General features: G+C 59.8%; 52 protein-coding genes. 21 read left to right on the plus strand and 31 right to left on the minus strand.

The features are described from left to right. Positions 1 to 85: 85 nt before the first annotated feature. The 14 genes from glmU to mnmG all read right to left on the minus strand — a co-directional run bounded on the left by glmU (position 86) and on the right by mnmG (position 13,060). Complete coding sequence (gene glmU, locus B348_RS0111280; RefSeq protein ID WP_017736228.1) at positions 86 to 1,453, minus strand: bifunctional UDP-N-acetylglucosamine diphosphorylase/glucosamine-1-phosphate N-acetyltransferase GlmU; 1,368 nt, start codon at positions 1,451 to 1,453, stop codon at positions 86 to 88. A gap of 123 nt (positions 1,454 to 1,576) precedes the next feature. Continuing rightward, the gene (locus B348_RS0111285) at positions 1,577 to 1,993 is read right to left on the minus strand and encodes a F0F1 ATP synthase subunit epsilon (RefSeq protein WP_003177061.1); all 417 of its coding nucleotides are present in this window, start codon (positions 1,991 to 1,993) and stop codon (positions 1,577 to 1,579) included. Positions 1,994 to 2,037: 44 nt separating this feature from the next. Beyond that, positions 2,038 to 3,414 (minus strand): F0F1 ATP synthase subunit beta, encoded by a 1,377-nt coding sequence (gene atpD / locus B348_RS0111290; protein WP_010207684.1) that lies wholly within the window; start codon positions 3,412 to 3,414, stop codon positions 2,038 to 2,040. A gap of 27 nt (positions 3,415 to 3,441) precedes the next feature. Beyond that, on the minus strand, positions 3,442 to 4,302 hold the full coding sequence (gene atpG / locus B348_RS0111295; protein ID WP_010565870.1) for a F0F1 ATP synthase subunit gamma: 861 nt from the start codon (positions 4,300 to 4,302) through the stop codon (positions 3,442 to 3,444). A gap of 50 nt (positions 4,303 to 4,352) precedes the next feature. Then, positions 4,353 to 5,897 carry a F0F1 ATP synthase subunit alpha gene (gene atpA, locus B348_RS0111300; RefSeq protein ID WP_010207686.1) on the minus strand — a complete coding sequence of 515 codons (1,545 nt, stop codon included), beginning with the start codon at positions 5,895 to 5,897 and terminating at the stop codon, positions 4,353 to 4,355. A 21-nt stretch (positions 5,898 to 5,918) separates the two neighbouring features. Next, positions 5,919 to 6,455 (minus strand): F0F1 ATP synthase subunit delta, encoded by a 537-nt coding sequence (locus B348_RS0111305; protein WP_017736229.1) that lies wholly within the window; start codon positions 6,453 to 6,455, stop codon positions 5,919 to 5,921. Between the two features lie 12 nt (positions 6,456 to 6,467). After that, positions 6,468 to 6,938, minus strand: coding sequence for a F0F1 ATP synthase subunit B (locus tag B348_RS0111310; RefSeq protein WP_017736230.1), 471 nt, complete (start codon positions 6,936 to 6,938; stop codon positions 6,468 to 6,470). A 56-nt stretch (positions 6,939 to 6,994) separates the two neighbouring features. Further along, on the minus strand, positions 6,995 to 7,252 hold the full coding sequence (atpE, locus tag B348_RS0111315) for a F0F1 ATP synthase subunit C (RefSeq protein ID WP_002555987.1): 258 nt from the start codon (positions 7,250 to 7,252) through the stop codon (positions 6,995 to 6,997). Between the two features lie 134 nt (positions 7,253 to 7,386). After that, positions 7,387 to 8,256 carry a F0F1 ATP synthase subunit A gene (gene atpB, locus B348_RS0111320; protein WP_017736231.1) on the minus strand — a complete coding sequence of 290 codons (870 nt, stop codon included), beginning with the start codon at positions 8,254 to 8,256 and terminating at the stop codon, positions 7,387 to 7,389. Positions 8,257 to 8,272: 16 nt separating this feature from the next. Beyond that, on the minus strand, positions 8,273 to 8,680 hold the full coding sequence (locus B348_RS0111325) for a F0F1 ATP synthase subunit I (protein WP_010565865.1): 408 nt from the start codon (positions 8,678 to 8,680) through the stop codon (positions 8,273 to 8,275). Positions 8,681 to 8,828: 148 nt separating this feature from the next. Further along, on the minus strand, positions 8,829 to 9,701 hold the full coding sequence (locus B348_RS0111330) for a ParB/RepB/Spo0J family partition protein (protein ID WP_017736232.1): 873 nt from the start codon (positions 9,699 to 9,701) through the stop codon (positions 8,829 to 8,831). 9 nt (positions 9,702 to 9,710) lie between these two features. Then, a complete protein-coding gene (locus B348_RS0111335; protein ID WP_017736233.1) occupies positions 9,711 to 10,508 on the minus strand; it encodes a ParA family protein in 798 nt (265 codons plus the stop codon). 18 nt (positions 10,509 to 10,526) lie between these two features. After that, positions 10,527 to 11,171, minus strand: coding sequence for a 16S rRNA (guanine(527)-N(7))-methyltransferase RsmG (rsmG, locus tag B348_RS0111340; RefSeq protein ID WP_017736234.1), 645 nt, complete (start codon positions 11,169 to 11,171; stop codon positions 10,527 to 10,529). Next, complete coding sequence (gene mnmG, locus B348_RS0111345; protein WP_026136734.1) at positions 11,168 to 13,060, minus strand: tRNA uridine-5-carboxymethylaminomethyl(34) synthesis enzyme MnmG; 1,893 nt, start codon at positions 13,058 to 13,060, stop codon at positions 11,168 to 11,170. The genes rsmG and mnmG overlap by 4 nt, the downstream gene beginning before the upstream one ends. Before the next feature lie 564 nt (positions 13,061 to 13,624). On the opposite strand from mnmG, the gene B348_RS0111350 reads away from it, so the two are divergent. The 3 genes from B348_RS0111350 to B348_RS0111360 all read left to right on the plus strand — a co-directional run bounded on the left by B348_RS0111350 (position 13,625) and on the right by B348_RS0111360 (position 17,595). Beyond that, positions 13,625 to 14,131, plus strand: coding sequence for a sigma-70 family RNA polymerase sigma factor (locus tag B348_RS0111350; protein WP_026136735.1), 507 nt, complete (start codon positions 13,625 to 13,627; stop codon positions 14,129 to 14,131). After that, on the plus strand, positions 14,131 to 15,078 hold the full coding sequence (locus B348_RS0111355; protein ID WP_017736238.1) for a FecR domain-containing protein: 948 nt from the start codon (positions 14,131 to 14,133) through the stop codon (positions 15,076 to 15,078). Before B348_RS0111350 ends, B348_RS0111355 begins: the two co-directional genes overlap by 1 nt. Before the next feature lie 90 nt (positions 15,079 to 15,168). Next, positions 15,169 to 17,595 carry a TonB-dependent siderophore receptor gene (locus B348_RS0111360; RefSeq protein WP_026136736.1) on the plus strand — a complete coding sequence of 809 codons (2,427 nt, stop codon included), beginning with the start codon at positions 15,169 to 15,171 and terminating at the stop codon, positions 17,593 to 17,595. Between the two features lie 19 nt (positions 17,596 to 17,614). Here the strand turns inward: B348_RS0111360 and mnmE are convergent, their stop codons facing one another. The 5 genes from mnmE to rpmH form a co-directional block, all read right to left on the minus strand. Beyond that, a complete protein-coding gene (gene mnmE, locus B348_RS0111365; RefSeq protein ID WP_017736240.1) occupies positions 17,615 to 18,985 on the minus strand; it encodes a tRNA uridine-5-carboxymethylaminomethyl(34) synthesis GTPase MnmE in 1,371 nt (456 codons plus the stop codon). A gap of 79 nt (positions 18,986 to 19,064) precedes the next feature. After that, positions 19,065 to 20,768 carry a membrane protein insertase YidC gene (gene yidC, locus B348_RS0111370; RefSeq protein ID WP_017736241.1) on the minus strand — a complete coding sequence of 568 codons (1,704 nt, stop codon included), beginning with the start codon at positions 20,766 to 20,768 and terminating at the stop codon, positions 19,065 to 19,067. Between the two features lie 2 nt (positions 20,769 to 20,770). Next, positions 20,771 to 21,016: a membrane protein insertion efficiency factor YidD gene (gene yidD, locus B348_RS1000000130880; protein ID WP_080752880.1), complete on the minus strand. Its 246-nt coding sequence runs from the start codon at positions 21,014 to 21,016 to the stop codon at positions 20,771 to 20,773. Beyond that, complete coding sequence (gene rnpA, locus B348_RS1000000130885) at positions 21,009 to 21,413, minus strand: ribonuclease P protein component (protein WP_003177079.1); 405 nt, start codon at positions 21,411 to 21,413, stop codon at positions 21,009 to 21,011. The genes yidD and rnpA overlap by 8 nt, the downstream gene beginning before the upstream one ends. 16 nt (positions 21,414 to 21,429) lie before the next feature. Continuing rightward, entirely contained in the window at positions 21,430 to 21,564 is a 135-nt protein-coding gene (gene rpmH / locus B348_RS1000000130890; protein ID WP_003213577.1) for a 50S ribosomal protein L34, read from the minus strand. A gap of 586 nt (positions 21,565 to 22,150) precedes the next feature. On the opposite strand from rpmH, the gene dnaA reads away from it, so the two are divergent. The 5 genes from dnaA (at position 22,151) to dinD (ending at position 29,410) form a co-directional block, all read left to right on the plus strand. Next, on the plus strand, positions 22,151 to 23,662 hold the full coding sequence (gene dnaA / locus B348_RS0111380; RefSeq protein ID WP_026136737.1) for a chromosomal replication initiator protein DnaA: 1,512 nt from the start codon (positions 22,151 to 22,153) through the stop codon (positions 23,660 to 23,662). A 38-nt stretch (positions 23,663 to 23,700) separates the two neighbouring features. Further along, a complete protein-coding gene (gene dnaN, locus B348_RS0111385; protein ID WP_017736244.1) occupies positions 23,701 to 24,804 on the plus strand; it encodes a DNA polymerase III subunit beta in 1,104 nt (367 codons plus the stop codon). A 10-nt stretch (positions 24,805 to 24,814) separates the two neighbouring features. Then, the gene (recF, locus tag B348_RS0111390; protein WP_017736245.1) at positions 24,815 to 25,918 is read left to right on the plus strand and encodes a DNA replication/repair protein RecF; all 1,104 of its coding nucleotides are present in this window, start codon (positions 24,815 to 24,817) and stop codon (positions 25,916 to 25,918) included. A gap of 4 nt (positions 25,919 to 25,922) precedes the next feature. After that, positions 25,923 to 28,340, plus strand: a complete 2,418-nt coding sequence (gyrB, locus tag B348_RS0111395) for a DNA topoisomerase (ATP-hydrolyzing) subunit B (RefSeq protein WP_017736246.1) — start codon at positions 25,923 to 25,925, stop codon at positions 28,338 to 28,340. A gap of 233 nt (positions 28,341 to 28,573) precedes the next feature. Continuing rightward, on the plus strand, positions 28,574 to 29,410 hold the full coding sequence (dinD, locus tag B348_RS0111400; protein WP_026136738.1) for a DNA damage-inducible protein D: 837 nt from the start codon (positions 28,574 to 28,576) through the stop codon (positions 29,408 to 29,410). Between the two features lie 27 nt (positions 29,411 to 29,437). On the opposite strand, the gene B348_RS0111405 is transcribed toward dinD, so the two are convergent. Next, on the minus strand, positions 29,438 to 30,157 hold the full coding sequence (locus tag B348_RS0111405) for a response regulator transcription factor (protein ID WP_017736248.1): 720 nt from the start codon (positions 30,155 to 30,157) through the stop codon (positions 29,438 to 29,440). 325 nt (positions 30,158 to 30,482) lie between these two features. On the opposite strand from B348_RS0111405, the gene B348_RS0111410 reads away from it, so the two are divergent. Continuing rightward, positions 30,483 to 32,765, plus strand: a complete 2,283-nt coding sequence (locus B348_RS0111410; protein WP_017736249.1) for a CHASE2 domain-containing protein — start codon at positions 30,483 to 30,485, stop codon at positions 32,763 to 32,765. Positions 32,766 to 32,946: 181 nt separating this feature from the next. Here the strand turns inward: B348_RS0111410 and B348_RS0111415 are convergent, their stop codons facing one another. The 4 genes from B348_RS0111415 to glyQ all read right to left on the minus strand — a co-directional run bounded on the left by B348_RS0111415 (position 32,947) and on the right by glyQ (position 37,343). Further along, a complete protein-coding gene (locus B348_RS0111415) occupies positions 32,947 to 33,717 on the minus strand; it encodes a 1-acyl-sn-glycerol-3-phosphate acyltransferase (RefSeq protein WP_017736250.1) in 771 nt (256 codons plus the stop codon). 82 nt (positions 33,718 to 33,799) lie between these two features. Further along, entirely contained in the window at positions 33,800 to 34,336 is a 537-nt protein-coding gene (gmhB, locus tag B348_RS0111420; RefSeq protein ID WP_017736251.1) for a D-glycero-beta-D-manno-heptose 1,7-bisphosphate 7-phosphatase, read from the minus strand. Between the two features lie 2 nt (positions 34,337 to 34,338). Further along, positions 34,339 to 36,393: a glycine--tRNA ligase subunit beta gene (glyS, locus tag B348_RS0111425; protein ID WP_017736252.1), complete on the minus strand. Its 2,055-nt coding sequence runs from the start codon at positions 36,391 to 36,393 to the stop codon at positions 34,339 to 34,341. Then, a complete protein-coding gene (gene glyQ / locus B348_RS0111430; protein ID WP_003187265.1) occupies positions 36,390 to 37,343 on the minus strand; it encodes a glycine--tRNA ligase subunit alpha in 954 nt (317 codons plus the stop codon). Before glyQ ends, glyS begins: the two co-directional genes overlap by 4 nt. Before the next feature lie 81 nt (positions 37,344 to 37,424). On the opposite strand from glyQ, the gene B348_RS0111435 reads away from it, so the two are divergent. Together B348_RS0111435 and B348_RS0111440 are read left to right on the plus strand one after the other, a co-directional pair. Then, positions 37,425 to 37,982 carry a DNA-3-methyladenine glycosylase I gene (locus B348_RS0111435; protein WP_017736253.1) on the plus strand — a complete coding sequence of 186 codons (558 nt, stop codon included), beginning with the start codon at positions 37,425 to 37,427 and terminating at the stop codon, positions 37,980 to 37,982. 40 nt (positions 37,983 to 38,022) lie between these two features. Further along, positions 38,023 to 38,910 carry a lysophospholipid acyltransferase gene (locus B348_RS0111440; protein ID WP_017736254.1) on the plus strand — a complete coding sequence of 296 codons (888 nt, stop codon included), beginning with the start codon at positions 38,023 to 38,025 and terminating at the stop codon, positions 38,908 to 38,910. 128 nt (positions 38,911 to 39,038) lie between these two features. On the opposite strand, the gene B348_RS0111445 is transcribed toward B348_RS0111440, so the two are convergent. From B348_RS0111445 to def, 5 genes are all read right to left on the minus strand, one after another. Then, positions 39,039 to 39,350: a tetratricopeptide repeat protein gene (locus B348_RS0111445; protein ID WP_017736255.1), complete on the minus strand. Its 312-nt coding sequence runs from the start codon at positions 39,348 to 39,350 to the stop codon at positions 39,039 to 39,041. 133 nt (positions 39,351 to 39,483) lie between these two features. Further along, complete coding sequence (gene trkA / locus B348_RS0111450; RefSeq protein ID WP_017736256.1) at positions 39,484 to 40,857, minus strand: Trk system potassium transporter TrkA; 1,374 nt, start codon at positions 40,855 to 40,857, stop codon at positions 39,484 to 39,486. A 23-nt stretch (positions 40,858 to 40,880) separates the two neighbouring features. Then, positions 40,881 to 42,191, minus strand: a complete 1,311-nt coding sequence (gene rsmB, locus B348_RS0111455; protein ID WP_017736257.1) for a 16S rRNA (cytosine(967)-C(5))-methyltransferase RsmB — start codon at positions 42,189 to 42,191, stop codon at positions 40,881 to 40,883. After that, entirely contained in the window at positions 42,188 to 43,141 is a 954-nt protein-coding gene (fmt, locus tag B348_RS0111460) for a methionyl-tRNA formyltransferase (RefSeq protein WP_017736258.1), read from the minus strand. Before fmt ends, rsmB begins: the two co-directional genes overlap by 4 nt. A gap of 69 nt (positions 43,142 to 43,210) precedes the next feature. Continuing rightward, complete coding sequence (gene def, locus B348_RS0111465) at positions 43,211 to 43,717, minus strand: peptide deformylase (protein WP_017736259.1); 507 nt, start codon at positions 43,715 to 43,717, stop codon at positions 43,211 to 43,213. Between the two features lie 135 nt (positions 43,718 to 43,852). Here def and B348_RS0111470 point away from each other — a divergent pair, with 135 nt between their 5' ends. The 3 genes from B348_RS0111470 to B348_RS0111480 all read left to right on the plus strand — a co-directional run bounded on the left by B348_RS0111470 (position 43,853) and on the right by B348_RS0111480 (position 46,399). Continuing rightward, complete coding sequence (locus tag B348_RS0111470) at positions 43,853 to 44,629, plus strand: hypothetical protein (protein WP_017736260.1); 777 nt, start codon at positions 43,853 to 43,855, stop codon at positions 44,627 to 44,629. A 63-nt stretch (positions 44,630 to 44,692) separates the two neighbouring features. Further along, complete coding sequence (gene dprA, locus B348_RS0111475; RefSeq protein WP_026136740.1) at positions 44,693 to 45,787, plus strand: DNA-processing protein DprA; 1,095 nt, start codon at positions 44,693 to 44,695, stop codon at positions 45,785 to 45,787. 54 nt (positions 45,788 to 45,841) lie between these two features. Beyond that, entirely contained in the window at positions 45,842 to 46,399 is a 558-nt protein-coding gene (locus tag B348_RS0111480) for an L-threonylcarbamoyladenylate synthase (RefSeq protein ID WP_017736262.1), read from the plus strand. Positions 46,400 to 46,529: 130 nt separating this feature from the next. On the opposite strand, the gene B348_RS0111485 is transcribed toward B348_RS0111480, so the two are convergent. Beyond that, positions 46,530 to 47,507 (minus strand): NADPH:quinone reductase, encoded by a 978-nt coding sequence (locus B348_RS0111485; RefSeq protein ID WP_017736263.1) that lies wholly within the window; start codon positions 47,505 to 47,507, stop codon positions 46,530 to 46,532. A gap of 159 nt (positions 47,508 to 47,666) precedes the next feature. Between B348_RS0111485 and hemF the strand changes: the two genes are divergently transcribed. Further along, on the plus strand, positions 47,667 to 48,599 hold the full coding sequence (gene hemF, locus B348_RS0111490) for an oxygen-dependent coproporphyrinogen oxidase (protein ID WP_017736264.1): 933 nt from the start codon (positions 47,667 to 47,669) through the stop codon (positions 48,597 to 48,599). After that, positions 48,599 to 49,417, plus strand: a complete 819-nt coding sequence (gene aroE / locus B348_RS0111495) for a shikimate dehydrogenase (protein WP_017736265.1) — start codon at positions 48,599 to 48,601, stop codon at positions 49,415 to 49,417. The genes hemF and aroE overlap by 1 nt, the downstream gene beginning before the upstream one ends. A gap of 148 nt (positions 49,418 to 49,565) precedes the next feature. Here the strand turns inward: aroE and metR are convergent, their stop codons facing one another. Beyond that, positions 49,566 to 50,483 carry a transcriptional regulator MetR gene (gene metR, locus B348_RS0111500; RefSeq protein WP_017736266.1) on the minus strand — a complete coding sequence of 306 codons (918 nt, stop codon included), beginning with the start codon at positions 50,481 to 50,483 and terminating at the stop codon, positions 49,566 to 49,568. Between the two features lie 182 nt (positions 50,484 to 50,665). Between metR and B348_RS0111505 the strand changes: the two genes are divergently transcribed. The 5 genes from B348_RS0111505 (at position 50,666) to B348_RS0111525 (ending at position 54,271) form a co-directional block, all read left to right on the plus strand. Further along, positions 50,666 to 51,685 (plus strand): alpha/beta fold hydrolase, encoded by a 1,020-nt coding sequence (locus tag B348_RS0111505; RefSeq protein ID WP_026136741.1) that lies wholly within the window; start codon positions 50,666 to 50,668, stop codon positions 51,683 to 51,685. Positions 51,686 to 51,740: 55 nt separating this feature from the next. Further along, the gene (locus B348_RS0111510) at positions 51,741 to 52,394 is read left to right on the plus strand and encodes a DsbA family oxidoreductase (protein WP_017736268.1); all 654 of its coding nucleotides are present in this window, start codon (positions 51,741 to 51,743) and stop codon (positions 52,392 to 52,394) included. A 190-nt stretch (positions 52,395 to 52,584) separates the two neighbouring features. Then, positions 52,585 to 53,505, plus strand: coding sequence for an arginase (locus B348_RS0111515; protein WP_017736269.1), 921 nt, complete (start codon positions 52,585 to 52,587; stop codon positions 53,503 to 53,505). After that, a complete protein-coding gene (locus tag B348_RS0111520) occupies positions 53,502 to 53,882 on the plus strand; it encodes a transporter (protein ID WP_017736270.1) in 381 nt (126 codons plus the stop codon). The genes B348_RS0111515 and B348_RS0111520 overlap by 4 nt, the downstream gene beginning before the upstream one ends. Then, entirely contained in the window at positions 53,879 to 54,271 is a 393-nt protein-coding gene (locus B348_RS0111525; protein WP_017736271.1) for an EamA family transporter, read from the plus strand. The genes B348_RS0111520 and B348_RS0111525 overlap by 4 nt, the downstream gene beginning before the upstream one ends. Positions 54,272 to 54,326 lie beyond the last annotated feature (55 nt).

The following is a 54,326-nucleotide window of genomic DNA, read 5'->3' on the forward strand; positions in this document are numbered from 1 at the left end:
GTATCAGCTTGCACATCAGTGACTGATAGATCGCTATCGCAGGCAAGCCAGCTCCCACAGGGGATTATCGCGTTGTGTGGATAACTCAGCTCTTCTTGATTTTGACCGGGCGCTTCCAGCCGTCGATGTTGCGCTGGCGGGCGCGGGCCACGCCGAGCTGCAAGTTATCCACATCCTGGTTGATGGTGGAGCCCGCCGCGGTGGTGGCGCCATCGCCCACCTTCACCGGGGCCACCAGCGAATTGTTGGAGCCGATGAACACGTCTTCGCCCAACACGGTGACGTGCTTGTTGGCGCCATCGTAGTTGCAGGTGATGGTGCCGGCGCCGATGTTGGTGCGCGCGCCGATGACCGCATCGCCCAGGTAAGTCAGGTGGCCGGCCTTGGCGCCTTCACCCAGGTGGGCGTTTTTCAGTTCGACGAAGTTACCCACATGGGCCTTGGCTTCCAGCACGCTGCCAGGACGCAAACGCGCGAACGGGCCAGCATCGCTGCCCTCGCCCATCACCGCGCCTTCCAGGTGGCTGTTGGCCTTGACCACCACGCCTTTGCGCAGGGTGCTGTCCTTGATCACGCAGTTCGGGCCGATCACCACGTCGTCTTCGATGATCACGCGGCCTTCGAGGATCACGTTGATGTCGATCAGCACGTCGCGGCCTACAGTCACTTCGCCACGCACGTCGAAACGCGCCGGGTCGCGCAGGGTCACGCCCTGGGCCATCAGGCGGCGGCCTTCACGCAGTTGGTAGTGACGCTCCAGTTCGGCAAGCTGCTTGCGGTCGTTGGCGCCCTGCACTTCCATGGGGTCGAGGGGCTGCTCGGTTGCGACCAGCAGGCCATCACTTACAGCCATCTCGATGACGTCGGTGAGGTAGTACTCGCCCTGGGCGTTGTGGTTGGACAGGCGGTTCATCCAGTCGGCGAGCTTGTTGGCTGGCACCGCCATGATGCCGGTATTGCCTTCGGTGATGGCGCGCTGGGCTTCGCTGGCGTCTTTATGCTCGACGATGGCCGCGACCTTGCCGTCGGCGTTGCGCACGATACGGCCATAGCCGGTGGGATCATCCAGCTCGACGGTGAGCAGGCCCATCTGGCCTGTCACCACGTGCTTGAGCAGGCGTTGCAGGGTTTCCACTTCGATCAGCGGCACGTCACCGTAGAGGATCAGCACGGTGTCGGCGGTAATGAATGGCACGGCTTGCGCGGTGGCGTGGCCGGTACCGAGTTGCTGGTCTTGCAATACGAAATTCAGGTCGTCCGCGGCCAGGCGTTCGCGCACCACATCGGCACCGTGGCCGATCACCACGTGAATGCGCTGCGGATCGAGCTGCCGGGCGCTGTGGATAACATGGCCAAGCATGGAGTTGCCGGCAACCGGATGCAGCACCTTGGGCAGGGCCGAACGCATGCGGGTGCCTTGGCCTGCGGCGAGAATGACGATTTCAAGAGACATGAATGGCTACCAATCCTGGGCGGTCCGACGTCAGACCAGAGAAGTGTATTGCTGAAAAAGAAAAAGGGTAGCCGAGGCTACCCTTTTTAATCAATCGCACATGAAACAAGACGGCGTGGCCGCTTACTTCTTGCGGATCTGCTGGAGCGTGCGCAGCTGGGCTGCAGCCTCGGCCAGACGTACAGCAGCAGCGCTGTAGTCGAAGTCCGCGCCCTTTTCGTTCAGGGCCTTCTCGGCAGCCTTGACGGCTTCCTGAGCGGAGGCTTCATCCAGGTCGCCAGCACGTTGCACGGTGTCGGCAAGTACCTTGACCATGTTCGGCTGAACCTCAAGGAAACCACCGGAGATGTAAAACACCTCCTTTTCCCCGCCTTGCTTGGTCAGAGTGATCGGACCCGGCTTCAAGCTGGTGATCAACGGCGCGTGACCCATGGCAATACCCAGGTCACCGAGTTCGCCGTGTGCAATCACCATCTCTACCAGACCGGAGAAGATTTCCCCTTCCGCGCTGACGATATCGCAATGGACTGTCATAGCCATCTGATTGCCTCAACCTGATGAGCGCCCGTTTCCGGGCGCTTGGATTACAGTTTCTTGGCTTTCTCGATCGCTTCTTCGATGCCGCCAACCATGTAGAACGCTTGTTCTGGCAGGTGGTCGTAGTCACCGTTGAGGATGCCTTTGAAGCCAGCAATGGTGTCTTTCAGGGAAACGTATTTACCCGAGGCACCGGTGAAGACTTCAGCCACGAAGAACGGCTGCGACAAGAAACGCTGGATCTTACGAGCACGGTTTACCAACTGCTTGTCGGCTTCCGACAGCTCGTCCATACCCAGGATCGCAATGATGTCCTTCAGTTCTTTGTAACGCTGCAGCACGTACTGAACGCCGCGAGCGGTGTCGTAGTGCTCCTGGCCGATCACGTTCGGGTCCAGCTGGCGCGAAGTCGAGTCGAGTGGATCGACCGCTGGGTAGATACCCAGGGAAGCGATGTCACGGGACAGAACGACGGTGGCGTCCAAGTGGGCGAAGGTGGTCGCTGGCGACGGGTCAGTCAAGTCATCCGCAGGTACGTATACCGCTTGGATCGAAGTGATCGAACCTTCTTTGGTCGAAGTGATACGTTCTTGCAGAACGCCCATCTCTTCGGCCAGGGTCGGCTGGTAACCTACTGCGGAAGGCATACGGCCCAGCAGTGCGGATACTTCAGTACCGGCCAGGGTGTAACGGTAGATGTTGTCGACGAACAGCAGAACGTCGTTACCTTCGTCACGGAACTTCTCGGCCATGGTCAGGCCAGTCAGTGCTACGCGCAGACGGTTACCCGGCGGCTCGTTCATCTGACCGTAAACCAGTGCCACTTTGTCCAGAACGTTGGAGTCCTTCATCTCGTGGTAGAAGTCGTTACCCTCACGGGTACGCTCGCCCACACCGGCGAACACGGAATAACCGCTGTGCTCGATGGCGATGTTACGGATCAGTTCCATCATGTTTACGGTCTTGCCTACACCGGCACCACCGAACAGACCGACTTTACCGCCTTTGGCGAACGGGCAAACCAGGTCGATAACCTTGATGCCGGTTTCCAGCAGGTCGTTGCCGCCAGCTTGTTCCGCGAACGAAGGTGCTGGACGGTGAATGCCCCAACGCTCTTCGGTGTCGATCGGGCCAGCTTCGTCAATCGGGTTGCCCAGTACGTCCATGATCCGGCCCAGGGTCGCTTTACCGACCGGTACGGAGATGGCTGCGCCAGAGTCGACAACGTCCAGACCGCGCTTCAAGCCTTCGGTGGAACCCATCGCAATGGTACGAACTACGCCGTCGCCCAGCTGTTGCTGAACTTCCAGAGTAGTGTCCGCGCCTTGTACTTTCAGCGCGTTGTAGATGCTCGGTACGCTGTCGCGTGGAAATTCCACGTCGATAACGGCGCCGATGATTTGAACGATACGTCCGCTACTCATAGCTGGATCCTCTGAATATTTGAACCGTTAAACCGCGGCAGCGCCGCCGACGATTTCCGAGATCTCTTGGGTGATCGCAGCCTGACGCGCCTTGTTGTAGATCAGCTGCAAATCGCTGATCAGATCACCGGCGTTATCGGTAGCGTTTTTCATCGCGATCATCCGCGCCGCTTGTTCAGCTGCGTTGTTCTCGACCACCGCCTGGTACACCTGCGACTCCACGTAGCGCACCATCAAGCCGTCAAGCAGCTCTTTGGCGTCTGGTTCGTAGAGGTAGTCCCAGTGGTGCTTGAGTTCCTGATCCGGAGTCGCCACCAGTGGAATCAATTGCTCCACGGTTGGCTGCTGGGTCATGGTGTTGATGAACTTGTTGGATACCACGGAGAGGCGGTCAATCCGGCCTTCCAGGTATGCATCCAGCATCACCTTCACACTGCCGATCAAATCATTGATCGACGGCTCTTCACCCAGGTGGCTGATAGCTGCTACGACGTTGCCGCCGAAGTTACGGAAAAAGGCCGCACCCTTGCTACCAACTACACACAGATCGATCTCGACGCCGTTTTCGCGGTTTACCGCCATGTCCTTGACCAGGGCCTTGAACAGGTTGGTATTCAAACCACCGCACAAACCACGGTCACTGCTCACAACCACATAACCCACACGCTTAACTTCGCGGTCGATCATGAATGGGTGGCGGTATTCCGGGTTGGCGTTGGCCAGATGCCCAATTACCTGGCGGATACGCTCCGCATAAGGACGGCTAGCAGCCATGCGCATTTGTGCCTTGCGCATTTTGCTGACCGCCACTTTTTCCATGGCGCTGGTAATTTTTTGCGTGCTTTTGATGCTCGCAATCTTACTGCGAATCTCTTTTGCGCCTGCCATGTAACACCTATCAGGTTAGCAAGCGGGAGCCTTGCGGCTCCCGCTGCGGCTTACCAGGTTTGGGTGGCCTTGAACTTCTCGATACCGGCTTTCAGGCCAGCGTCGATTTCGTCATTGAAGTCACCCTTCACGTTGATCTTGGCCAACAAGTCGGCGTGATCGCGGTTGAAGTAAGCAATCAGCGCTTGTTCAAAGCTGCCAACCTTGGCGATTTCGACGTCAGTCAGGAACCCACGCTCAGCGGCATACAGCGACAACGCCATGTCAGCGATCGACATTGGGGCGTATTGCTTCTGCTTCATCAGCTCGGTAACGCGCTGACCATGCTCAAGTTGCTTACGGGTCGCTTCGTCCAGGTCAGAAGCGAACTGGGCGAATGCCGCCAGTTCACGGTACTGAGCCAGAGCGGTACGGATACCACCGGAGAGCTTCTTGATGATCTTGGTCTGAGCGGCACCACCCACACGGGATACCGAAACACCGGCGTTCACTGCAGGGCGGATACCCGAGTTGAACATGGCCGATTCCAGGAAGATCTGACCGTCGGTGATGGAAATCACGTTGGTCGGAACGAACGCGGAAACGTCGCCAGCCTGGGTTTCGATGATCGGCAGTGCGGTCAGGGAACCGGTTTTGCCGGTCACTGCGCCGTTGGTGAACTTCTCTACGTACTCTTCCGAAACGCGGGATGCGCGCTCCAGCAGACGGGAGTGGAGATAGAACACGTCGCCTGGGTAGGCTTCACGGCCTGGTGGACGGCGCAGCAGCAGGGAAATCTGGCGGTAAGCCACTGCTTGCTTGGACAGATCGTCATAAACGATCAGCGCGTCTTCACCGCGGTCGCGGAAGAATTCACCCATGGTGCAACCGGCATACGGAGCCAGGTATTGCAGCGCAGGAGATTCCGAAGCACTGGCCGCCACGATGATCGTGTTTTTCAGTGCGCCGTTCTCTTCCAGCTTGCGAACCACGTTGGCGATGGTCGATTGCTTCTGACCAATAGCTACGTAGACGCAGAAAATGCCGCTGTCTTTCTGGTTGATGATCGCGTCGATGGCCAGAGCGGTTTTACCGATCTGACGGTCACCGATGATCAGCTCACGCTGGCCACGGCCGACAGGGATCATGGCATCGACAGCCTTGTAGCCAGTCTGTACAGGCTGGTCTACCGACTTACGCCAGATCACGCCTGGAGCAACTTTCTCGACCGCGTCGGTCTCGGTGTTGCCCAGTGGACCTTTACCGTCAACAGGGTTACCCAGTGCGTCGACTACGCGACCCAGCAGTTCCTTACCAACCGGAACTTCCAGGATACGGCCAGTGCACTTGGCGCTCATGCCTTCAGCCAGGGACTGGTATGCGCCGAGAATAACGGCACCTACGGAGTCCTGCTCCAGGTTGAGAGCCATACCGAAGACGCCGCCCGGAAACTCGATCATCTCGCCGGACATTACGTCGGCCAGACCGTGAATCCGCACGATACCGTCAGATACGCTGACGACAGTGCCTTCGTTACGGGCTTGGGAGGTCACATCGAGCTTGTCGATGCGGCCCTTGATAATTTCACTTATTTCGGAAGGATTGAGTTGCTGCATTGCTCTGCTGCCCCTTCAAACTCAAGATTTCAATGCTTCGGCAAGATTCGCGAGTTTGCCGCGAATCGAGCCATCGATAACCAGGTCGCCGGCGCGAATGACAATGCCCCCAATGAGGGATTTGTCTTCCGCAACTTGCAGGCGCACTTCCCGGTCGAGTCGTGCACTGAGAACCTTGGCGAGTTTGTCTTGCTGTTCTTGGTTCAATGCGAAAGCACTGGTCACTTCAACGTCTACCGATTTCTCTTGCTCGGCCTTGTACAGGTCGAACAGAGCGGCAATCTCCGGCAGAAGCAGGAGACGGTCGTTTTCGGCAACGACGTGCAAGAAGTTCTGCACTTTCACATCAAACTTGTCGCCGCACACTTCAATAAAAGTGGCGGCCTTGTCTGCGCTCGTCAGTCGCGGGGCCTTGAGCACGCGCTGCATGGTGTCGTCTTGCGACACTGCTGCAGCCAGGCCGAGCATGGCTGACCAAGAGGCCAGCTGCTGGTGGGCCTGGGCGTGCTCGAAGGCTGCCTTAGCGTAAGGTCGGGCCAACGTGGTCAATTCTGCCATGATCGCCCTCGCTTAAATTTCAGCAGCCAGTTTGTTAACCAGCTCCGCGTGCGCGTTTTGATCGATTGTGGCACCCAGGATCTTCTCAGCACCGCCAACGGCCAGGGCACCCAGTTGGGCACGCAGCGCGTCTTTGACACTGTTCAGTTCCTGCTCGATCTCGGCCTGAGCCTGAACCTTCACACGGTCAGCGTCGATACGGGCTTTTTCAACAGCCTCTTCAACGATCTGGTTACCGCGTTTCTTGGCTTGCTCAATGATTTCGGCTGCTTGAGCTTTCGCTTCGCGCAGTTGCTGACCCGCTTTATCTTGGGCCAACTCCAGGTCGCGAGCTGCTCGTGCTGCAGCGTCCAGTCCATCCGCAATCTTCTTCTGACGTTCGTGCAGAGCTGCGATGACCGGAGGCCATACGAACTTCATGCAGAAAACGACAAAAATCAAGAACGCTAAGGACTGACCAATAATGGTTGCATTAATGTTCACGCCAATACCTCGCTCATTCGTTGCACAACACACCAATCACTCGAAAAGACGAGTGATTAACCGGCGAGTTGACCAACGAAAGGGTTCGCGAAGGTGAAGAACAGAGCGATACCAACACCGATCATGGTCACGGCGTCGAGCAGGCCGGCGACGATGAACATTTTAACTTGCAGCATTGGAACCATTTCTGGCTGACGCGCTGCGCCTTCCAGGAACTTGCCGCCCAGCAGGCCGAAACCAATGGCAGTACCCAGGGCGCCCAGGCCGATCAACAGTGCAACAGCGATAGCGGTTAGACCAACTACAGTTTCCATCTTTCCTCCCGACTTTTACGTCGTATGGTTTAGGTTTTTTAGATTTTAAAGCGGTAAAACAAATCGTTTCATAGCCCGGTAGGGCCTACCTTCCCGTTTGACCGGGAAGGACATCAGACTAGCCGAGACTGGTCTTAATGGTTCTCTTCGTGCGCCATCGACAGGTAGACGATGGTCAGCATCATGAAGATGAAGGCCTGCAGGGTGATGATCAGGATGTGGAACACAGCCCACGCCCACTGCAGAACAATGCCCAGGCCGCTAAGCCAGAGCAGGCCGCTGCCGAACATCACAGCGATCAGAATGAACACCAGCTCGCCGGCATACATGTTGCCGAACAGTCGCAGAGCCAGGGAGATCGGCTTGGCGATCAGGGTCACGAATTCCAGCAGGAAGTTCACCGGGATCAGCAGGGCTTGAACGAAGATGTTCTTGCTGCCGAACGGGTGCAGGGTCAGTTCGCCGATGAAGCCGCCGATGCCCTTGATCTTGATGCTGTAGAAAATGATCAACGCGAATACCGACAGGGCCATGCCCAGGGTAGCGTTAGGGTCAGTGGTCGATACGGCACGGAATGGAATGTGCGGGTCGCCGCTGATCGCCATGGCGAGCTGAGGAATCCAGTCAACCGGGATCAGGTCGACGGCGTTCATCAGGAACACCCAGACGAAGATGGTCAGTGCCAGCGGTGCAATCACCGGGCTACGGCCATGGAAGCTGTCTTTCACGCTGCCATCGACGAATTCGACCAATACTTCAACGAAGTTCTGCAAAGCACCTGGCTGACCGGAAGTCGCCTTCTTTGCCGCCATGCGGAAAATCAGGACGAAGATCAGACCCAATGCGACCGACCAACCCAGAGTATCCAGGTGGAAAGCCCAGAAGCCCATTTCTTTGGCCTCTGCTGCGGAGTGGGCAAAGCCCCAGCCGCCATTAGGCAGCTGACCGAAGGTCAGGTTCTGCAAGTGGTGCTGGATATAGCCCGAAGCGGTTGTTTCTGCCATGGTTGCCTCAAACGCCCTAAGGTTTCGAAAGTCTTGTTTTCATTAGCAGGGGAGCGAACCAGCTGACCAGTTGGGTCAACACGAAGACGCCGAATACAGCCAGCGGCGCCAATGGCTTCACACCTGCAAAGGTCAGTGCAAACAGCACTGCCGTCAAAATCAGTTTCCCTGCTTCGCCGGCATAAAATGACCGGACGATCGCCTGGGCTGCTCGGGCGCCGGAAAACCGAAAGGCCCTGTGAGCAAAATACATATTGGGCAGCAAGGCTATCAGGCCTCCGCAGAGTCCTGAATATCCGGCTACGACTCCATGCCAGTACCAAAGCGCCAAAGCGGCGATCAGCAAAATGACAAATTGCGCCAATAAAACCGGAAAAACAGCCAAGCGATGGAACGGCAACGTGTTTGGCGTGCGGGTTTCCATCACTCTTGCTCCTCAATGGTCGGCTGCCGGAAATCAATAACTTGGCATAATTTGTGCCGACAAAATGCGCGCAGAGTATAGGGGCGGTTCTGCCCCTATTCAACTGCCGGGTAGTGATTTCCGATCACACGCTACATGAGTAAATGTTTCAGCGGATGTGGGCAAGGACGCCCTGCAGCTCATCAAGAGAGTTATAGCCGATGACCAATTGGCCTTTGCCTTTCTTCCCGTGGCGAATCTGCACCGCAGAGCCTAGGCGTTCGGCCAGGCGCTGCTCGAGACGGGCGATATCCGGATCAGGTTTGCTCGTTTCGACCGGTGCAGGTTTACCACTCAACCACTGGCGAACCAGGGCCTCGGTCTGACGAACGGTGAGCCCTCGTGCGACAACGTGTCGCGCCCCTTCAACCTGTTGATTTTCCGGCAAACCCAGCAAAGCACGGGCGTGACCCATTTCCAGGTCGCCATGGGACAGCATGGTCTTGATGACTTCCGGCAGCGCGATCAGGCGCAGCAAGTTGGACACGGTCACGCGGGACTTGCCCACTGCGTCAGCCACTTGTTGCTGGGTCAGCTGGAATTCCTGCTGCAAGCGCTGCAATGCAATCGCTTCTTCGACCGGGTTGAGGTCTTCACGCTGGATGTTCTCGATCAGCGCCATGGCGATCGCGGTTTCATCCGGTACATCGCGCACCATCGCCGGGATCGTTTCCTTGCCGGCCTGCTGGCTGGCACGCCAGCGGCGTTCACCGGCGATGATTTCAAAGCGCCCGCCACCAATGGGGCGGACCACGATCGGCTGCATCACGCCCTGGGCCTTGATCGAATTGGCCAGTTCTTCCAGCGCCTGGGGGTCCATGTCCCGGCGTGGCTGGTATTTGCCGCGCTGGATCAGGTCCAGGGGCAGGTGTTGCAGCTCGCGCTCGTCGGCCTGCACCGCTTGCTCTTCAAGCGACGTGACAGTCGGACCACTCAGCAGTGCATCCAGTCCACGTCCGAGACCTCGTTTCTTGACGGCCATGGGGATTCCTTAAGTTGGCTGGGCTGCAGCGGTGCGTGAGTTGCGGCGTTGACGGCGAACCATCTCGCCGGCCAGGGCCAGGTAGGCAATGGCGCCACGCGAGGATTTGTCGTACGCCAGCGCGGGCATGCCGTAGCTTGGCGCTTCGGCCAGACGGATGTTGCGCGGGATCACCGTGTCGTAGAGCTGGTCGCCAAAGTGTTCCTTGAGCTGCGCCGACACGTCGTTCATCAGGCTCAGGCGCGGATCGAACATGGTCCGCAACAGGCCTTCGATCTGCAGGTTCGGGTTGAGCAACTCGGCGATACGCTTGATGTTATCCACAAGGTCGCTCAAGCCTTCCAGTGCGTAGTATTCGCACTGCATGGGGATAATCACCCCATCGGCTGCCACCAACGCGTTCAGCGTAAGCATCGACAGTGACGGCGGGCAGTCGATCAAGATGTAATCGTAATTCTCGCGGATCGGCGCCAACGCGCTGCGCAGACGGCTTTCCTTCATCTGCATTTCCAGCAGCACCACTTCCGCCGCGGTCAAATCGCGGTTGGCCGGCAGCAGTTGGTAACCACCGTGTTCGGAGAAGTGCATGGCCTGGGCCAGGTCGCACTCGCCGATCAGCAAGTCGTAGACCGAGTTTTCCAGGCCGTGTTTATCCACACCGCTACCCATGGTGGCGTTGCCCTGTGGATCGAGATCGATCAACAGCACCCGGCGCTTGGTAGCCACCAGGGATGCTGCGAGGTTGATGCAGGTGGTGGTTTTGCCCACGCCACCTTTCTGGTTCGCTATCGCGAATACCTTAGCCATTCTTGCTTGTGTTCCCAATCATGCCGTGCGGCGCAGTATCAGCAGATGGCGTTGGCCTTGGCAACCGGGTACGGCCAAGGCGTGTTCGCTATCGAGGTGGAAGTCTGCCGGCAATGCTAACAGCTCGTCGCTTGGATGGACGCCCTTCATTGCCAGCCAGCGGGTGTCACGGTCGCCGAGGTGGCGAGTCCAGTTGCTGAAGTTCTCCATGCTGCTGAAGGCCCGGGAAACAATTCCGTTGAAAGGCTGTTCAGGCGTGAAGGCTTCGACGCGACTGTGGATAACGTGCAGGTTATCCAACTTGAGTTCGAGTTTGACCTGGGTCAGGAAGCGGGTTTTCTTGCCGTTGCTGTCCAGGCAGGTGACTTGCGACTCGGGAAACAGGATTGCCAGGGGAATCCCTGGCATGCCGCCGCCACTGCCAACGTCGAGCCAGCGACCGTTTTCGATAAACGGCATCACACTCAAGCTGTCGAGCAAGTGACGCGAAACCATTTCGTCTGGATCACGCACTGCAGTCAGGTTGTAGGCCTTGTTCCATTTGATCAACAGGGCCAGGTAGCCCAGCAGCAATTCGTGCTGGGCCGGGGTCAGGTCGACGCCCAACTGGCGCGCACCTGTGGATAACTCTTCGGCGTGTTGCGAGGTGACCAACGAACTCAAGCGCTTTGCTCCAACTGACGGCCCGCGCCGCGTTTTTTCAAATGAATCATCAACAGCGAAATGGCTGCCGGCGTGACGCCGGGGATGCGTGAAGCCTGGCCCAGGGTTTCTGGCCGAGTTATCCCCAGCTTGCTTTGGATTTCTTTCGACAACCCGGAAATCCCGGTGTAATCGATATCCACAGGCAGCTTGGTGTCTTCACTGGCGCGCAGGCGAGCGATCTCATCCTGCTGGCGGTCAATGTAACCGGCGTACTTCGTCTTGATCTCGACCTGCTCGGCGACCTGTGGATCTTCTGCGCCGCCGCCGGTCACTTCGACCAGACCAGCGTAGTCGATTTCCGGGCGCGACAGCAGGTTGAGCAAGTTGTACTCGTGGGTCAGCGGCGTGCCGAATTTTTCCGCGATTGCGTCGCCCTGTTCGGTGCCCGGGCGAACCCAGGTGCTTTTCAGGCGTTGCTCTTCCAGGGTGATGCTTTCGCGTTTCTTGCAGAAGGCTTCCCAGCGCGCGTCATCGACCAAGCCCAGCTCGCGACCTTTTTCGGTCAGGCGCAGGTCGGCGTTGTCTTCGCGCAGGATCAGGCGGTATTCCGCCCGGGAAGTGAACATCCGGTACGGTTCCTGGGTACCCAGGGTGATCAGGTCATCCACCAACACACCGATGTACGCTTCATCGCGACGCGGGCACCAGCTGTCTTTGCCCTGTGCGCGCAGTGCGGCGTTGGTCCCGGCCAGCAAACCTTGGGCGCCGGCTTCTTCGTAACCGGTGGTGCCGTTGATTTGTCCGGCGAAGAAAAGACCGCCGATGACTTTGGTTTCCAGGCTGTACTTCAGGTCACGCGGATCGAAGTAGTCGTACTCGATGGCGTAGCCCGGACGCACGATGTGCGCGTTTTCCATGCCGCGAATCGATTGCACGATCTGGATTTGCACGTCGAATGGCAGGGAAGTGGAAATCCCGTTCGGGTACAGCTCATGGGTGGTCAAGCCTTCGGGCTCGATAAAGACCTGGTGGCTTTCCTTGTCGGCAAAGCGGTGGATCTTGTCTTCGATCGACGGGCAATAACGCGGGCCAATACCTTCGATCACCCCGGAATACATCGGCGAACGGTCGAGGTTCGCGGCAATGATTTCGTGGGTGCGCGCATTGGTGTGGGTAATCCAGCAGCTCACCTGTTTCGGGTGCTGCTCTTTGGAACCCATGAACGACATCACCGGAATCGGCGTGTCGCCGGCTTGTTCGGTCATCACCGAGAAATCCACAGAACGCCCATCGATACGCGGCGGGGTCCCGGTTTTCAGGCGACCGACGCGCAGCGGCAACTCACGCAGGCGTTTTGCCAGGGCAATCGACGGCGGATCACCGGCACGACCGCCGGAATAGTTCTGCATACCGATGTGGATAAGTCCGCCGAGGAAGGTACCGGTGGTCAACACCACGGATTCTGCGAAGAAACGCAGGCCCATCTGAGTGACAACACCGCGTACTTGATCCTGTTCAACGATCAGGTCATCCGCCGCCTGTTGAAATATCCACAGGTTCGGCTGGTTTTCCAGGGTTTCGCGCACGGCCGCCTTGTACAGGATGCGGTCGGCTTGTGCCCGAGTGGCACGCACGGCCGGGCCTTTACGGCTGTTCAGCACGCGAAATTGAATGCCACCCTTGTCGGTAGCCATGGCCATCACGCCGCCAAGGGCGTCGATTTCTTTGACCAGATGGCTCTTGCCGATCCCACCAATGGCGGGGTTGCAACTCATTGCACCGAGGGTTTCCACGTTGTGCGTGAGCAACAGGGTTTTTACGCCCATGCGTGCTGACGCCAGTGCTGCCTCGGTACCGGCATGACCGCCGCCGATGACGATCACTTCAAAACGGGAAGGGAAATCCACCACGCACCTCGTGCCTGCTTATGTAGGTAATCAGGAATTGTCTGTTGAAAGGGTTTTGGAGCTTTGGCGGCAAGTATAGGGACTTAGCCCTTCCTAAAGAACCCTTTGCACAAAATTTAACCAGCTGTGGATGAATCACGGACAATAGAAATTAAAAGAGAGAAATTTATTAAATCTTTGTTTTTATGTTTATTTCTACTGAGCCTACTTTCTGTGGATAGATCTCTACAGGCCTTTATTTACGTTGTGTACAGCGACTCAAAAGTCTGTGGTCATGTGCCAATGAGGCCCTTGGATAAGTGCTTTAAGCCTGTGGATTAAAGCAGTGGTTATCCACAGGCGGGTTTATCTTCAGTTTTCAAGCCCTGTTATCAACTGGGCACAGGGGCGGTTATTCACAGGGCTTAATCCACAGAAATCGATGAATAGCTGGGTATTTCAGGCGTGACGAAGCCGCCGCAATCTTTCGATTCGCAGCTGGGCCCGTAAAAGAGAGACCTATTGTGAGAAAACCGCAGTGCAGTTAATAATAGCGATTATCATTAACCTGCCTTGTCGCGCCCTATGCCCCCTCCTTCACACACGGCTGCTGTCCAGCACATCTACGAACAGCACCATTCGTGGCTGCAGGGATGGCTCAAAGGTAAATTGCATAACGCTTGCGATGCGGCCGACGTGGCGCACGATACGTTCGTGCGAATCCTGGGCGGACGCCATGCCGCGCAGATCATGGAACCGCGTGACTATCTGGCGACCATTGCCAAAGGCCTGGTGATTGACCGTTATCGCCGGCATGCCGTTGAACAGGCTTATAAGCAAACCCTGGCCGAGCGCCCTGAAGCCACAGCCATCAGCGAAGAAGACAAGGCAATCATCATCGAAACCCTGGTGGCTGTGGATAAAGCGCTGTCTAGCCTGGGGGAGCGAGCGCGGCGGATTTTCATGCTGTCGCAGATCGAGGGCCTGACTTATCAACAAATCGCCGATCAACTGCAGGTTTCCCTGACCACCGTGAAAAAACACATGGTCCGCGCGCTGACCGAGTGTGCATTGATCATGGCCGGCCTCTGATGGCCGCCGCGCCTGACCGCAAGACCTTCGAGGCGGCTGCCAGCTGGTATGTGCAGTTTCAGTCCCAGCCGCCAACGCCTGCCGAACGATACGCCTGGCAGCAATGGCTCAATGGCGATCCGTCCCATCAGGCTGCGTGGAACCAGATGGAACAATTGCAGCGCAGTCTCGGTGCCCTGCCCCAGGACGTTACCCGTCGTGCCTTGTCGACCACGCAACAACGCCGGCAGGTCCTCAAGTGGATGTTGGCACTCGGCAGCACTGGATACCTCGGTTGGAATGTTCAACAACACACGTCCCTGGGCAATGTGTGGGCCGACTACCGCACTGCTGTAGGACAGCGGCGCCGTATCGAACTGGCCGACGGCACGCAGATCGACCTCAATACCGGCACCGCCATCGATGTCGCGTTCGATGGGCGCCAGCGCCTGATTCGCCTGCGCGAAGGTGAAGTACTTATCCACACGGGCAAATTGGGTGGCCAAACGCCCTTTTATGTCGACACTCGCCAAGGCCGGGTCCAGGCATTGGGCACGCGATTCAGCGTGCGCCAACTGGCGGATTCCACACGGGTCAGTGTTTTGGAGGACAGGGTAAGCGTGTCGCCAGCTGATCAGCCTGCACACAGGCGTGTGCTCGTTGCCGGTGAAAGTGCTGACTTCGATCGGCAAAACGTCGGACCGGACCAACCGTATTTTCGTAGTCAAGCGGCTTGGGTTGATGGCCAGTTGATCGTTTTGGACGCGCGCCTTGGTGACGTCATCGGCGAACTGGCCCGTTATCGCCACGGCTTGATCCAGTGCGATCAGGCTTCACAACGCCTGCGCGTGTCCGGGACGTTCCGCCTGGACTCTATCGATGCCGTGCTGGCCAACCTGCAGGCGACGCTGCCGATCCAGGTGAAATACTTCACCCGCTATTGGGTGTCGGTGCAGCGAATCGGCTGACAAAAAAATAGTCCACAAGGGGGTTATCTTTTTTCTACCTGGCGCGGCCCTACAGGTAATTACGACGCAACCTTCAGGGCTTCCTCACACATGCGCCTTCCCAACCAGCTTCGCCAGCGACTCTCCTGCCACGGCATTACGTACGGTCTACTGTTGAGCACCGCCACTGCCGTCGGGGTGTTCCTGCCTTCCAGTGCGATGGCTGCGCACTACAGCATTGCCGCCGGCCCGCTGGACAGCGCCTTGAGCCAATTCGCCGCCAGGGCCAATATCATTCTGTCTTTTTCCCCACAGCAAACCGCACGATTGCGCAGTCCGGGGTTGGTTGGGGATTACTCGGTAGAGCAGGGTTTTGCACTGCTACTGCGTGAATCTGGCCTACAGGCCGTCGTCCAGGCGCCGGGCAGTTATGTATTACAAGCCGCACCCACCGGGGAACTGACCCTGGCCCCGACCACCATCAGTACTTATCAACAGGCTGGTTTCGCTCAAGAGATCGCCGCAGACGTCGGCTACAAGGCGCAAAACAGTCGGATCGGCACCAAGACCAGCACGCCTTTGTCGGAAACTCCGCGTTCGGTATCGGTCGTCACCGGCCAGCGCATCAAGGACCAGAAGTCCCAGACCCTGACCGAAGTGCTCGGTTATGTGCCTGGTATCTTCGCGCCGCCGTTCGCCGCCGGTGATGGTCTGGCGGGCGACCTGTTTTTCATTCGCGGTTTCAACGCCACCGATTACGGCTACGGATTGCTGCGCGATGGCCTACGCGTACAAGGCAACCGCTACGACACTACCAGCGAGCCCTATGGCCTGGAACGGGTCGAGATCTTCCGTGGTCCGTCGTCCCTGCTTTATGGTGAAAACGCTCCCGGCGGCCTGGTGAACCTGGTGAGCAAGCACCCAACCAGCGCGCCACAGGGCGAAGTGCAACTGGGTTACGGCTCGAATAACCGTCGCCAGCTGGGTGTGGATATCTCCGGCCCGCTCACGGACGCCGGCAACATACTCGGCCGCGTGGTGATGCTTGGCCGCAAGTCCGACACCCAGACGGACCATGTGCCGGATGATCGCCTCTACATCGCGCCGTCCCTGACCCTGAATTTCGACGATTACAACACCCTGACGCTGTTAGCCAACTACCAGAAAGACCACACCAACCTGGAGCTTGGCTTACCCGCCGCAGGTACTTTGCTGACCAACCCGAATGGCAAGTTATCCAAGCACACCATGCTCGGCGACCCGAACTGGAACACCTTTGAGCGTGAAGCCTGGAGCACGGGCTATGAGTTCAGCCACAGCTTCAATGACGATTGGCAGTTCCGCCAGAACTCACGCTACATGCAGTCGCGTATCACCCGTCACGAAACCTGGCCAGGCGACCTGAACAACCGAGGCTTCGGCACCCAGCTGAACATGAACGCCTACGACCGCTACAACAAGTCGATGGTGTACTCCCTGGATAACCAACTTGAAGGAAAATTCCAGCTGGGCGAACTGGAAAACACGGTTTTGTTCGGCGCGAGCTACGATCGGACCTCCTTCAACCAGGACTGGGACGCGGGTTTCGCCGGGACCATCAATGTGTATAACCCGGTTTACCTGCGTGAGCCGACCACCCCGCTGGCGGTGCAGAACACCTTGCTCGAACAGCAGATGAAAGGGGTTTATGCACAGGTCCAGAGCAAGTACGACCACTGGCTGTTTTTGCTCGGCGGGCGCCAGGATTGGGTCGATAGCCAATTCCGGGACAAGGTGAAACCCTCATCGGACTCAAGCACCACCGAGCAGAAGTTCACCTACCAGGGCGGTGTGATGTACCAGTTCGACAACGGCCTTACGCCGTATGTCAGCTACTCCACTGCGTTCGTCCCGGTTCAACAGATCTCGGTCACAGGTTCTCCGCTCAAGCCAATCACCAGCCGCCAATACGAAGTGGGTGTGAAGTACGAGCCGATCGGTTGGGACACGGCGATGACGCTGTCGGTGTATGACCTGCGCAAACAGGACGATACCTACCTCGACAGCACCACCAACACCTACCGCCAAGTGGGCGAAAGCCGGGCCAAGGGCGCCGAAGTGGAGATCAACAGCAACATCACCCCGAACCTGAATCTGACGGCGGCCTACACCTACACCGATGCGCGGATTACCAAGGACACGGCCGGTTCGTTGGTCGAGGGGAACCAGATGACCGGTGTTCCGCGTAACCAGGCATCTGTATGGGGCAAATACCGGTTCCTGGAGGGCCAACTCAAGGGGTTGTCCCTGGGCGGTGGTGTGCGTTACTTCGATAGCGCCTATTCCTACACCAAGCCCACTCTCTACGGGAAACTCGACCCCGGCAGCGTCACATTGGTGGATGCGGCCATCGGCTACCAGATCGATACCCACTGGTCGGTCGACCTGAACGCCAAGAACCTGTTCGACAAGGAATATGTATCCGGTTGCAACGATGCAGGGCGTTGCTATTGGGGCGACAGCCGTACCTTGCTCGGTACGGTGTCGTATAACTGGTAACGCGCTGTGGATAACTCGGTTACTTACCGATACAGAAACTTGAAAAGATCCGTCCCAGCAGGTCATCGGAGCTGAATGCGCCGGTGATCTCGCCCAACAGCTGCTGCGCCTGGCGCAAGTCCTCAGCCAGCAGCTCACCAGCACCCGCCAGGGTCAGCTGTGCCCGACCGTGCTCAAGCGCCGCGCTGGCATGGCGCAGCGCCTCCAGGTGCCTGCGCCGCGCACTGAAGCTGCTTTCCGAGGTCTGCTCGTAGCCCATGCAGGCCTTGAGATGGTCACGCAGCAATTCCAGGCCGTCCCCCGCCGACTTGGCGCTCAGGCTGATAGTGACGTGGCCATCCTCGCTGGTTTCCATGGCAATCGCCTCGCCCGTCAGGTCAGCCTTGTTGCGGATCAACGTGACTTTGGCCGGGTCTGGCCGCTGTTCGAGGAATTCCGGCCACAGGGCAAAGGGGTCCACCGCCTCAGGTGCGGTGGCATCCACCACCAGCAACACACGATCGGCCTCACTGATGGCCTTGAGCGCCCGTTCCACGCCGATCTTCTCTACTTGGTCATCCGTATCCCGCAAACCGGCGGTGTCGACCACATGCAGCGGCATGCCGTCGATGTGGATATGTTCGCGCAGGATATCCCGCGTCGTGCCGGCAATCTCAGTGACGATGGCCGCTTCGCGCCCTGCCAGGGCGTTGAGCAGGCTGGATTTACCGGCATTGGGCCGCCCGGCGATCACCACGGTCATGCCATCACGCAACAACGCGCCCTGCCCGGCTTCGCGCAGCACTGTGGATAACTCCTCGCGGACCTTATCCAGCATCGCCAACACGTGGCCATCGGCGAGGAAGTCGATTTCCTCCTCGGGAAAATCAATCGCCGCCTCGACATAGATGCGCAAGCTGATCAGTTGCTCGGTCAAGTTATGCACACGCAGGGAAAACGCGCCCTGCAACGAGCGCAACGCATTGCGTGCAGCCTGTGCAGAACTGGCCTCGATCAAGTCGGCAATCGCTTCGGCCTGGGCCAGGTCGAGCTTGTCGTTCAGGAACGCGCGTTCGCTGAATTCCCCCGGCCGCGCCAGGCGGCAGCCCAATTGCAGGCAGCGCTGCAGCAACATGTCGAGAACGACCGGGCCACCGTGGCCCTGTAATTCCAAAACATCTTCACCGGTAAATGAATTCGGCCCCGGGAAATAGAGGGCCAGGCCTTCGTCCAACACGCTTTGGTCAGCATCGAGGAAGGGGCCGTAATGTGCATAACGTGGTTTCAGCTCTCGCCCGCTGATGGCCTGGGCAGCCACGCCGGCAAGCGGCCCGGAAATACGCACAATACCGACACCGCCGCGACCTTGAGCGGTAGCGACAGCAGCGATGGTTTCACGAGGAGCACTCATCAGCAGGTTCCAGAACAAAAGTGACGGAAAGCAAAACGCCCCACTAGGGGGCGTCTTGAGTGGTTACCCACAGAGTAAATTACGCTTCGGCTTTTTTGGTAGCCGCTTCGATTTTACGTGTGATGTACCACTGTTGAGAGATCGACAACACGTTGTTGACTACCCAGTACAGCACCAGACCAGCTGGGAACCACAGGAAGAAGAAGGTGAAGATGATTGGCATCATTTTCATTACCTTGGCCTGCATCGGATCCGGCGGAGTCGGGTTCAGACGCTGCTGGATAAACATGGTCGCGCCCATGATGATCGGCAGGATAAAGAACGGGTCTTTGATCGACAGGTCAGTAATCCACAGGATGAACGGCGCCTGGCGCATTTCCACGCTTTCCAGGAGAACCCAGTAAAGCGACAGGAACACCGGCATCTGTACCAGAATCGGCAAGCAACCACCCAACGGGTTGATCTTCTCTTTCTTGTACAGCTCCATCATGGCCTGCGACATTTTCTGCCGGTCGTCACCATGTTGCTCTTTCAACGCTGCCAGTTTCGGCGCCACGGCACGCATGCGCGCCATCGACTTGTAGCTGGCTGCCGACAGTGGGAAGAAGATCCCCTTGATCAGCATGGTCAGGAAGATGATCGAGAAGCCCCAGTTACCGACGATGCTGTGGATATGTTGCAGCAGCCAGAAGATCGGCTGGGCAATGAACCACAGAATGCCGTAGTCCACAGTCAGTTCCAGACCTGGGGACAACTCTTTGAGCACAGCCTGGCTTTTCGGGCCGGCGTACAGAGTGGCGCTGGTTTCAGCCTTGGCACCTGGTGCGATGGTCAACGCCGGGCCAGTGTAGCCAATGATGTAGTTACCTTTGGTGTCCTTGCGCGCCGCGACCAGGTTGTTCTGGCCAGGCTGAGGAATCCACGCGGTCACGAAGTAGTGTTGCAACCAAGCCACCCAGCCGCCGTTCACGTTGTAGGTGATCGGGGCCTTTTGCTTGTCTTCGGCAACCTTGTCGATATCTTTCATCGACACTTTTTTGTACGGCTCCGAACTTGTCCACAGGGCAGCGCCCAGGTAAGTCGCGGTGCCAGTAGCGGTGCTGGACGACGGATCGGAGCTGGCGTCACGCTTGAGCTGGGCAAACATTGCGCCAGTCCAGGGCTGTGCGCTCTGGTTGTCGATCAAGTAGGTGACCACGATGTCGTACAAGCCGCGTTTCAGGGTGAAACGCTTGATGTAGTTGACGCCGTCCTTGCTGAATTTCAGGTCGACGACCAACTGGTCCTGGCCATCGGCCAGTTGATAACTCTTCTTCTCCGAGGAGAAAACCGGACGACCGGTAGGGCTCGCATCCGGGCCGTTGGTGCCGATCAAGCCACTTTGCGCTTGATAAACACGTTCGCCACCGTTATCGAACAACTGGAATGGAATTTCCGGGTGATCCTGACGACGCGGATACAGCGGAAGAGTCAGTTTGGCGACATCGCCACCTTGCGGGTCGATAGCCAGGTCCAATACATCCGTTTTTACCTGGATGAGGTCTGTGCTGGCGGCAACTGGTACTTCTGCGGGTGCGTTTGTTTCGCCCGCTGCGCGTGGAATGTCATCACTGGCGGCAGTGTTGGTGCCGCTCACTGTATCGGGTAGCCCCGCTGGAACAGCATTGGCAGCAACATTCTGAGTCGGCAGGGCAGCTTGGCCGTAGTCCTGGTTCCAGTTAAGGACCATGACGTAGGACACGATTGCCAGGGCGACGATCAGGATCGTGCGTTTAATATCCATGATTACTCGGCCATCGAAGAAGAACGGGAGGTAGGGATAGGCGGAACCGGGTCATAACCACCGGGATTCCACGGATGACAGCGACCTAAACGACGAAAGGTCAGCCAGCCACCGCGCAGAAGACCATGATTTTCTATGGCCTCTAACGCGTAGCAGGAACAACTGGGGTAGAAACGACAGTGGTTGGCCATCAGGGGACTAATGGCATAGCGATAAAACTGGATCGGAACGATTGCCAGTTTACGCATCAAGACTGTCTACCCCTACAGTTTCGGTGCTGACTGCTGGTGCTGGCTTGTGGGTACGCGCCAAACGTTTCCAGAGCTTGCCGAAATGCTGAATCAATTCGGGGTTTTCTACGTCCCCCAAGCCTTTGCGCGCGACGATAACAATATCCCAACCAACCAGAGTGTCCTGGTGGAGGCGAAACGATTCGCGCATCAGACGCTTGAGGCGATTGCGCTCAACGGAGAGCTTTACGCTCTTCTTGCCGATCACCAACCCGAGACGGGGGTGATCCAGATCGTTGTTACGCGCAAGGAGCAGGAGATTTTTCCCCGGAACCTTGCCGGTGGGGGAGTCAAAGACTGCCTTGAAGTGCCGGGGGGTAAGCAGACGCTTTTCCCGACTGAAGTCCTGACTCACCGCAGGTACCGGATTATCAAACTGCCAGACGTGCACGACCTTTGGCGCGACGACGCGACAGGACAGCACGGCCGTTCTTGGTAGCCATGCGAGCACGGAAACCGTGAGTGCGGGCGCGTTTGATGGTGCTTGGTTGGAAAGTACGTTTCATGGCGTTGTTACCTGGTTCGTCCACAACGGGCCGGAATGGCCCCCGTTTTAAGAGACCGGCGATTCTAGAGAAAGCAAGCCTCTAGGTCAATTTCCAACCAGCTTTTCCTGCAATTAGATCTCTATACGGCAAAGCGTCCTTTTCCATCCGCTCGGCTTTCATGGGCAATGCCATAGATATAAAAATAAAGAAGGAAGTTATTTAAAGCTTTTCTGTAAAGCTTATAAAAGCTAGGCCGGCGATCATCTGTGGATAACTGCCTTGAGGCCATACTCCACGTGATGTACAGAGAATGACAACACGGGGGAGAAACTGGGCTCTGCCTGTGCTCCGCTATCGGATAACCTGTGGGTGGAATGGGTTGTTATCCACAGGCCAGTTACCCACAGACTTTCGCCCCCACTTGTACAACGACCTTAGGTGCGCTTATCCACAGAGCTTATGCACAGACCATTGGTCGCTTTTTTTGTGCTTAACGCGTTGATTTTGGCTGCCTTGTGCGCAACCTACATGTGGATAAGTGGGCAGCGCGCCGCTACAATGGCGGCTGTTTTTGCCTCACCGGCTTTCAACTTAGGGGATATCCGTGTCAGTGGAACTTTGGCAGCAGTGCGTGGAGCTTTTGCGCGAGGAGCTGCCTGCCCAGCAATTCAACACCTGGATCCGTCCACTACAAGTCGAAGCCGAAGGCGACGAGTTGCGTGTCTACGCACCCAATCGGTTTGTTCTCGACTGGGTCAACGAGAAGTACCTGAGCCGCGTTCTCGAGTTGCTCGACGAACATGGCAACGGCGTTGCGCCCGTGCTCTCCTTATTAATAGGCAGCAAACGCAGCTCCGCCCCGCGTGCTGCGCCGAATGCGCCGCTGGCGGCTGCCGCATCGCAAGCCCAGGTAGCGACTGCACCGGCTGCGCCTGCTCCAGCCCCCGCGCCATCCAAGTCCTCCGCGCAAAAAAGCGCGCCTGAGCACGAGGAACCGTCACGCGACAGCTTCGACCCGATGGCCGGCGCCAGCTCCCAGCAAGCACCGGTTCGCGCCGAACAGCGCACCGTGCAAGTCGAAGGTGCGCTCAAGCACACCAGCTACCTGAACCGCACCTTTACCTTTGAGAACTTCGTCGAAGGTAAATCCAACCAGTTGGCCCGCGCTGCCGCCTGGCAGGTAGCCGATAACCCCAAGCATGGTTACAACCCGCTCTTCCTTTATGGCGGCGTTGGCTTGGGTAAGACCCACTTGATGCACGCTGTGGGTAACCACCTATTAAAGAAGAACCCGAATGCCAAGGTCGTGTACCTGCACTCGGAGCGCTTCGTGGCTGACATGGTCAAGGCCTTGCAGCTGAACGCCATCAACGAGTTCAAACGGTTCTACCGTTCCGTTGATGCCTTGCTGATCGATGACATTCAATTCTTCGCGCGCAAGGAACGTTCTCAGGAAGAGTTCTTCCACACCTTCAACGCCCTGCTCGAAGGCGGCCAACAGGTCATCCTGACCAGTGACCGCTACCCGAAGGAAATCGAAGGCCTGGAAGAGCGCTTGAAGTCGCGGTTTGGCTGGGGCCTGACCGTTGCGGTAGAGCCGCCGGAGCTGGAAACCCGCGTTGCGATCCTGATGAAAAAAGCCGACCAGGCGAAGGTCGACCTGCCCCACGACGCCGCCTTCTTCATCGCCCAGCGCATTCGTTCCAACGTGCGTGAGCTGGAAGGCGCACTCAAACGGGTCATCGCCCACTCGCACTTCATGGGCCGCGATATCACCATCGAGTTGATCCGCGAATCCCTGAAAGACCTGCTGGCGCTGCAAGACAAACTGGTGAGTGTGGATAACATTCAGCGCACGGTTGCCGAATACTACAAAATCAAGATTTCCGACCTGCTGTCCAAGCGCCGTTCGCGCTCGGTGGCTCGTCCACGGCAAGTGGCCATGGCGCTCTCCAAAGAGCTGACCAACCACAGCCTGCCGGAAATCGGTGATGTGTTTGGTGGCCGCGATCACACCACTGTGTTGCACGCGTGCCGCAAGATTAACGAACTCAAGGAATCCGACGCGGATATTCGCGAGGACTACAAGAACCTGCTGCGTACACTGACAACGTGATGACACCAGCGCAGCTTATTAAGGCAAGGGACTAGACCATGCATTTCACCATTCAACGCGAAGCCCTGTTGAAACCCCTGCAACTGGTCGCAGGCGTCGTCGAGCGCCGACAGACCTTGCCGGTGCTTTCCAACGTATTGCTGGTGGTCGAAGGCCAGCAATTGTCCCTGACCGGTACCGACCTGGAAGTCGAACTGGTCGGTCGTGTGCAGTTGGAAGAGCCCGCCGAACCTGGCGAGATCACCGTGCCGGCGCGCAAGCTGATGGATATCTGCAAAAGCCTGCCGAACGACGCGCTGATCGATATCAAGGTGGATGACGCCAAGTTGGTGGTCAAGGCCGGCCGTAGCCGTTTCACCCTGTCCACCCTGCCAGCCAATGACTTCCCAACCGTGGAAGAAGGCCCTGGCTCGCTGACCTGCAGCCTGGAGCAGAGCAAGCTGCGTCGTTTGATCGAGCGCACCAGCTTCGCCATGGCGCAACAGGACGTGCGTTACTACCTCAACGGCATGCTGCTGGAAGTGTCTGAAGGCATCATCCGCGCCGTGGCCACTGACGGTCACCGTCTGGCCATGTGCTCGATGAAAGCCGACATTGGCCAGCCGGACCGTCATCAGGTGATCGTGCCGCGCAAAGGTATCCTTGAACTGGCGCGCCTGCTCACCGAGCCGGACGGCAATGTCAGCATCGTGTTGGGCCAGCACCACATCCGCGCCACCACCGGTGAGTTCACCTTCACCTCCAAGCTGGTTGACGGCAAGTTCCCGGATTACGAGCGCGTACTGCCCAAGGGCGGCGACAAGCTGGTGATCGGCGACCGTCAGGCGTTGCGTGAAGCATTCAGCCGTACGGCGATTCTGTCCAACGAGAAGTACCGTGGTATTCGTCTGCAACTGGCCAACGGTCAGCTGAAAATCCAGGCCAACAACCCGGAGCAGGAAGAAGCGGAAGAAGAAGTGGGCGTTGACTACAACGGCGGCTCCCTGGAAATCGGCTTCAACGTGAGTTACTTGCTCGACGTGCTGGGTGTGATGACCACCGAACAGGTTCGCCTGATTCTGTCGGACTCCAACAGCAGCGCCCTCGTGCAGGAATCCGACAACGACGACTCGGCTTACGTTGTTATGCCGATGCGCCTGTAATAGAAGCTAGATGTCCCTTAGTCGCGTCTCGGTCACCGCGGTGCGCAATCTGCACCCGGTGACCTTCTCCCCCTCCCCCAGCATCAATATCCTCTACGGCGCCAACGGCAGTGGCAAAACCAGCGTGCTGGAAGCCATCCACTTGTTGGGGCTTGCCCGTTCCTTTCGCAGTGCCCGCTTGTTACCGGTTATCCAGTATGAACAATTGGCGTGCACGGTATTTGGCCAAGTCGAACTGGCAGAAGGCGGCAACAGTGCCTTGGGGATATCCCGTGATCGCGGCGGTGAGTTCCAGATCCGCATTGATGGCCAAAACGCACGCAGTGCGGCCCAGCTGGCGGAAATTCTGCCACTGCAACTGATCAACCCCGACAGCTTTCGGCTGTTGGAAGGTGCGCCGAAAATCCGCAGGCAGTTCCTCGATTGGGGAGTGTTCCACGTGGAACCGCGATTCATGGCCACTTGGCAGCGCCTGCAGAAGGCCCTGCGGCAGCGGAACTCGTGGCTGCGGCATGGTACACTTGACGCCGCTTCGCAAGCGGCCTGGGACCGGGAACTGTGCCTGGCCAGCGACGAAATAGATGAATACCGCCGCGCCTATATCAAAGCCTTGAAACCGGTCTTTGAGCAGACCTTGAGCGAGTTGTTGGACCTCGAAGGGCTGACGCTGAGCTACTACCGTGGCTGGGACAAAGAGCGTGAACTGAGTGCAGTGCTCGCCACGTCCTTGCAGCGGGACCAGCAAATTGGCCATACCCAGGCCGGCCCCCAACGGGCTGATCTGCGCCTTAGATTAGGCGCACATAATGCTGCGGATATCTTGTCCCGTGGCCAGCAGAAGTTGGTGGTGTGCGCGTTGCGTATCGCCCAGGGCCATTTGGTTAGCCAGGCCCGACGCGGTCAGTGTATTTATCTGGTGGATGACTTGCCGTCCGAACTCGACGAGCAACATCGCCGCGCGTTATGCCGCTTGTTGGAAGACTTACGCTGCCAGGTGTTTATCACCTGTGTAGACCACGAATTATTGAGGGAAGGCTGGCAGACGGAAACGCCAGTCGCTTTGTTCCACGTGGAACAGGGCCGTATCACCCAGACCCACGACCATCGGGAGTGAAGGCATGAGCGAAGAAAACACGTACGACTCGACCAGCATTAAAGTGCTGAAAGGTTTGGATGCCGTACGCAAACGTCCCGGTATGTACATTGGCGACACCGATGATGGTAGCGGTCTGCACCACATGGTGTTCGAGGTGGTCGATAACTCCATCGACGAAGCGCTGGCCGGTCACTGCGACGACATCAGCATCATCATCCACCCGGATGAGTCCATCACCGTGCGCGACAACGGTCGCGGCATTCCGGTCGATGTGCACAAAGAAGAAGGCGTTTCGGCGGCAGAGGTCATCATGACCGTGCTCCACGCCGGCGGTAAGTTCGACGACAACTCCTACAAAGTCTCCGGCGGTTTGCACGGTGTAGGTGTGTCGGTGGTGAACGCGCTGTCCGAAGAGTTGATTCTGACTGTTCGCCGCAGCGGCAAGATCTGGGAACAGACCTACGTCCACGGTGTTCCACAAGAACCGATGAAAATCGTTGGCGACAGCGAAACCACCGGTACGCAGATCCACTTCAAGCCATCGGCTGAAACCTTCAAGAATATCCACTTCAGCTGGGACATCCTGGCCAAGCGTATTCGTGAACTGTCCTTCCTCAACTCCGGTGTGGGTATCGTCCTCAAGGACGAGCGAAGCGGCAAGGAAGAACTGTTCAAGTACGAAGGCGGCCTGCGTGCGTTCGTTGAATACCTGAACACCAACAAGACTGCGGTCAACCAGGTGTTCCACTTCAACATCCAGCGTGAAGATGGCATCGGCGTGGAAATCGCCCTGCAGTGGAACGACAGCTTCAACGAGAACCTGTTGTGCTTCACCAACAACATTCCACAGCGCGACGGCGGTACTCACCTGGTGGGTTTCCGTTCCGCACTGACGCGTAACCTGAACACCTACATCGAAGCCGAAGGCCTGGCCAAAAAGCACAAAGTTGCCACCACCGGTGACGATGCCCGCGAAGGCCTGACCGCGATTATCTCGGTAAAAGTGCCGGACCCTAAGTTCAGCTCCCAGACCAAAGACAAGCTGGTGTCTTCCGAAGTGAAGACCGCAGTGGAGCAGGAGATGGGCAAATACTTCTCCGACTTCCTGCTGGAGAACCCGAACGAAGCCAAGCTGGTGGTCGGCAAGATGATCGACGCCGCACGTGCCCGTGAAGCCGCGCGCAAGGCCCGTGAGATGACCCGCCGTAAAGGCGCGCTGGACATCGCGGGCCTGCCGGGCAAACTGGCTGACTGCCAGGAGAAGGACCCTGCCCTCTCCGAACTGTACCTGGTGGAAGGTGACTCTGCTGGCGGTTCTGCCAAGCAGGGTCGTAACCGTCGCACCCAGGCCATCCTGCCGTTGAAGGGTAAGATCCTCAACGTCGAGAAGGCACGCTTCGACAAGATGATTTCCTCCCAGGAAGTCGGCACCTTGATCACGGCGCTGGGCTGCGGTATCGGCCGTGACGAGTACAACATCGACAAGCTGCGTTATCACAACATCATCATCATGACCGATGCTGACGTCGACGGTTCGCACATCCGTACCCTGCTGCTGACCTTCTTCTTCCGTCAGTTGCCGGAGCTGATCGAGCGCGGCTACATCTACATCGCTCAGCCGCCGTTGTACAAAGTGAAAAAGGGCAAGCAAGAGCAATACATCAAAGACGACGACGCCATGGAAGAGTACATGACGCAGTCGGCCCTGGAAGATGCCAGCTTGCACCTCAACGACGAAGCCCCGGGCATCTCCGGTGAGGCGCTGGAGCGCCTGGTTAACGACTTCCGCATGGTGATGAAGACCCTCAAGCGTTTGTCGCGCCTGTACCCTCAGGAGCTGACCGAGCACTTCATCTACCTGCCAGCCGTCAGCCTGGAACAGTTGGGCGATCACGCCGCGATGCAGGATTGGTTGGCTCAGTACGAAGTGCGCCTGCGTACCTCCGAGAAGTCCGGCCTGGTGTACAAAGCCAGCCTGCGTGAAGACCGTGAACGTAACGTCTGGCTGCCAGAGGTCGAACTGATCTCCCACGGCCTGTCGAACTACGTCACCTTCAACCGCGACTTCTTCGGCAGCAACGACTACAAAACCGTGGTGACCCTGGGCGCTCAACTGAGCACCCTGCTGGACGACGGCGCGTACATCCAGCGTGGCGAACGCAAGAAGCAGGTCAAGGAATTCAAAGAAGCCCTCGACTGGCTGATGGCCGAAAGCACCAAGCGCCACACCATTCAGCGCTACAAAGGTCTGGGCGAAATGAACCCGGATCAGCTGTGGGAAACCACCATGGACCCAAGCCAGCGTCGCATGCTGCGCGTGACCATCGAAGACGCCATTGGCGCAGACCAGATCTTCAACACCCTGATGGGTGATGCGGTCGAACCTCGCCGTGACTTCATCGAGAGCAATGCGTTGGCGGTTTCCAACCTGGATTTCTGATCAGGCGCTTTTACAAATTGCGTTGTATTACAAAAAACCCGATAGCGTGAGCTATCGGGTTTTTTGTATTCAGGGTTTGGGTGAGCTCAGGGTATTCCTGTGAGTATGTGTGCATTTGTTAACGGAGCATTGATCCAGTCGTTCTTTCGATGTGATGCTGAAACCTGCGAGGCACCGATTCTGGCTGTTGTGGGAATCTCAGCCTACCCAACTGATTTAGGCGGATATTAATCATGAACGAGAAAAGTGTTTCTTTCGAAAGCCTAAGACACCACACAACCGAAGGCCTTGAGTACTGGTCGGCTCGTGAACTTGCTCCAATGTTGGAATACCGAGACTGGAGGAACTTCGAGAACGTTATTGGTAAAGCCAAGCAAGCCTGCATGGGAAGTAAGCACCCAATAGCCGACCATTTTGTTGAAACCACCAAAATGGTGGTTTTGGGCTCGGGTTCTCAGCGTGAGCTGAGTGAAGTGCATTTGTCTCGATACGCGTGCTATTTGATTGTCCAGAACGGTGACCCGACCAAAGCGGTCATTGCTGCAGGGCAAACGTATTTTGCGATTCAGACCCGGCGCCAGGAACTGGAAGACGATCAAGCTTTCCAGAACCTTAAGGATGATCAAAAAAGACTGCTGTTACGTAACGAGTTGCGCGAGCATAACAAGCAACTTGTCGAGGCTGCTCAACAGGCAGGAGTAGAGACAGGGCTGGAATTCGCGGTCTTTCAAAATCATGGGTACAAAGGGCTCTATGGGGGGCTCGATCAGAAAGCTATCCATCAGCGTAAGCAGCTGAAAAAGAGTCAGAAAATATTGGACCACATGGGATCTACGAAGCTAGCCGCAAACTTGTTTCGAGCTACGCAAACAGAAGAAAAGCTTCGACGGGACAATGTCCAGGGTAAGCATCTTGCGAACCAGGTGCACTTTGAGGTGGGTAAAAAAGTCCGCGATACCATTGCTGAGTTGGGAGGGACTATGCCGGAGGAACTTCCTAACCCAGCAAAGAGCATCCAACAAATCGAATTGGCTACCAAGAAGCTTCAGGCAGAGTCGGATGAAATGTAACATTTCCAAAATGCTCCACGTGGAACATCACGGCGAAGTCGCCGCCACGCTCTCCAACCGATACCCATACCCGTAGATCGTCAACAGCTGCCAACCCCTGTCTGCCGTCAGCCCCAGCTTGTTGCGCAGCCGGTAGATATGCGTGTCCAGCGGCCGCGATGACACCATCTCTTCATGGGTCCAGAACCGCTCATACAGGTACTCACGGGACAACGGCCGCGCCAGGTTGGCAAACAAACAACTGGCCAATCGGTATTCACGCTCAGTGAGGTTGATCGGTTTACCCGCACGGGTCACGGTCAATTCGGCATCGTCGAAGGTCAGGTCATTGAAACTCTGCACTTCATGGGTCGCCGACTTTTGCAGGCCATGCCGACGCAACACCGCTGCGACCCTCGCCTTTAGTTCGTTGGGCCGAAAAGGTTTGCTGACATAATCATCAGCGCCGCTGTTCAAGGCGGTGACGATGTCGCTCTCGGCATCACGGCTGGTGAGCATGATGACGGCAGGTGGCGACTCCATGTGTTCGCGAGTCCAGCGCAGCAGGGCGATGCCGGTGATGTCCGGCAGTTGCCAGTCGAGGATCAGCAGGTCGAAGGTTTCCCGGCGCAGTTGGCGCAGCAGGTCTTCACCGCGTTCAAAGCAGTGCAGGGTCCAAGGCTGTTCGGCGGTGCTGGGGATCTGTCGCAGTGTCTGTTCCACCCGGCGCAGTTCGGCGGGTTCGTCATCCAGTATTGCGACACGCATGGGTGGTCCTTTCTTCTTGAAAAGTATGGCAGCCGTTGGCCTGTTTCGAATAAGGGCACGTGCTGCATAGATGCCGGCCGTTGAATCTGAAGAATTGTGCGCAGATTCGTCGGCCCCTTGGATCTCTCGGTAGGCTGGGATCGATCAGCGGTTAAGCCTTTGAAAGTCCTCGGTACCTGTGTGGGAAAGATACCGGCTCCTGACCGTAAGTAAAAGGATCAGCCGACGCGTGCGCTGTCGTAAACTCCAGTGTCGTCCTACGATGAGCAAAGCCGCGTTCCATGACATCGTCCACCACTCGACAACAGCACAGGCACGTTGACCTATGATGCTCTGGGGCAAGCCCGAAAAACGCCAACCCACCCACGCCCAACGGCTGTTCCATGGCCTGGTCCGCGAATGGTTGTGGATCGGTCTGCTGTTGCTGCCCATCACCGCGTACTTGTCCCTGAGCCCCGGCTTGGCATTGAACAACCCGCTTTACGACAGCCTTCGCCGCCTCACGCCCCTGCCGGTAGACCCGCGCATCCTGTTGGTGACCATCGACGGCCCCAGCCTCAAGAAGCTGGGGCAATGGCCCTGGCCGCGCAGCTTGCACGCCGACCTGATCGACCGCCTGAGCGCCGCGCAACCGGCCGCGATCCTGTTCGATGTGGCCTTCAGCGAGCCGGGCAACCCCGCCAATGACAAACGCTTGGCCGACGCGGTGTGCAACGCCGGCAACGTGCTGTTGCCGTTGCTGCGTGAAGGGCCGGCGAGTTACATCCAACCCGCAGAACAAATGCAGCCGCTGCTTAAATGCGCCAAGGGCGTGGGGCATATCAATGTCGAAGCGGACAACGATGGCGTCGTGCGCAGCCTGTATTTGCGTGAGGGGCCGTTGGATGCCATGGCGCCGCAACTGGCTTGGCTGGCCTATCAGATGGGCACCCAGGAGCCCACGCCGATGCCGGCTGAATCCCATGGCAAAGTCAGCGAACAATGGCACCGTGAGCACGGCATTCGCATTCCGTTTATCGCGGCCCACACCCAATTCCCCAGTGTGTCCTACGTCAGCGTATTGCGCGGTGAAGTCTCCCCCGAGTTGCTGCGCAATCGTCTGATCCTGGTCGGGGCGACCGCTTCTGGAATGGGTGATCGTTTTGCCACACCCATTTCGTCCACGCTGGGCACCACGGCGGGTGTCGAGATCCAGGCCAACGTGCTTAACGGTTTGCTGCAAGAGCGCAGCATTGTTGATCTGCCTGGGTGGCTGGCGGCGCTGATGGCGACGTCCGTGGTGGCGTTGCTGCTCGGCTTGCTGCTGTATCGGCCGCGTTACGCGCTATGGATGACGCTGGGCTGCATGGCCGCTGCGCTGATCGGGTCCCTGGCGTTGTTGCGCCTGGGCCATTGGTGGTCCCCTGCCGCCTGCCTGATCGGTTTACTGCTCAGCTACCTGATCTGGAACTGGCGACGCCTCAGCGTGATCCTGGCCTACTTCGGCTGGGAGCTGGCGCGCCTGGACAACGAACCCAAAGTGCTGCCCGAACGCCGTCGTGCACCCGCCAGCAAAGGCGATGTCTTGCAGGGCCGCATCTTTGCCCTGGAGCAGGCCGTCAGCCGCACACGCGACACCCGGCGCTTCATGGCCGATGGCCTGGAGTGCCTGCCGGTAGCGACGCTGATTACCGACCCCAGGGGCAATATCCTGTTGGCCAACCGTATCGCTCGGGAAGTGTTCGGCAGCGACCTGGTCACCGACAACCTGCTGGAACAACTGGCTGACCTCGGCTATCCACCGCTGCACAACGGTGTGCGCCCTGCCCTCTCGGCGCTGGAGCTGGTCGAGTTCCGGGATATCCACCAGCGCAGCCTGCGCATGGAACTCGCGCCGCTGTTGCCGGCAGAAGGTGACGTCGCACTGGGCTGGCTGTTGAGCCTGACGGACTTGAGCAAGGAGCGTGAAGCCCAGCAGCACCGCGAGACCATGCTGCGCTTCCTCTCCCACGACTTGCGTGCGCCGCACTCGGCGATCCTGGCGTTGCTGGATGTACACGGCAGTGAGTCGCCGGTATTCGCCCGGATCGAGCAGCAGGTACGTCGTGCCTTGAGCCTCACCGAATCCTTTGTGCAGTTGGCCAAGGCCGAGGCGGACGGCTACCACTTCCAGCCGACGCTGTTCGCCATGCTGGTGATGGATGCGTTTGACCAGGTCGCGTTGCTGGCCCAGCTCAAGGGGATTCATCTGGTCCATGATCTGGATGAAGCTGACGAGGGCATGGTGTCGGCCGATCAATCGCTGCTGACCCGTGCACTGTTCAATGTCCTGGAAAACGCCATCAAGTATTCGCCATCCGGCACCACTGTCAGGTTGCGCCACGGTGCTACGCCGGGCTGGCTGGAATGCCGCATCAGCGATCAGGGCCCGGGGATTGCCGCCGAGGACTTGCCGGAGTTGTTCAGCCAATACCGACGCTTTGAATCGGCCCAGGGCAGCGATGGCCTGGGGTTGGGGCTGACCATGGTCAAGGCCGTCGTGGAACGCCATGGCGGGCGTATCAGCTGCGAAAGCGTGGTGGGCAAGGGCACCACGTTCAGCCTGCAACTGCCGCTGCTGGAAGAGTGAAAAACGTACTTTTTCGCTGTGCATAAAAAACCGGTCACAAGGACCGGTTTTTTTATGCTGGAAAAACTTATGCACCTTTTTCCGAATTTTATGGGCTCTGGAAATATGTAAGTAAATCAGCTTGTTATGAAACAAAAAAGCCAATTCGCCAACAAACCGTACACAGGTTATCCACAGAAGCTCATGCCGCTGGTTCCTGCGCCACAACCGGCTCCGGTGGCAGCGAGCCCATGGCGCGTTGCTGAGCCTCATTCCAGGCCGCCGCCCGGTCATTCAGCGCAGCGATAGCCCGTGGGCCTTCGCCTTCGGCATACATCGGTTCACCAATCACCACGGTGATGGTGCCGGCGCGCTTGGCCCAGCCTTCCTTGGGCCAGAACTTGCCGGCGTTGTGTGCGATCGGCAGTACCGGCAGGTTGGCATTGACCGCCAATGCCGTACCGCCCCGGGAGAACTTGCCCACGGTGCCGAACGGCACGCGTGTACCTTCCGGGAAGATCAGCACCCACACGCCGTCCTTGAGCAGCTCGTCACCCTTCTTCGCCACGTGCTTGAGCGCAGCCTTGGGGTTGTCACGGTCGATCGCGATCGGCCGCAACATGGCCATGGCCCAGCCAAAGAACGGTACGTACAGCAACTCACGCTTGAGCACCTGGCTCAGGGGCGAGAAGTACGCCGAGAGGAAGAACGTCTCCCAGGTGCTCTGGTGGTTCGACAGAATCACGCAAGGCTGGTCCGGGACGTTTTCAGCGCCCTTGATCTCGAAGCGAATGCCCAGGAATACCTTGGACAGCCACAACGCACAGCGGCACCAATAAACGTTGATAAAGCGATAGCGCGCCTTGAATGGCAAAAAGGGCGCGATAAAAAAGCTCAGGGTGCACCAGAGAAACGAACTGGTGCCCAGCAGCAGGTAAAAGAAAAAGGTTCTGATGGCCTGCAAGATCGACATGGCGGCATTTACCGTTGCGGGGCATGGCCCGCCTGTTAAAAGCGCACTCCCGAACATTCCTTGGTCAGGATGTCGAGGGCGACTAGTTGTTGATAAGTTCTGCGGCAACCGCCGCCAGATCGTCAAAAATCAAGGTGCCCACCGGCAGGGTTTTCGCCTGGGTCTTTTCGCCTTTTCCGGTTTTAACCAAAACTGGCTGAGAATCGACGGCTTTGGCCGCCTCCAGGTCACCGAGGCTGTCCCCGACGAACCATATCCCAGCCAATGGCACCTTGTAATGTTCTGCAATGGTTTTCAACATGCCAGGTTTGGGCTTGCGGCAAGCGCAGCCCTCATCCGGCCCGTGGGGGCAGTACACCACCAGCCCCACCTCACCGCCCTGCTCGGCCACCAACGTGCGCAAGCGCGCGTGCATGGCGTCCAGGGTGGCGATGTCGTAGTAACCGCGGGCGATGCCGGACTGGTTGGTGGCGATGGCCACTGTCCAGCCGGCTTTGCTCAACTGCGCGATGGCCTCGATCGAACCGGGCAGTGGAATCCACTCCTCCACCGACTTGATGTAAGCGTCGGAGTCGTAATTGATCACCCCGTCCCGATCGAGAATCAGCAGTTTCAACATGGTCAGCTCAGCGTCGAGATGTCGGCGATATTGACGAACAGACCACGCAGGCGCGCCAGCATGGCGTAGCGGTTTTTCCGCACGCCCGCATCGTCGGCATTGATCATCACGGCTTCGAAGAACGCATCCACCGGGTCACGCAAGGTGGCCAGGCGCGCCAGGGCTTCGGCATAGTTGCGCTCGGCGATCAGCGGTTTCACCGCCGTCTCTGCCTTGGCGATGGCCGAGTTCAGCGAGAACTCCTTGGCGTCGGCAAACAGGCCAGGGTCGACGTCCGCATTGCCCAGGCCTTCGGCCTTGCTCAGCAGGTTCGACACACGCTTGTTCACCGCGGCCAGGGCGTCAGCTTCCGGCAGTTTGCGGAAGGCCTGCACGGCTTGTACGCGCTGATCGAAGTCCAGCGCCGAACCCGGTTGCAGGGCACGCACCGCCAGGTACACCGACACGTCCACGCCTTCGTCTTCGTAACGCGCACGCAGGCGGTCGAACACGAATTCCAGCACTTGCTCGGCCAGGCCGGCTTGCTTGACCTTGGCACCGAACTGGCCAACCGCGAACACCACGGCCTGGGTCAGGTCGAGGTCGAGCTTCTTGTCGATCAGGATACGCAGCACGCCCAGGGCCGCACGGCGCAGGGCATACGGGTCTTTGCTGCCGGTAGGCAACATGCCGATACCGAAGATGCCCACGAGGGTGTCCAGCTTGTCGGCAATGGCCACGGCGGCACCGGTCAGGGTGCTTGGCAGCTCGGCGCCGGCACCGCGCGGCATGTACTGCTCGTTCAGGGCCAGAGCCACATCGTCCGGCTCGCCGTCGTTGAGGGCGTAGTAGTAGCCGGCAACGCCTTGCATCTCCGGGAACTCGCCGACCATCTCGGTGGCCAGGTCGCACTTGGACAGCAGGCCCGCACGTGCGGCCCACGCGGAATCACCGCCAATGCGCGGCGCAATGTAGGCCGCCAGCTTGGAAACACGCACAGCCTTGTCGTAGACGCTGCCGAGTTTTTCCTGGAACACCACGTTCTGCAGGCGCAGGTTGAAGTCTTCCAGCTTCTGTTTCTTGTCTTGCTTGAAGAAGAACTCGGCGTCGGTCAGGCGCGGGCGCACGACTTTCTCGTTACCGGCGATGATCTGCTGCGGGTCCTTGCTTTCGATGTTGGCCACGGTGATAAAGCGCGGCAGCAACTTGCCGTCCACATCCAGCAGGCAGAAATACTTCTGGTTGTCCTGCATGGTGGTGATCAGGGCTTCTTGCGGCACATCGAGGAAACGTTCTTCGAACGAGCACACCAGCGGCACCGGCCACTCCACCAGGGCGGTCACTTCGTCGAGCAGGCTTGGCGGCACGATGGCGGTGCCTTCCTGCAGACGGGCCAGCTCTTCGGTGCGCTTGCTGATCAGCTCGCGACGCTCGTTGGCGTCGGCCAGCACGTAGGCGGCGCGCAGGTCGGCGGCATAGTTGGCCGGCGACGTGATGCGTACCGCTTCCGGATGGTGGAAGCGATGGCCACGGGACTCACGGCCAGCCTTCTGGGCAAGGATGGTGCAGTCGATGACCTGGTCACCGAGCAGCATCACCAGCCATTGGGTCGGACGCACGAACTCTTCCTTGCGGGCACCCCAGCGCATGCGCTTGGGGATCGGCAGGTCGTTCAGGGAATCTTCAACGATGGTCGGCAACAGGCTCGCGGTCGGCTTGCCGGTGATCACCTGGCTGAAGCGCAGTTTCGGGCCGCTCTGATCGATCTCGCTCAGCTCGACGCCGCACTTCTTGGCGAAGCCCAGCGCGGCCTGAGTCGGGTTGCCTTCGGCATCGAAAGCCGCCTGGCGTGGCGGGCCGTCGAGGTTGATGCTGCGGTCCGGCTGCTGGGTTTCCAGCGCGGTCAGCAACACGGCCAGGCGACGTGGCGCGGCGTAGACTTTTTTCGCGGCGAACTTCAGGCCAGCGCTGTGCAGGCCTTTTTCGATACCGGCCAGGAACGCGTCGGCCAGGGTGTTCAGTGCCTTGGGTGGCAGCTCTTCGGTGCCCAGTTCAACCAGGAAATCTTGAGCACTCATTGTGCAGCCTCCAGCTTAGCCAACACTTCATCACGCAGGTCCGGGGTCGCCATCGGGAAGCCCAGCTTGGCGCGCGCCAGCAGGTAGGCTTGGGCGACGGAACGCGCCAGGGTACGTACACGCAGGATGTATTGCTGACGCGCAGTCACCGAGATCGCCCGGCGCGCATCCAGCAGGTTGAAGGTATGGGAGGCCTTCAACACCATTTCGTAGCTTGGCAACGGCAGCGGCTGGTCGAGTTCGATCAGGCGCTTGGCTTCGCTTTCATAGAAGTCGAACAGTTCGAACAGTTTGTCGACGTTGGCGTGTTCGAAGTTGTAGGTGGATTGCTCCACTTCGTTCTGGTGGAACACGTCGCCGTAGGTGACTTTGCCGAACGGGCCGTCCGCCCACACCAGGTCGTAGACCGAGTCCACGCCTTGCAGGTACATGGCCAGGCGCTCGAGGCCGTAGGTGATTTCGCCGGTGACCGGGTAGCACTCGATGCCGCCCGCTTGCTGGAAGTAAGTGAACTGCGTCACTTCCATGCCGTTGAGCCAGACTTCCCAGCCCAGGCCCCAGGCGCCGAGCGTTGGCGATTCCCAGTTGTCTTCGACGAAACGGATGTCGTGCACCAGGGGGTCCAGGCCGACATGCTTGAGCGAGCCCAGGTACAGTTCCTGGAAGTTGTCCGGGTTCGGCTTCAATACCACCTGGAACTGGTAGTAGTGCTGCAGACGGTTCGGGTTTTCGCCGTAGCGGCCGTCAGTCGGGCGACGACTGGGCTGCACATAAGCGGCGTTCCAGGTTTCCGGGCCGATGGCCCGCAGGAATGTAGCGGTGTGGAAAGTGCCGGCGCCTACTTCCATATCGTAGGGCTGAAGTACCACACAACCTTGCTCGGCCCAGTATTGCTGGAGGGCGAGGATCAAGTCTTGGAAGGTACGCACGGCTGGCGTAGGCTGGCTCACGAAATTCACCTGTTACTTGGGCTGCGATTTAAAGAGCGGGAGTATACCCGATTCGGCCGCGCCACCATCCCCTGGAGCCTTATGCCACGCTGCTTTTGGTGTTCTGAAGATCCGCTGTACATGGCATATCACGATCAGGAGTGGGGAACGCCGCTGCGCGATGCGCAGGGCTTGTTCGAGTTGCTTTTGCTCGAAGGGTTCCAGGCGGGCCTTTCCTGGATCACCGTTTTACGCAAACGCGAGCATTATCGAAAGGTCTTGTTTGGTTTTGATGCACAACGCTTGGCGCGGCTCACCGATGCCGAAATCGAAGCGCTGATGCTCGACCCGGGCATCGTGCGCAATCGCCTCAAGCTCAACGCCACACGCCGCAATGCCGCCGCCTGGCTGGCGCTGGAGAATCCAGTGGAGCTGCTCTGGTCCTTCGTCGGCGGCGCGCCCAAGGTCAATCACTTCAAGGACCGCAGCGAAGTCCCGGCGATCACCGCCGAGGCTGAAGCCATGAGCAAAGCCTTGAAAAAGGCCGGTTTCACCTTTGTCGGCCCGACCATTTGCTACGCGTTCATGCAGGCCAGCGGCATGGTCATGGACCACACCCAGGACTGCGACCGTTACGCGGACCTGGCTAACGCCGGTTAGAATGCCGGCTTTGCGCACCACACACGATCAGGAGTGACCTGTGGAAAAGTTGAAAGGCGCCTTGCTGGTAGGCGCTCTCCGGTTATTTGCCCTGCTGCCTTGGCGCGCCGTCCAGGCCGTCGGCACGGCCATTGGCTGGGTCATGTGGAAAACCCCCAACCGCTCCCGCGACACGGTGCGGATCAACCTGTCCAAATGCTTCCCGGACATGGACCCCGCCGCCCGCGAGCGCCTGGTGGGCCAGAGCCTGATGGACATCGGCAAATCCCTCACCGAAAGCGCCTGCGCGTGGATCTGGCCGGCCCAACGCTCGATTGACCTGGTCCGCGAAGTCGAAGGCCTGGAAGTGCTGCACGAAGCCCTGGCCTCGGGCAAAGGCGTGGTGGGCATCACCAGCCACCTGGGCAACTGGGAAGTGTTGAACCACTTCTATTGCAGCCAGTGCAAACCGATCATTTTCTATCGCCCGCCCAAGCTCAAGGCGGTGGATGAACTGCTGCGCAAACAACGGGTGCAGTTGGGCAACCGCGTGGCGGCCTCGACCAAGGAAGGCATTCTGAGCGTGATCAAGGAAGTGCGCCGGGGCGGCCAGGTGGGCATTCCCGCCGACCCGGAGCCGGCCGAGTCCGCGGGGATCTTCGTGCCGTTCTTTGCCACCCAGGCGCTCACCAGCAAGTTCGTGCCGAACATGCTCGCCGGCCACAAGGCCGTGGGCGTATTCCTGCATGCCCTGCGGCTGCCGGACGGTTCGGGTTACAAAGTGATCCTGGAAGCGGCACCGGAAGACATGTACAGCACCGACACCGCCACGTCCTGTGCGGCGATGAGCAAGGTGGTGGAGCGCTATGTCGGCGCGTATCCGAGCCAGTACATGTGGAGCATGAAGCGCTTCAAGAAGCGCCCGCCGGGTGAGGAGCGGTGGTACTGAGTGCCCCGATCCATAGATCAATGAAGTCCTAATGTGGGAGCTGGCTTGCCTGCGATAACATCACCTCGGTGTAACTGACAGACCGAGTTGCCAGCATCGCAGGCAAGCCAGCTCCCACAGGGATCACCTCAGGCTTGGCGGTCGAGTTTCTTCAGGAACACCGTCATTTCTTTTTCGGCCTGTTTGTCGCCATGGGCTTGGGCCGCTTCGATGCCCTTCTCCCACGCCAGCCGCGCGGCTGCCACATCACCTGATCCCGCCTGCGCCTTGCCCAACAACTTCCACGCCGCCGAATACTTCGGATCGAACTTGACGCATTTCTGCAAATGCTCCGCCGCCTTGGCGTTGTCCTTCAAGTCCAGATAACCCTTGCCCAAACCAAAGCGCAGCAACGCGTTATCCACACCCTTGGCGAGCATTTTTTCCAGGGAATCGAGCATGGCGGTGTGTCCTTTAGCTATCCAGGGTTTTCAATATCGCCATCGCGGGCAAGCCCGCTCCCACAGTTGGAACGCGATCTCCTGTGGGAGCGAGCTTGCCCGCGATGACGGTGGTAGGCCCACCCAATTTCTATCAGAAAAAACTCAGCCCCACGTGGAACAGCTTCTCCACATCGCGGATATGTTTCTTATCCACAAGGAACAGGATCACATGGTCGCCAGTCTCGATCACCGTATCGTCGTGGGCAATGATCACCTCTTCATCGCGAATAATCGCGCCGATGGTGGTGCCCGGCGGCAAACCGATATCGCGGATGGCCTTGCCGATGACCTTGCTGGATTTGGCGTCACCGTGGGCAATCGCCTCGATGGCTTCCGCCGCGCCCCGGCGCAGGGAGTGCACGCTGACGATGTCGCCACGGCGCACGTGGGCGAGCAAGGTGCCGATGGTGGCCAGCTGCGGGCTGATGGCGATGTCGATATCGCCGCCCTGGATCAGGTCGACGTAGGCCGGGTTGTTGATGATGGTCATCACCTTCTTTGCCCCCAGCCGCTTGGCCAGCAGCGACGACATGATGTTGGCCTCGTCGTCGTTGGTCAGGGCCAGGAAGATGTCGGCGTCGGCGATGTTTTCTTCCATCAGCAGGTCGCGGTCCGAAGCACTGCCTTGCAGGACCACGGTGCTGTCGAGGGTGTCGGACAAATGCCGGCAGCGTGCCGGGTTCATCTCGATGATCTTCACCTGGTAGCGGCTTTCGATGGCTTCGGCCAGGCGTTCGCCAATCTGCCCGCCACCGGCGATGACGATGCGCTTGTAGCTCTCGTCGAGCCGGCGCATTTCACTCATGACCGCGCGAATATTCGCCTTGGCGGCGATGAAAAATACTTCGTCGTCCGCTTCGATCACCGTATCGCCCTGGGGCAGGATCGGCCGGTCACGGCGGAAGATAGCGGCCACGCGGGTTTCCACATTCGGCATGTGTTCACGCAGCTGGCGCAGTTGCTGGCCCACCAACGGCCCGCCGTAGTACGCCTTCACGGCCACCAGTTGCGCCTTACCCTCAGCAAAGTCGATCACCTGCAAGGCGCCGGGGATTTCGATCAGGCGCTTGATGTAGTGGGTCACCACCTGTTCCGGGCTGATCAGCACGTCCACCGGAATCGCGTCGTTGTCGAACAGGCCGGCGCGGGTCAGGTAGGCCGCTTCGCGCACGCGGGCGATCTTGGTCGGGGTGTGGAACAGGGTGTGGGCGACCTGGCACGCGACCATGTTGGTCTCGTCGCTGTTGGTCACCGCCACCAGCATGTCCGCGTCGTCGGCACCGGCCTGGCGCAGCACCGTGGGGAACGAGGCGCGACCTTGCACGGTGCGGATGTCGAGGCGGTCGCCGAGGTTGCGCAGGCGCTCGCTGTCGGTGTCGACCACGGTGATGTCGTTGGCTTCGCTGGCCAAATGTTCGGCCAGCGTGCCGCCGACCTGCCCTGCCCCAAGGATGATGATTTTCATCCGGTCACTCCCTTAAACCCGTTTCAGCCGCGCGCGGCGGCGATCTTGATCAGTTTGGCGTAGTAGAAGCCGTCGTGTCCGCCTTCTTGCGCGAGCAATTGGCGGCCATGGGGCTGCTTGATCCCGGCCGAGGTCGCGAGGTCCAGCTCCCGCGCGCCGCTGGTGCGGGCGAGGAAGGCTGCGATCACTTCGGTATTTTCCGTCGGCAAGGTCGAGCACGTGGCGTAAAGCAGGATGCCGCCGACTTCCAGGGTTGGCCACATCGCGTCGAGCAGTTCACCTTGCAGCACGGCCAGGGCCGCGATGTCGTCGGGTTGGCGGGTGAGCTTGATGTCCGGGTGGCGGCGGATTACGCCAGTGGCGGAGCATGGCGCGTCGAGCAGGATGCGCTGGAAGGGCTTGCCGTCCCACCAGGTGGCGGTGTCGCGGCCGTCGGCGGCGATCAACTCGGCGCTGAGGCCCAGGCGCGCGAGGTTCTCGCGCACGCGCACCAGGCGCTTGGCTTCCAGGTCGACGGCGACTACACCGGCGAGGTCTTTTTCCACCTCAAGGATGTGACACGTCTTACCGCCCGGTGCGCAGCAGGCGTCGAGCACACGCTGGCCCGGCGCCAGGTCGAGCAGGTCGGCGGCCAGTTGTGCGGCTTCGTCCTGCACACTGATCCAGCCTTCGGCAAAGCCCGGCAGGCTGCGCACGTCGGTGGCGGCTTCGAGCACGATGCCGTCAACGCTGTACACGCACGGCGTGGCGTTGATACCAGCGGCGGTGAGCAATTGCAGATAGGCGTCGCGGCGGTGGTGACGACGGTTGACCCGCAGGATCATCGGTGGATGCGCGTTGTTCGCTGCGCAAATGGTTTCCCATTGCTCAGGCCAGAACGCCTTCAGGGATTTTTGCAGCCAGCGCGGGTGGGCAGTGCGCACCACCGGGTCATGTTCCAGCTCGGCCAGCAGCGCTTCGCTTTCACGCTGGGCGCGGCGCAGCACGGCATTGAGCAGGGCCTTGGCCCAGGGCTTTTTCAGCTTGTCGGCGCAACCGACCGTTTCGCCGATGGCGGCGTGGGCCGGCACGCGGGTGTAGAGCAACTGATAGAGGCCGACCAGCAGCAACGCTTCCACATCCGCGTCCGCCGCCTTGAACGGCTTTTGCAGCAACTTGGCCGCCAGCGCCGACAAGCGCGGCTGCCAGCGGGCGGTGCCAAACGCCAGGTCCTGGGTAAAACCACGGTCGCGGTCTTCGACCTTGTCCATCTGCGTGGGCAGCGAGCTGTTCAACGACGCCTTGCCATTGAGGACAGCGGCGAGAGCCTTGGCGGCAGCCAGACGCGGGTTCATTGCGCGACCACCCCGAGCACGGTGCCCACGGCAAATTTCTCACGACGGCTGTTGAACAAATCACTGAAATTCAGCGCCTTGCCACCGGGCAATTGCAGACGGGTCAGGCACAGCGCTTGTTCACCGCAGGCGACCAACAGGCCGTCCTTGCTGGCGCCGATGATTTCACCGGGTGCGCCGTTGCCTTCGGCCAAGGTCGCGGCCAGCACTTTCAGGGCTTCGCCGTTGAGGGTGCTGTGGCAGATCGGCCACGGGTTGAACGCACGCACCAGGCGCTCCAGCTCCACGGCCGGGCGGCTCCAGTCGATGCGCGCTTCATCTTTGTTCAGTTTGTGGGCGTAGGTCGCCAGGCTGTCGTCCTGCACTTCGCCCTCCAGGGTGCCCGCCGCGAGGCCGGCGATGGCCTGGAGCACGGCCGGCGGGCCCAGCTCGGCGAGGCGATCGTGCAGGCTGCCGCCGGTGTCCTGGGCGGTGATCGGGGTGGTGACCTTGAGCAGCATCGGGCCGGTGTCCAGGCCCAATTCCATGCGCATCACGGTCACGCCGCTTTCGCTATCGCCCGCCTCAACGGCGCGCTGGATCGGCGCCGCACCGCGCCAGCGTGGCAGCAGGGAGGCGTGGCTGTTGATGCAGCCCAGGCGTGGGATATCCAGCACCACTTGCGGCAGGATCAAGCCATAGGCCACCACCACCAGCAGGTCCGGTTGCAGCGCCGCCAGTTCGGCCTGGGCTTCGGCGTTGCGCAGGGTCGGCGGTTGCAGCACGGGAATGTTGTGTTCCAGCGCCAGCTGCTTGACCGGGCTCGGCATCAGTTTTTGCCCGCGACCGGCCGGGCGATCCGGCTGGGTGTACACCGCGACGATGTCATAAGGGCTGGCGAGCAGCGCCTTGAGGTGTTCGGCGGCAAATTCGGGTGTACCGGCAAAAACAATGCGCAGTGGCTCGGTCATGGGAGGTCTCGGTTAAAAACAGTCACAAAAGAAAAAGGCTTGCCGCAGCAAGCCTTTGGAAGACGGGCATCAAGCTTGCTGGCGATGCTTCTTTTCCAGCTTCTTCTTGATCCGGTCACGCTTGAGCGTGGACAGGTAATCGACAAACAGCTTGCCGTTGAGGTGGTCGCACTCGTGCTGGATGCACACCGCCAGCAGGCCTTCGGCAATCAGCTCGAACGGCTTGCCGTCGCGGTCCAGAGCCTTGATCTTCACGCGCAGCGGGCGCTCGACGTTCTCGTAGAACTCCGGCACCGACAGGCAGCCTTCCTGGTACTCGCCCATCTCTTCGGTCAGCGGTTCGAACTCGGGGTTGATGTACACCATCGGCTCGCTGCGATCTTCCGACAGGTCCATGACCACGACACGCTGATGCACGTTGACCTGGGTCGCGGCGAGGCCGATGCCCGGGGCTTCATACATTGTTTCAAACATGTCATCGACCAACTGACGAACCTTGTCGTCCACTACGGCCACCGGTTTGGCGACAGTGCGCAGGCGCGAGTCGGGGAATTCGAGGATGTTCAAAATAGCCATAAGCGTAATTGCTGCACATGTGAGGTAAAGGCAAATCGGCGTTGGGATGGACCCAAACGACCGGTGTGAAACCCTTAAAAGCCGCGAAGGCCAAGGCATTTCACGCGAACGCACATAATAAAGGAGATTCACCCCATGAGGAAATCGCTGCTCGTCTTACTGCTGTGGGCGCCGGTCGCCATGGCCCTGCTGCCATCGCCCGGCCAGCGTCTGGATCAGCCGACGCAACAGGCCATCCAGCGTTTTTTATTGCATAACCGCGTGCTTGATTCCCTGCAGGACCTGGACAACGCGCCCTACATCGTCGCGGCCGACGCCGGCCGGGTGCTGGGCGCGCCGGGTGAGCAGGTGCATGCGCGCGGCGTCCTGGACCCTTCCCACCCGATCTACGGAATATTCCGACGCGGCAAGGTCTACACCGATCCACAAACCCACGAACTGCTGGGCATCAACGCCGATGACATCGGCACCGCGCGCTTTGTGACGGTGGGCGACCTCTCCACCCTGGCCGTGCAGCGCGTGACCCAGGAAATTCGCCCAGGCGACCGCTTGCTCCGAGCCCAGCCACCCGTAGACCTGGCACGCCTGGAGGTGTCGGAACCTGCGACTTTCATTGAAGGAAAAATCATCGACGTCCCCAGAGGCGTTACCCAGATCGGCGTGCTGGATGCCGTGACCCTGAACAAAGGTCGGCGCGATGGCATGGTTGAGGGGCACCTGCTCCCCGTGATCAAGACTGGCGCCACTGTTCGCGACGCGCTCACCGGCGTCCCGACGAAACTTCCCGATGAGCGCGCCGGCACTCTGCTGGTGTTTCGCACCTACGAAAAGCTCAGTTACGGCCTGGTTCTCAAGGCATCACGCCCCTTGGCCGTAATGGACCGTTTCGAGACTGTCCATCAAAGACAATAAATAGCCTGCTAAATAAGTTACCAACAGAGTTATCCACAGCTTGTTCCGGTCAAGGATGATCAGATGTATCCGACAAACAGCCATGAAATATCCCCAGCAGAACTGGAAGCACGACTACGCTTGCACAGGCTGCCGGAACTGGGTCCCAAGCGTTTTCGCCGATTGATCGAAGCATTTGGTTGCGCGTCAAAGGCCATCAGCGCCCCCGCCAGTGCCTGGCGTTCCCTCGGGTTGCCGGCCATCAGCGCGGAGGCCCGGCGCAGCCATGAGGTGCGCGATGGCGCCAGCGCTGCATTGGCCTGGCTGGCACGCCCGGCCCAGCATTTGCTGATGTGGGACCAGCCTGAGTACCCCGCATTGCTCGCCCAGATCGACGACGCGCCGCCGTTGTTATTCGTCGCCGGCGACCCTGGAATCCTGGAAAAACCGCAACTGGCGGTGGTCGGCAGTCGCCGTGCTTCGCGCCCTGGCATGGACACCGCCGCCGCGTTTTCGCGCAGTTTGGCGGGCGCGGGTTTTGTTATCACCAGCGGCCTTGCGTTGGGCATTGATGGCGCGGCGCATCAGGCGGCATTGGATGTCGGGGGGCAGACAATCGGCGTCCTCGGTACCGGCCTCGAAAATTTTTATCCACAGCGCCACAAGCGGCTCGCGGCGGCGATGATTGAGCAAGGCAGTGCCGTGGTTTCCGAGTTCCCGCTGGACACCGCGCCCCAGGCCGGCAACTTTCCACGGCGCAACCGGATCATCAGCGGCCTGTCCCTCGGCGTGCTGGTGGTGGAGGCGAGCATGGCCAGTGGTTCGCTGATCACCGCCAAGCTCGCCGCCGAGCAAGGCCGCGAGGTGTATGCGATCCCGGGCTCCATCCACCATCCCGGCGCCAAGGGCTGTCACCAGTTGATCCGTGAGGGTGCGGTGCTGGTGGAAACCATCGAGCACATCCTGGAAGGCTTGCGCGGCTGGCAGGCGTTGTCGCGCCCGGCCCCGGTGCCGGTCACCCATCCGTTGGTGGCGCTGCTGCACGCGGCGCCCCACACCAGCGAAGCCCTGGCGATTGCCAGTGGGCGGCCGTTGTCCCAGGTGCTGGCGACCTTGACCGAGTTGGAACTGGAAGGCCGCGTGATCTGCGAAAGCGGGCACTGGCGCGCGCGCTGCTAGGTTTTGTAACAGAGATCGGTAAACTGCCCGGAGCTTTGGTCTGGAGAGTAAACAATGGTCAACAGGTGGCGTGTGCTGGAAGCCGCACGAGAAATTCGCGCAGGTGCGGTGATTGCCTACCCAACCGAGGCGGTGTGGGGGCTGGGCTGCGACCCGTGGAATGAAGAAGCGGTGGACCGCTTGCTGGCGATCAAGAACCGTTCGGTGGACAAGGGCTTGATCGTGGTCGCCGATAGCATTCACCAGTTCGACTTTTTGTTCGAAGACTTCCCGCAAGACTGGATCGACCGCATGGCCAGCACCTGGCCGGGGCCCAACACCTGGTTGGTGCCCCACCAGGGTTTGCTGCCGGAGTGGGTGACCGGTGTGCACGACACCGTGGCGTTGCGCGTCAGCGATCACCCGTTGGTGCGGGATCTGTGCGCAGAAGTGGGGCCGTTGATTTCCACCTCGGCCAACCCGCAGGGCCGCCCGGCGGCGCGTACGCGGATCCGCGTGGAGCAGTATTTCCGTGGCCAGGTGGACCTGGTGCTGGGTGGCGCCCTGGGTGGGCGCAAGAACCCGAGCCTGATTCGCGATCTGGCCACGGGCAAGGTGATGCGCCCGTCCTGAGACCGAGGTGTAGCCATCGCGGGCAAGCCCGCTCCCACAGGTTGATCGGGTTCCGACTGGAGAAACTCGGTCAAATGTGGGAGCGGGCTTGCCCGCGATGAGGCCCTTGAGTCAGTAGAGTCCTGAAGCCTTACGGCAACAAAATCGTCGACCCGGTAGTCCGCCGCCCCGACAACTCCGTCTGCGCCTTCGCCGCATCCGCCAGCGCATACCGCTGGTTGATATCAATGCGCACCTTGCCGCTCTTGATCATCGAAAACAGGTCATCCGCCATCGCCTGCAAGTTCTGCGGGTTGTTGGCGTAGGTGGCCAAGGTCGGCCGGGTCACGTACAGCGAACCTTTCGCCGACAAAATCCCCAGGTTCACCCCATCCACGGCGCCCGACGCATTGCCGAAACTCACCACCAGCCCGCGCGGTGCCACGCTGTCCAGCGACGTCAGCCAAGTGTCCTTGCCCACACCGTCGTACACCACTGGCACTTTTTTGCCGTCGGTCAATTCCAGCACGCGTTGTGCGACGTTTTCCTTGCTGTAGTCGATGGTTTCCCAGGCGCCGAGGGATTTGGCCAGGGCGGCTTTTTCCGGCGAGCTGACCGTACCGATCAGCTTCACGCCCAGGGCCTTGGCCCACTGGCACGCCAGGGAGCCTACGCCACCGGCAGCGGCGTGGAACAGGATGGTCTCGCCACCCTTCAACTCATAGGTCTGGCGCAGCAGGTATTGCACGGTCAGGCCCTTGAGCATGGCGCCAGCCGCCTGTTCGAAGCCGATCTCGTCCGGCAGGTGCACCAGGTTGGCGGCCGGCAACACATGCAGTTCGCTGTACGCACCCAGCGGCCCGCTGCCGTAGGCCACACGGTCGCCGACCTTGAACTGGGTGACTTCGCTGCCGACGGCATCGACCAAACCGGCGCCTTCTGCGCCCAAGCCAGATGGCAACGCAGGCGGCGCGTACAAACCGCTGCGGAAATAGGTGTCGATAAAATTCAGGCCAATCGCCTGGTTACGTACGCGAACCTGTTGTGGGCCGGGTTCCGCTGGCGTGTAGTCCACATACTCAAGCACGTCGGGGCCGCCATGGGCGCTGAACTGGATACGTTTTGCCATCTGCCTTCTCCTCGGGTCGAATTCGCGTAGTCGGCTATCGAACTCCTAAGCTTGATCTTCGTCAACTACGGCGCAACGGGGTGCGGTGGTATCCTGTGCGCCCATTTGCCGCCGACGCCCAATGGCCTCGCGTAGCTTTGCCCGATTCAAGGTGATGCCATGACTACCCGCACCGAGGCTGTAAAGGCCTACCTGCTTGACCTGCAAGACCGCATTTGCAGTGCCCTGGAAACCTTCGAGCCGGACACGCGCTTTATCGAAGACGCCTGGACCCGGCCTGCCGGCGGCGGCGGTCGTACCCGTGTGATCGCGGACGGTGCGGTGATTGAAAAAGGCGGCGTTAACTTTTCCCACGTGTTTGGCAGCGGCCTCCCACCGTCCGCCAGTGCCCATCGCCCTGAACTGGCCGGCCGTGGTTTTGAAGCCCTGGGCGTGTCGCTGGTGATCCACCCGCACAACCCTCACATACCAACGTCCCACGCCAACGTGCGCTTTTTCATCGCTGAAAAAGAAGGCGAAGAGCCGGTGTGGTGGTTCGGTGGCGGCTTTGACCTCACGCCCTACTACGCCAACGAAGAAGACTGCATCCACTGGCACCGCGTGGCCGAGCAGGCCTGTGCGCCGTTCGGTGCAGACGTTTATCCGCGCTACAAAGCCTGGTGCGACACCTACTTCCACATCAAGCATCGCAATGAACCGCGTGGCATCGGCGGCCTGTTCTTCGATGACTTGAACGAGTGGGACTTCGACACCTGCTTCGCCTTCATCCGCGCCATCGGCGACGCCTACATCGACGCCTACCTGCCGATCGTGCAGCGCCGCAAGGCCACCGCCTACACCGAGCAACAGCGCGAATTCCAGGAATTCCGCCGTGGCCGCTACGTTGAGTTCAACCTGGTCTACGACCGTGGCACCCTGTTTGGCCTGCAATCGGGTGGGCGCACCGAGTCGATCCTGATGTCGCTGCCGCCGCAAGTGCGCTGGAGCTACGACTGGAAAGCCGAGGCCGGCAGCGAAGAAGCGCGCCTCACCGACTACTTCCTGCAAGACCGTGACTGGCTCGGCCTCGCCGCGCCCAAGGCAGCCGTCTGATGGACCGATATGTGGTGTTCGGCAACCCCATCGGCCACAGTAAGTCGCCGCTGATCCACCGGATGTTCGCCGAGCAGACCGGCGAGCAACTGGACTACAGCACCTTGCTTGCGCCGCTGGAGGATTTCACTGGCTGTGCCCGTGAGTTTTTTCAGCAAGGCCGTGGCGCCAACGTCACCGTGCCGTTCAAGGAAGACGCCTACCGCCTGGCCAACAGCCTCACCGAACGGGCCCAGCGCGCTGGCGCGGTGAATACCCTGAGCAAGCTCGCCGACGGCAGCCTGCTGGGTGACAACACCGACGGCGCCGGCCTGGTGCGCGACCTCACGGTCAACGCCGGGTTGAGCCTGCAAGGCAAACGCATCTTGCTGCTTGGCGCTGGCGGCGCGGTACGTGGCGCGCTGGAGCCGTTGTTGGCCGAGCGGCCGGCCTCGCTGATCATTGCCAACCGCACCGTGGAAAAAGCCGAAATGCTCGCCGAGTTGTTTGACGACCTGGGCCCGGTGTCTGCCAGCGGCTTCGACTGGCTGCGTGAGCCGGTGGACGTGATCATCAATGCCACGTCCGCCAGCCTGTCAGGCGATGTACCGCCGATTGCCGGCAGCCTGATCGAGCCGGGCAAGACGTTTTGCTACGACATGATGTACGGCAAGGAGCCGACGGCGTTTTGCCGCTGGGCGACGGCGCAAGGTGCCGCCGTGGCGATGGATGGCTTGGGGATGTTGGTGGAGCAGGCGGCGGAGGCGTTTTTCCTGTGGCGCGGTGTGCGCCCGGATTCGGCGCCGGTGCTGGCCGAGCTGCGTCGCCAACTGGCCTGACACAAATCCAATGTGAGCACGGTCAGTGTGGGAGCTGGCTTGCCTGCGATAGCGGTGTGTCAGCTTGCATATTTGCTACTGATGCACCGCTATCGCAGGCAAGCCAGCTCCCACAGTTAGATCACATTGTTTGTGGGCGCCGGTTCCTTCAGCGAACGGCGCTGACGCCATCCAATGTGGAAAACGACGTGTCCTTCGCGGTCAGCAAGAAATCGCGCATATACGGCGCATCCAGCATGTCCGCACGAATCCCCGCATACAGCGTCGCAAACAAGCCTTTCTCACCCAAACGCTTGGCCTTCACATAGCCGCGCGAGCTGTATTCATGCAGCGCCCAATGGGGCATGCCGCACACGCCACGGCCGCTGGCCACCAGTTGCATCATCATCACCGTCAGTTCCGAGGTGCGTACCTGGGCCGGTTCGACGTCGGCGGGTTCGAGGAAGCGGGTGAAGATGTCCAGGCGGTCGCGTTCCACCGGGTAGGTGATCAGGGTTTCCGTCAGCAGGTCTTCCGGCACGATGTAGGATTTGCCCGCGAGCGCATGCTGGTTGGCCACCGCGAGCATGGCTTCGTAGGTGAACAGCGGCACGTAGGTGATGCCCGGCAGCTCCAGCGGGTCGGAGGTCACCACCAGGTCGAGGTCGCCACGGGCCAGGGCCGGCAGCGGCGCGAAGGCAAACCCGGAGGCCAGGTCCAGCTCGACTTCCGGCCAGGCATCGCGGAACTGGTCGATGGTCGGCATCAGCCACTGGAAGCAGCTGTGGCATTCGATGGCCATGTGCAGGCGCCCCGCAGTGCCGCCGGCCAGCCGCGCGATATCGCGCTCGGCACCGCGCAGCAGCGGCAGGGCCGCATCGGCCAGTTGCAACAGGCGCAGGCCGGCGCTGGTGAAGCGCAGTGGCTTGGTCTTGCGCACGAACAGCTGCATGCCCAGGCGTTCTTCCAGCTCCTTGAACTGGTGGGACAACGCCGATTGCGTCAGGTGCAGGCGCTCGGCGGCTTCCACCAGGCTGTCGGCTTCGCGCAGGGCGTGCAGGGTCTTGAGGTGACGGATCTCGAGCACGGGCTCTCCATGAAGGAAATTTGTGATGAAGCGCAATCGCGTGAGTTTGTCTCATGTTGCCGTTTGTGTCGACCATGACCGCTGGGCACTCTTCATTAAACTGTCATGAAACTGTGGCAGCGCGCTTGAACAAACTTCATCAGACTCGCGCTCTACTGGGGTTCTGCGTTTCGGTGTTTTTCATGCGCGTGTTGCTTTTACTGGCCGCTCTATTGTTCGGCCTGCCGTCTTTTGCGGCGTCTCGATGTGATGTCAATGTCCCGACCGAAACGGTCGACCTGGCTCAGGTGAGCATCGCCTACCAGAGCATCGGCCGTGCGTCCGATCCGGCGTTGCTGCTGGTGATGGGGCTGGGCGGGCAGTTGATCCACTGGCCGGATGAAGTGGTCGTGGCCCTGTGCCAACAGGGTTTTCGGGTGATCCGCTACGACAACCGTGACGTCGGCCTGTCCACCTGGCGCCAGGCGCCGGCCAGCGCCAACCTGACCTTTGAAGTGCTGCGCTACAAGCTCGGCCTGCCGGTGTCGGCGCCCTACACGCTGACCGACATGGCCGACGACGCGCTGGGTTTGATGGATGCGTTGCAGGTCCGCCAATTCCACGTCCTGGGCGCAAGCATGGGTGGCATGATCGCCCAGCACCTGGCGGCCATGGCCCCGCAGCGCGTGGAAAGCCTGACGTTGATCATGACCAGCTCCGGCGCCGAAGGCCTGCCGGCGCCGAATGCGGCGCTGGTGCAATTGCTGTCACGGCGCAGCGCACCCAATCGCGAAGTAGCGCTGGAGCAGCAGGCTGATCTGCTGGCCGCGCTGGGCAGCCCGAATGTGAAAGATGATCGCCAGGCCCTGCTGCACCAGGCGGCGCTGTCCTACGACCGTGCGTTCAACCCGGACGGCGTCAAGCGCCAGATCATGGCGATCCTCGCCGAACCGAGCCGTGTGCCGTTGCTCAACCAGCTGCGCGTGCCGACCCTGGTGGTGCACGGCACCGCCGATCCGCTGTTGCCGGTGATGCACGGCGTGCACCTGGCCGCGCATATCCAGGGCAGCGAATTGAAGCTGATTCCCGGCATGGCCCACCGTTTCCAGGAAGCGTTCAAGGCGCCGCTGCTGACGGCGGTGCTGCCATACCTGCAAGCCCATCGCGAAGATGCGGCGCACTGGGCGCGGATTGACCTGGGCGAGCCTTCGAAGGTGTTGTGACATTGGTGTATCGTGCAACCTTTGCGGCGCGTTTTTGCCTACGAGGTGGCTAGCCATGAGTACTCCCCTGAAAATCGATTTCGTCAGCGATGTGTCCTGCCCCTGGTGCATCATCGGCCTGCGCGGCCTGACCGAAGCCCTCGACCAGCTGGGTGCCGAGGTGCAGGCCGAGATCCACTTCCAGCCGTTCGAACTGAACCCGAACATGCCCGCCGAAGGGCAGAACATCGTCGAGCACATCACTGAAAAATACGGTTCTACCGCCGAGCAATCCCAGGCCAACCGCGAGCGCATCCGCGACATGGGCGCCGCGCTGGGCTTTGCCTTCCGCACCGATGGCCAGAGCCGCATCTACAACACCTTCGATGCTCACCGCCTGCTGCATTGGGCCGGGCTGGAAGGCTTGCAGTACAACCTCAAGGAAGCGCTGTTCAAGGCGTATTTCAGCGACGGCCAAGACCCTTCCGATCACGCGACCCTGGCGATCATTGCCGAAAGCGTCGGGCTGGACTTGAAGCGCGCGGCTGAGATTCTGGCCAGCGATGAATACGCCGCCGAGGTACGTGAGCAAGAGGAATTGTGGGTGTCCCGTGGCGTGACGTCGGTGCCGACCATTGTGTTCAACGACCAGTACGCGGTGAGCGGTGGACAGCCGGCCGAGGCGTTTGTGGGGGCGATTCGCCAGATCATCACCGACGCCCAAAACTAAAGCCGAACACAATTCCAAGTGTGGGAGCTGGCTTGCCTGCGATAGCGGTCTATCAGTTATTGCTGCATTGACTGATCCACCGCTATCGCAGGCAAGCCAGCTCCCACATGGGTTACTCATTGTCCTCAAGAGATCCGCTGGCCCGGCCCTTGCATTGACCCCCTGAAGCCATAAAGGGGGCACCTCTGCCTTGAATATTCTTGATCTCGACCACAGCCTCACCAACCAGGCACCGATTGCCCGGCGTCTGGCCAGCGGTCAGGCCACGCGCCTCGACCTGCTGGACCTGGGCCCGAAGCTGCGCCTGTGGGCCACCGAAAAAACCTGGAAGTCCTTCGCCGCACGCCTGGCCCAGCGGCCACGGCCGGTGGATGCACGGCCGGAAATCCTGTTTGTCGGCTCCGGCGACTATCACCACCTCACGCCGGCGTTTCTCGCCGACCTCAAGGAACCCATCAGCCTGATCCACTTCGACAACCACCCCGACTGGGTGCGCTTTGCGCCCAAGCGGCACTGCGGCTCGTGGGTCAACCGCGCGCTGAACATGCCGGCGATCAAACGCATCGTCACCCTGGGCCCGTGCAGCGATGACCTGCACAACCCGCAACTGCGCGGCGGCAACCTGGGGGCGCTCAAGCGTGGGCATTTGCAGCTGTTTCCCTGGCAGCATCCGCCGTCGAAAGTCTGGGGCCGGGTCGGGGACGGCGCCGGTCACCAGCAGCAGGAAAATCACCTGCATTGGCGCAATCTGGCGGAGTTGGACTGGGGCGTGTTTCTCGAGCAGATGATCGCCAGCCTGCCCACCGATGCGATCTGGATCACCATCGACAAAGACGTGCTGGCCAGTGAAGACGCCGCCACCAACTGGGACCAGGGCGGTATGCGCCTGGCCCATCTGCTGCAAGCCCTGCGGGCGTTGGCGGCGGGCAAGCGGATTATCGGCATCGACGTGTGTGGCGAGTTCGCACAACCTGCGTTCAGCAACGCGTTCAAGCGCTGGGAGGCCAAGTCCGACCAACCGCCCGCCGAGCGCTGGAGCCCCGAGGATTTGCAGCGCAATGCCGCGACCAATGAAGCCCTGATCGACCTGTTTGAGGAGCTGTTCCCGTGACGTTGACCGTGGTGTTGCTGGTGGCGTTTTCCATCGTGCTCGATGTGATCGGCCAGTTGTGTTTCAAGCTCGGCCTCGACCGCTTGCCGGAGCTGGAAGGCGGCTTTCGCCTGAATGCGTTCTGGGGCCAGGTGTTCAATGCGCCGTTGTTGTGGGCCGGGATCGGGGCTTACGTCATCGAGTTTTTTGTCTGGCTGGAAGCCTTGTCCCGCGCGCCGTTGAGCCTGTTGTTTCCGGCGGCGGCGTTGGCGTATTGCGGGGTGGTGCTGGTGGGCAAGGTGGTGCTGGGCGAGACCGTCAGCCGCCGCCGTTGGGCGGGGACCTGGGTGATCACCCTGGGCGTGATGTTGGTGGCGATTGCCGGAGGGCAGGCATGAATACGCACGCGTGGTTGCATGGGCGCTTCGGCACTGTGGTGCTGTGGGCCTTGCTGATCTGTACCGAAAGTGCCGGGCAGTTGTTTACCAAAGTGGCCGGCGATCAATTGGGGCAGATGGATTTCAATTGGCAGTGGTTGGCGGATGTGGCGCGCAACCCGGGGATTCTCGCGGCGATTGCCTGCTACATCGGCGCGTTTTTCGTGTGGATGCTGATCCTGCGGCGCAGCAGTCTGTCCCTGGCGTTTCCCCTGAGTTCATTGGTGTTTGTGGTGGTATTGCTCGGTTCGTGGCTGGGGCTGGGGGAACATATCAGCGCGCTGCACTGGGTGGGGGTGGCGGTGATTATCGGCGGGATTGCGCTGCTGGCCGAAGGCGAAGAAAACTGAAACCCCTGCCATGAAATACAGATCCCTGTGGGAGCTGGCTTGCCTGCGATAGCGG

The organism is Pseudomonas sp. CBZ-4 (assembly GCF_000346755.1).
Lineage (GTDB): Bacteria > Pseudomonadota > Gammaproteobacteria > Pseudomonadales > Pseudomonadaceae > Aquipseudomonas.

Coding starts and splice junctions, on each gene's coding strand:
- glmU (WP_017736228.1), bottom strand. CDS start 1,453: ATGTCTCTTGAAATCGTCATTCTCGCCGCAGGCCAAGGCACCCGCATG.
- B348_RS0111285 (WP_003177061.1), bottom strand. CDS start 1,993: ATGGCTATGACAGTCCATTGCGATATCGTCAGCGCGGAAGGGGAAATC.
- atpD (WP_010207684.1), bottom strand. CDS start 3,414: ATGAGTAGCGGACGTATCGTTCAAATCATCGGCGCCGTTATCGACGTG.
- atpG (WP_010565870.1), bottom strand. CDS start 4,302: ATGGCAGGCGCAAAAGAGATTCGCAGTAAGATTGCGAGCATCAAAAGC.
- atpA (WP_010207686.1), bottom strand. CDS start 5,897: ATGCAGCAACTCAATCCTTCCGAAATAAGTGAAATTATCAAGGGCCGC.
- B348_RS0111305 (WP_017736229.1), bottom strand. CDS start 6,455: ATGGCAGAATTGACCACGTTGGCCCGACCTTACGCTAAGGCAGCCTTC.
- atpE (WP_002555987.1), bottom strand. CDS start 7,252: ATGGAAACTGTAGTTGGTCTAACCGCTATCGCTGTTGCACTGTTGATC.
- atpB (WP_017736231.1), bottom strand. CDS start 8,256: ATGGCAGAAACAACCGCTTCGGGCTATATCCAGCACCACTTGCAGAAC.
- B348_RS0111325 (WP_010565865.1), bottom strand. CDS start 8,680: ATGGAAACCCGCACGCCAAACACGTTGCCGTTCCATCGCTTGGCTGTT.
- B348_RS0111330 (WP_017736232.1), bottom strand. CDS start 9,701: ATGGCCGTCAAGAAACGAGGTCTCGGACGTGGACTGGATGCACTGCTG.
- B348_RS0111335 (WP_017736233.1), bottom strand. CDS start 10,508: ATGGCTAAGGTATTCGCGATAGCGAACCAGAAAGGTGGCGTGGGCAAA.
- B348_RS0111350 (WP_026136735.1), top strand. CDS start 13,625: ATGCCCCCTCCTTCACACACGGCTGCTGTCCAGCACATCTACGAACAG.
- B348_RS0111355 (WP_017736238.1), top strand. CDS start 14,131: ATGGCCGCCGCGCCTGACCGCAAGACCTTCGAGGCGGCTGCCAGCTGG.
- B348_RS0111360 (WP_026136736.1), top strand. CDS start 15,169: ATGCGCCTTCCCAACCAGCTTCGCCAGCGACTCTCCTGCCACGGCATT.
- mnmE (WP_017736240.1), bottom strand. CDS start 18,985: ATGAGTGCTCCTCGTGAAACCATCGCTGCTGTCGCTACCGCTCAAGGT.
- yidC (WP_017736241.1), bottom strand. CDS start 20,768: ATGGATATTAAACGCACGATCCTGATCGTCGCCCTGGCAATCGTGTCC.
- yidD (WP_080752880.1), bottom strand. CDS start 21,016: ATGCGTAAACTGGCAATCGTTCCGATCCAGTTTTATCGCTATGCCATT.
- rpmH (WP_003213577.1), bottom strand. CDS start 21,564: ATGAAACGTACTTTCCAACCAAGCACCATCAAACGCGCCCGCACTCAC.
- dnaN (WP_017736244.1), top strand. CDS start 23,701: ATGCATTTCACCATTCAACGCGAAGCCCTGTTGAAACCCCTGCAACTG.
- recF (WP_017736245.1), top strand. CDS start 24,815: ATGTCCCTTAGTCGCGTCTCGGTCACCGCGGTGCGCAATCTGCACCCG.
- gyrB (WP_017736246.1), top strand. CDS start 25,923: ATGAGCGAAGAAAACACGTACGACTCGACCAGCATTAAAGTGCTGAAA.
- dinD (WP_026136738.1), top strand. CDS start 28,574: ATGAACGAGAAAAGTGTTTCTTTCGAAAGCCTAAGACACCACACAACC.
- B348_RS0111405 (WP_017736248.1), bottom strand. CDS start 30,157: ATGCGTGTCGCAATACTGGATGACGAACCCGCCGAACTGCGCCGGGTG.
- B348_RS0111410 (WP_017736249.1), top strand. CDS start 30,483: ATGATGCTCTGGGGCAAGCCCGAAAAACGCCAACCCACCCACGCCCAA.
- B348_RS0111415 (WP_017736250.1), bottom strand. CDS start 33,717: ATGTCGATCTTGCAGGCCATCAGAACCTTTTTCTTTTACCTGCTGCTG.
- gmhB (WP_017736251.1), bottom strand. CDS start 34,336: ATGTTGAAACTGCTGATTCTCGATCGGGACGGGGTGATCAATTACGAC.
- glyS (WP_017736252.1), bottom strand. CDS start 36,393: ATGAGTGCTCAAGATTTCCTGGTTGAACTGGGCACCGAAGAGCTGCCA.
- B348_RS0111435 (WP_017736253.1), top strand. CDS start 37,425: ATGCCACGCTGCTTTTGGTGTTCTGAAGATCCGCTGTACATGGCATAT.
- B348_RS0111445 (WP_017736255.1), bottom strand. CDS start 39,350: ATGCTCGATTCCCTGGAAAAAATGCTCGCCAAGGGTGTGGATAACGCG.
- trkA (WP_017736256.1), bottom strand. CDS start 40,857: ATGAAAATCATCATCCTTGGGGCAGGGCAGGTCGGCGGCACGCTGGCC.
- rsmB (WP_017736257.1), bottom strand. CDS start 42,191: ATGAACCCGCGTCTGGCTGCCGCCAAGGCTCTCGCCGCTGTCCTCAAT.
- fmt (WP_017736258.1), bottom strand. CDS start 43,141: ATGACCGAGCCACTGCGCATTGTTTTTGCCGGTACACCCGAATTTGCC.
- def (WP_017736259.1), bottom strand. CDS start 43,717: ATGGCTATTTTGAACATCCTCGAATTCCCCGACTCGCGCCTGCGCACT.
- B348_RS0111470 (WP_017736260.1), top strand. CDS start 43,853: ATGAGGAAATCGCTGCTCGTCTTACTGCTGTGGGCGCCGGTCGCCATG.
- dprA (WP_026136740.1), top strand. CDS start 44,693: ATGTATCCGACAAACAGCCATGAAATATCCCCAGCAGAACTGGAAGCA.
- B348_RS0111480 (WP_017736262.1), top strand. CDS start 45,842: ATGGTCAACAGGTGGCGTGTGCTGGAAGCCGCACGAGAAATTCGCGCA.
- B348_RS0111485 (WP_017736263.1), bottom strand. CDS start 47,507: ATGGCAAAACGTATCCAGTTCAGCGCCCATGGCGGCCCCGACGTGCTT.
- hemF (WP_017736264.1), top strand. CDS start 47,667: ATGACTACCCGCACCGAGGCTGTAAAGGCCTACCTGCTTGACCTGCAA.
- aroE (WP_017736265.1), top strand. CDS start 48,599: ATGGACCGATATGTGGTGTTCGGCAACCCCATCGGCCACAGTAAGTCG.
- B348_RS0111505 (WP_026136741.1), top strand. CDS start 50,666: ATGCGCGTGTTGCTTTTACTGGCCGCTCTATTGTTCGGCCTGCCGTCT.
- B348_RS0111510 (WP_017736268.1), top strand. CDS start 51,741: ATGAGTACTCCCCTGAAAATCGATTTCGTCAGCGATGTGTCCTGCCCC.
- B348_RS0111525 (WP_017736271.1), top strand. CDS start 53,879: ATGAATACGCACGCGTGGTTGCATGGGCGCTTCGGCACTGTGGTGCTG.